General features: G+C 56.0%; 55 protein-coding genes (2 of these 55 cut by a window edge). 24 read left to right on the top strand and 31 right to left on the bottom strand.

The genetic code is table 11. The features are described from left to right. On the top strand, positions 1-522 hold the 3' portion of the coding sequence (locus ELY25_RS00690; RefSeq protein WP_126949386.1) for an amino acid deaminase. It extends 687 nt beyond the left edge of the window; the window shows 522 of its 1,209 coding nt (coding positions 688-1,209); the start codon falls outside the window, past its left edge; the stop codon is at positions 520-522. Here ELY25_RS00690 and kduD read toward each other — a convergent pair. From kduD to ELY25_RS00720, 5 genes are all read right to left on the bottom strand, one after another. Next, positions 519-1,271 carry a 2-dehydro-3-deoxy-D-gluconate 5-dehydrogenase KduD gene (gene kduD, locus ELY25_RS00695; protein WP_126949387.1) on the bottom strand — a complete coding sequence of 251 codons (753 nt, stop codon included), beginning with the start codon at positions 1,269-1,271 and terminating at the stop codon, positions 519-521. The two genes, ELY25_RS00690 and kduD, sit on opposite strands and share 4 nt — an antisense overlap. Before the next feature lie 66 nt (positions 1,272-1,337). Then, positions 1,338-2,027 (bottom strand): HAD family hydrolase, encoded by a 690-nt coding sequence (locus tag ELY25_RS00700; protein ID WP_126949388.1) that lies wholly within the window; start codon positions 2,025-2,027, stop codon positions 1,338-1,340. Then, entirely contained in the window at positions 2,020-2,997 is a 978-nt protein-coding gene (locus ELY25_RS00705; protein ID WP_126949389.1) for a 2-hydroxyacid dehydrogenase, read from the bottom strand. Before ELY25_RS00705 ends, ELY25_RS00700 begins: the two co-directional genes overlap by 8 nt. Positions 2,998-3,047: 50 nt before the next feature. Further along, the gene (locus tag ELY25_RS00710; protein ID WP_126949390.1) at positions 3,048-4,016 is read right to left on the bottom strand and encodes a sugar kinase; all 969 of its coding nucleotides are present in this window, start codon (positions 4,014-4,016) and stop codon (positions 3,048-3,050) included. A 22-nt stretch (positions 4,017-4,038) separates the two neighbouring features. Continuing rightward, entirely contained in the window at positions 4,039-5,061 is a 1,023-nt protein-coding gene (locus ELY25_RS00720; RefSeq protein ID WP_126949391.1) for a LacI family DNA-binding transcriptional regulator, read from the bottom strand. Between the two features lie 182 nt (positions 5,062-5,243). Between ELY25_RS00720 and ELY25_RS00725 the strand changes: the two genes are divergently transcribed. The 6 genes from ELY25_RS00725 (at position 5,244) to ELY25_RS00750 (ending at position 11,299) form a co-directional block, all read left to right on the top strand. Then, positions 5,244-6,761: an amidase gene (locus ELY25_RS00725; protein ID WP_126949392.1), complete on the top strand. Its 1,518-nt coding sequence runs from the start codon at positions 5,244-5,246 to the stop codon at positions 6,759-6,761. Between the two features lie 35 nt (positions 6,762-6,796). After that, complete coding sequence (locus ELY25_RS00730; RefSeq protein WP_126949393.1) at positions 6,797-7,606, top strand: methyltransferase domain-containing protein; 810 nt, start codon at positions 6,797-6,799, stop codon at positions 7,604-7,606. Continuing rightward, complete coding sequence (locus tag ELY25_RS00735) at positions 7,603-8,607, top strand: methyltransferase (protein WP_126949394.1); 1,005 nt, start codon at positions 7,603-7,605, stop codon at positions 8,605-8,607. Before ELY25_RS00730 ends, ELY25_RS00735 begins: the two co-directional genes overlap by 4 nt. Before the next feature lie 171 nt (positions 8,608-8,778). Further along, entirely contained in the window at positions 8,779-9,519 is a 741-nt protein-coding gene (locus tag ELY25_RS00740; protein ID WP_126949395.1) for an SDR family oxidoreductase, read from the top strand. A 22-nt stretch (positions 9,520-9,541) separates the two neighbouring features. Continuing rightward, entirely contained in the window at positions 9,542-10,384 is an 843-nt protein-coding gene (locus tag ELY25_RS00745; RefSeq protein WP_126949396.1) for a fumarylacetoacetate hydrolase family protein, read from the top strand. A 177-nt stretch (positions 10,385-10,561) separates the two neighbouring features. Then, a complete protein-coding gene (locus ELY25_RS00750) occupies positions 10,562-11,299 on the top strand; it encodes an SIMPL domain-containing protein (RefSeq protein WP_126949397.1) in 738 nt (245 codons plus the stop codon). Here the strand turns inward: ELY25_RS00750 and greB are convergent. Continuing rightward, a complete protein-coding gene (gene greB, locus ELY25_RS00755) occupies positions 11,296-11,826 on the bottom strand; it encodes a transcription elongation factor GreB (RefSeq protein ID WP_126949398.1) in 531 nt (176 codons plus the stop codon). The genes ELY25_RS00750 and greB overlap by 4 nt on opposite strands. 203 nt (positions 11,827-12,029) lie before the next feature. On the opposite strand from greB, the gene ELY25_RS00760 reads away from it, so the two are divergent. The 6 genes from ELY25_RS00760 (at position 12,030) to cysN (ending at position 17,164) form a co-directional block, all read left to right on the top strand. Then, positions 12,030-12,674: a TRAP transporter TatT component family protein gene (locus ELY25_RS00760; protein WP_126949399.1), complete on the top strand. Its 645-nt coding sequence runs from the start codon at positions 12,030-12,032 to the stop codon at positions 12,672-12,674. 74 nt (positions 12,675-12,748) lie between these two features. Further along, complete coding sequence (locus tag ELY25_RS00765; RefSeq protein ID WP_126949400.1) at positions 12,749-13,423, top strand: NUDIX domain-containing protein; 675 nt, start codon at positions 12,749-12,751, stop codon at positions 13,421-13,423. Between the two features lie 2 nt (positions 13,424-13,425). Next, complete coding sequence (locus ELY25_RS00770; RefSeq protein WP_126949401.1) at positions 13,426-13,872, top strand: DUF1249 domain-containing protein; 447 nt, start codon at positions 13,426-13,428, stop codon at positions 13,870-13,872. Beyond that, complete coding sequence (locus tag ELY25_RS00775; protein WP_126949402.1) at positions 13,872-14,606, top strand: phosphodiesterase; 735 nt, start codon at positions 13,872-13,874, stop codon at positions 14,604-14,606. The genes ELY25_RS00770 and ELY25_RS00775 overlap by 1 nt, the downstream gene beginning before the upstream one ends. A 174-nt stretch (positions 14,607-14,780) precedes the next feature. Then, on the top strand, positions 14,781-15,743 hold the full coding sequence (cysD, locus tag ELY25_RS00780) for a sulfate adenylyltransferase subunit CysD (RefSeq protein ID WP_126949403.1): 963 nt from the start codon (positions 14,781-14,783) through the stop codon (positions 15,741-15,743). Continuing rightward, on the top strand, positions 15,743-17,164 hold the full coding sequence (cysN, locus tag ELY25_RS00785) for a sulfate adenylyltransferase subunit CysN (protein ID WP_126949404.1): 1,422 nt from the start codon (positions 15,743-15,745) through the stop codon (positions 17,162-17,164). Before cysD ends, cysN begins: the two co-directional genes overlap by 1 nt. Positions 17,165-17,229: 65 nt before the next feature. Here cysN and ELY25_RS00790 read toward each other — a convergent pair whose 3' ends face one another. The 3 genes from ELY25_RS00790 to ELY25_RS00800 are packed head-to-tail and all read right to left on the bottom strand — an operon-like array spanning position 17,230 to position 19,504. Then, positions 17,230-18,039 (bottom strand): ABC transporter substrate-binding protein, encoded by an 810-nt coding sequence (locus ELY25_RS00790; protein WP_126949405.1) that lies wholly within the window; start codon positions 18,037-18,039, stop codon positions 17,230-17,232. Between the two features lie 41 nt (positions 18,040-18,080). Next, positions 18,081-18,803: an ATP-binding cassette domain-containing protein gene (locus ELY25_RS00795; protein WP_126949406.1), complete on the bottom strand. Its 723-nt coding sequence runs from the start codon at positions 18,801-18,803 to the stop codon at positions 18,081-18,083. Next, positions 18,800-19,504 (bottom strand): ABC transporter permease, encoded by a 705-nt coding sequence (locus ELY25_RS00800; protein WP_126949407.1) that lies wholly within the window; start codon positions 19,502-19,504, stop codon positions 18,800-18,802. Before ELY25_RS00800 ends, ELY25_RS00795 begins: the two co-directional genes overlap by 4 nt. 160 nt (positions 19,505-19,664) lie before the next feature. Between ELY25_RS00800 and ELY25_RS00805 the strand changes: the two genes are divergently transcribed. From ELY25_RS00805 to ELY25_RS00820, 4 genes are all read left to right on the top strand, one after another. Further along, positions 19,665-20,546: a helix-turn-helix transcriptional regulator gene (locus ELY25_RS00805; RefSeq protein WP_126949408.1), complete on the top strand. Its 882-nt coding sequence runs from the start codon at positions 19,665-19,667 to the stop codon at positions 20,544-20,546. Positions 20,547-20,654: 108 nt separating this feature from the next. Next, on the top strand, positions 20,655-21,218 hold the full coding sequence (locus ELY25_RS00810; RefSeq protein WP_126949569.1) for a type 1 glutamine amidotransferase domain-containing protein: 564 nt from the start codon (positions 20,655-20,657) through the stop codon (positions 21,216-21,218). Between the two features lie 62 nt (positions 21,219-21,280). Continuing rightward, complete coding sequence (locus ELY25_RS00815) at positions 21,281-22,351, top strand: App1 family protein (RefSeq protein ID WP_236995608.1); 1,071 nt, start codon at positions 21,281-21,283, stop codon at positions 22,349-22,351. A 62-nt stretch (positions 22,352-22,413) separates the two neighbouring features. After that, entirely contained in the window at positions 22,414-23,088 is a 675-nt protein-coding gene (locus ELY25_RS00820) for a zinc metallopeptidase (protein ID WP_126949410.1), read from the top strand. 2 nt (positions 23,089-23,090) lie between these two features. Here the strand turns inward: ELY25_RS00820 and cmoB are convergent, their stop codons facing one another. Next, positions 23,091-24,083 carry a tRNA 5-methoxyuridine(34)/uridine 5-oxyacetic acid(34) synthase CmoB gene (cmoB, locus tag ELY25_RS00825; RefSeq protein ID WP_126949411.1) on the bottom strand — a complete coding sequence of 331 codons (993 nt, stop codon included), beginning with the start codon at positions 24,081-24,083 and terminating at the stop codon, positions 23,091-23,093. Continuing rightward, the gene (gene cmoA / locus ELY25_RS00830; RefSeq protein ID WP_126949412.1) at positions 24,084-24,827 is read right to left on the bottom strand and encodes a carboxy-S-adenosyl-L-methionine synthase CmoA; all 744 of its coding nucleotides are present in this window, start codon (positions 24,825-24,827) and stop codon (positions 24,084-24,086) included. A 100-nt stretch (positions 24,828-24,927) separates the two neighbouring features. Here cmoA and pgi point away from each other — a divergent pair, with 100 nt between their 5' ends. The 4 genes from pgi (at position 24,928) to serB (ending at position 32,190) form a co-directional block, all read left to right on the top strand. After that, positions 24,928-26,625: a glucose-6-phosphate isomerase gene (pgi, locus tag ELY25_RS00835; protein ID WP_126949413.1), complete on the top strand. Its 1,698-nt coding sequence runs from the start codon at positions 24,928-24,930 to the stop codon at positions 26,623-26,625. Positions 26,626-26,826: 201 nt separating this feature from the next. Further along, positions 26,827-28,722, top strand: a complete 1,896-nt coding sequence (parE, locus tag ELY25_RS00840; protein ID WP_126949414.1) for a DNA topoisomerase IV subunit B — start codon at positions 26,827-26,829, stop codon at positions 28,720-28,722. Positions 28,723-28,728: 6 nt separating this feature from the next. Then, complete coding sequence (parC, locus tag ELY25_RS00845) at positions 28,729-30,981, top strand: DNA topoisomerase IV subunit A (protein ID WP_126949415.1); 2,253 nt, start codon at positions 28,729-28,731, stop codon at positions 30,979-30,981. Between the two features lie 3 nt (positions 30,982-30,984). After that, entirely contained in the window at positions 30,985-32,190 is a 1,206-nt protein-coding gene (gene serB / locus ELY25_RS00850) for a phosphoserine phosphatase SerB (RefSeq protein ID WP_126949416.1), read from the top strand. Between the two features lie 44 nt (positions 32,191-32,234). On the opposite strand, the gene ELY25_RS00855 is transcribed toward serB, so the two are convergent. The 7 genes from ELY25_RS00855 to ELY25_RS00885 form a co-directional block, all read right to left on the bottom strand. Next, positions 32,235-33,065, bottom strand: a complete 831-nt coding sequence (locus ELY25_RS00855; protein ID WP_312845175.1) for a DUF6694 family lipoprotein — start codon at positions 33,063-33,065, stop codon at positions 32,235-32,237. A gap of 179 nt (positions 33,066-33,244) precedes the next feature. Then, positions 33,245-33,631, bottom strand: a complete 387-nt coding sequence (locus tag ELY25_RS00860) for a Na+/H+ antiporter subunit G (protein WP_126949417.1) — start codon at positions 33,629-33,631, stop codon at positions 33,245-33,247. 40 nt (positions 33,632-33,671) lie between these two features. Then, positions 33,672-33,941: a K+/H+ antiporter subunit F gene (locus ELY25_RS00865; RefSeq protein WP_126949418.1), complete on the bottom strand. Its 270-nt coding sequence runs from the start codon at positions 33,939-33,941 to the stop codon at positions 33,672-33,674. Next, on the bottom strand, positions 33,935-34,432 hold the full coding sequence (locus ELY25_RS00870; protein WP_126949419.1) for a Na+/H+ antiporter subunit E: 498 nt from the start codon (positions 34,430-34,432) through the stop codon (positions 33,935-33,937). The genes ELY25_RS00865 and ELY25_RS00870 overlap by 7 nt, the downstream gene beginning before the upstream one ends. Further along, on the bottom strand, positions 34,429-35,940 hold the full coding sequence (locus tag ELY25_RS00875) for a monovalent cation/H+ antiporter subunit D (protein ID WP_126949420.1): 1,512 nt from the start codon (positions 35,938-35,940) through the stop codon (positions 34,429-34,431). The genes ELY25_RS00870 and ELY25_RS00875 overlap by 4 nt, the downstream gene beginning before the upstream one ends. Further along, positions 35,937-36,269, bottom strand: a complete 333-nt coding sequence (locus ELY25_RS00880) for a Na+/H+ antiporter subunit C (protein WP_106373208.1) — start codon at positions 36,267-36,269, stop codon at positions 35,937-35,939. The genes ELY25_RS00875 and ELY25_RS00880 overlap by 4 nt, the downstream gene beginning before the upstream one ends. Then, entirely contained in the window at positions 36,269-39,103 is a 2,835-nt protein-coding gene (locus ELY25_RS00885) for a monovalent cation/H+ antiporter subunit A (protein ID WP_126949421.1), read from the bottom strand. Before ELY25_RS00885 ends, ELY25_RS00880 begins: the two co-directional genes overlap by 1 nt. 166 nt (positions 39,104-39,269) lie before the next feature. Here ELY25_RS00885 and ELY25_RS00890 point away from each other — a divergent pair, with 166 nt between their 5' ends. Beyond that, positions 39,270-40,154 carry an ion transporter gene (locus ELY25_RS00890; protein ID WP_126949422.1) on the top strand — a complete coding sequence of 295 codons (885 nt, stop codon included), beginning with the start codon at positions 39,270-39,272 and terminating at the stop codon, positions 40,152-40,154. A gap of 86 nt (positions 40,155-40,240) precedes the next feature. Here the strand turns inward: ELY25_RS00890 and ELY25_RS00895 are convergent, their stop codons facing one another. The 3 genes from ELY25_RS00895 to ELY25_RS00905 form a co-directional block, all read right to left on the bottom strand. Continuing rightward, positions 40,241-41,146, bottom strand: coding sequence for a ParB/Srx family N-terminal domain-containing protein (locus tag ELY25_RS00895; protein WP_126949423.1), 906 nt, complete (start codon positions 41,144-41,146; stop codon positions 40,241-40,243). A 144-nt stretch (positions 41,147-41,290) separates the two neighbouring features. Continuing rightward, positions 41,291-43,318, bottom strand: a complete 2,028-nt coding sequence (locus ELY25_RS00900; protein ID WP_236995609.1) for a pyrroloquinoline quinone-dependent dehydrogenase — start codon at positions 43,316-43,318, stop codon at positions 41,291-41,293. Positions 43,319-43,326: 8 nt separating this feature from the next. Continuing rightward, positions 43,327-43,689, bottom strand: coding sequence for a hypothetical protein (locus tag ELY25_RS00905; protein WP_126949424.1), 363 nt, complete (start codon positions 43,687-43,689; stop codon positions 43,327-43,329). Between the two features lie 259 nt (positions 43,690-43,948). On the opposite strand from ELY25_RS00905, the gene ELY25_RS00910 reads away from it, so the two are divergent. Next, positions 43,949-45,139, top strand: a complete 1,191-nt coding sequence (locus tag ELY25_RS00910) for a hypothetical protein (RefSeq protein ID WP_236995610.1) — start codon at positions 43,949-43,951, stop codon at positions 45,137-45,139. A 32-nt stretch (positions 45,140-45,171) separates the two neighbouring features. Here the strand turns inward: ELY25_RS00910 and ELY25_RS00915 are convergent, their stop codons facing one another. Genes ELY25_RS00915 through ELY25_RS00940 form a run of 6 tightly spaced genes read right to left on the bottom strand, consistent with a single transcriptional unit; the run spans position 45,172 to position 50,954 of the window. Further along, the gene (locus tag ELY25_RS00915) at positions 45,172-46,380 is read right to left on the bottom strand and encodes a four-carbon acid sugar kinase family protein (RefSeq protein ID WP_126949425.1); all 1,209 of its coding nucleotides are present in this window, start codon (positions 46,378-46,380) and stop codon (positions 45,172-45,174) included. A gap of 2 nt (positions 46,381-46,382) precedes the next feature. Next, positions 46,383-47,630, bottom strand: a complete 1,248-nt coding sequence (locus tag ELY25_RS00920; protein WP_126949426.1) for a RuBisCO large subunit C-terminal-like domain-containing protein — start codon at positions 47,628-47,630, stop codon at positions 46,383-46,385. Then, on the bottom strand, positions 47,627-48,172 hold the full coding sequence (locus ELY25_RS00925; RefSeq protein WP_126949427.1) for a VOC family protein: 546 nt from the start codon (positions 48,170-48,172) through the stop codon (positions 47,627-47,629). Before ELY25_RS00925 ends, ELY25_RS00920 begins: the two co-directional genes overlap by 4 nt. A gap of 8 nt (positions 48,173-48,180) precedes the next feature. Next, on the bottom strand, positions 48,181-49,455 hold the full coding sequence (locus ELY25_RS00930) for a TRAP transporter large permease (protein WP_126949428.1): 1,275 nt from the start codon (positions 49,453-49,455) through the stop codon (positions 48,181-48,183). Then, complete coding sequence (locus ELY25_RS00935; protein WP_126949429.1) at positions 49,446-49,946, bottom strand: TRAP transporter small permease; 501 nt, start codon at positions 49,944-49,946, stop codon at positions 49,446-49,448. The genes ELY25_RS00930 and ELY25_RS00935 overlap by 10 nt, the downstream gene beginning before the upstream one ends. A 3-nt stretch (positions 49,947-49,949) precedes the next feature. After that, positions 49,950-50,954: a TRAP transporter substrate-binding protein gene (locus ELY25_RS00940; protein WP_126949430.1), complete on the bottom strand. Its 1,005-nt coding sequence runs from the start codon at positions 50,952-50,954 to the stop codon at positions 49,950-49,952. 111 nt (positions 50,955-51,065) lie between these two features. Between ELY25_RS00940 and ELY25_RS00945 the strand changes: the two genes are divergently transcribed. Continuing rightward, positions 51,066-52,097: a LacI family DNA-binding transcriptional regulator gene (locus ELY25_RS00945; RefSeq protein WP_126949431.1), complete on the top strand. Its 1,032-nt coding sequence runs from the start codon at positions 51,066-51,068 to the stop codon at positions 52,095-52,097. A gap of 140 nt (positions 52,098-52,237) precedes the next feature. On the opposite strand, the gene ELY25_RS00950 is transcribed toward ELY25_RS00945, so the two are convergent. The 4 genes from ELY25_RS00950 to ELY25_RS00965 all read right to left on the bottom strand — a co-directional run. Beyond that, positions 52,238-53,410: a sialidase family protein gene (locus ELY25_RS00950; protein WP_126949432.1), complete on the bottom strand. Its 1,173-nt coding sequence runs from the start codon at positions 53,408-53,410 to the stop codon at positions 52,238-52,240. A 20-nt stretch (positions 53,411-53,430) separates the two neighbouring features. Next, entirely contained in the window at positions 53,431-54,936 is a 1,506-nt protein-coding gene (locus ELY25_RS00955; protein WP_126949433.1) for a tripartite tricarboxylate transporter permease, read from the bottom strand. 10 nt (positions 54,937-54,946) lie between these two features. Continuing rightward, complete coding sequence (locus ELY25_RS00960) at positions 54,947-56,218, bottom strand: tripartite tricarboxylate transporter TctB family protein (RefSeq protein WP_126949434.1); 1,272 nt, start codon at positions 56,216-56,218, stop codon at positions 54,947-54,949. 71 nt (positions 56,219-56,289) lie between these two features. Then, positions 56,290-56,548, bottom strand: the 3' portion of a protein-coding gene (locus ELY25_RS00965; protein ID WP_126949435.1) for a Bug family tripartite tricarboxylate transporter substrate binding protein. 683 nt of this gene lie beyond the right edge of the window; 259 of the gene's 942 nt are visible here — the last part of the coding sequence; its start codon lies beyond the right edge, outside the window — the gene reads right to left on this strand; its stop codon occupies positions 56,290-56,292.

A 56,548-nucleotide genomic window follows, 5' to 3' on the forward strand; every position in this document is an offset into this window, starting at 1 on the left:
TCGGGTTCTGCCTGGTATGACTTGATTGCAGAAGCCTTTGAGGGAGCGCCGCTTCAAGGTCGGTTTACAGCCGTATTACGCCCAGGGTGTTACGTAGTTCACGACCATGGACTGTATCGTGATGCGCAATCCGCCGTGCTTGCCCGTCGGCCTGATTTACCGGACGGGCTTGAGCCTGCTCTGGAAGTTTTTGCACAGGTACAGTCGCTCCCCGAGCCTGGGCTTGCCATCATTGCGTTAGGCAAGCGCGATATTGGCCATGATCAGTTACCTATTGCCTTGCGTCGTTACAGGGAAACCGGTACCCCTGAACAGCTGTTGTCGGTGGATGGTTGGGAAGTGACGAAAATTATGGATCAGCACACTTTCGTGCGACTTCCTAAAGAAGCTCTGGATGTAGAAGTTGGTGATATTGTTGCGTTTGGTGCCTCTCACCCCTGTTTAACGTTCGATAAATGGCGCCAACTACTGTTAGTCGATAATGACTTAAACGTTAAAGAGCACTTGGCTACCTACTTTTAGCGTGCAAGCCAACCGCCATCCACCGCTAGTGTGTGGCCATGAACGTAGCGGGCTGCGTCAGAGCACAAAAAGATGACTGCGCCCGCCAAGTCGTCAGGCGTTCCCCAGCGGCCAGCCGGAATACGGCCGAGTATTTCGTCATGGCGTTGGGGGTCGTCGCGCAGCGCTTGGGTGTTATCGGTTGCCATGTATCCAGGGGCGATCGCATTCACGTTGATATTGTGGGCGGCCCACTCGTTGGCCAGCAGGCGAGTGAGGCCTAGAAGCCCGCTTTTGCTAGCGGTGTAGGAGGGGACGCGAATGCCGCCTTGGAATGAGAGTAGTGAGGCGATATTGACAATTTTGCCGGGTACCTTGCGCTCAATAAGATGCTTGGCGACGTGTTGAGCCAGGAAGAACGTGGCCTTTAAGTTAACGTCCAGCACCGAGTCCCAGTCTTCTTCAGAAAACTCAATGGCCGGTGCCCGGCGGATAATGCCAGCATTGTTGATCAGGATATCCAGCTTGCCCGCTTGTGTGATGGCCTGGCTTACGATCTCGCTTGGCGCGTGATGGCCAAGCTCCGCCTCAACCGCGTAAAAGCGCTGTCCCAAGGCTTCGACCTGATGTTGCGTGTCATCGGCAGGGCGGCGGCTAACGCCGACAATGTCAGCACCTGCTTGGGCTAGGGCCAGGGCAATACCTTGCCCTAATCCTTTATTGCAGCCGGTTACCATGGCGACTTGACCGTGCAGCGAAAATAGTTTCATCGTGTCACTCCCTTCAACTGCTATGCATATCAACAAGGTGGTTGTATCAGCGCCTTACGTGTTGTGCTAACTAGTGGTTTTTATATCAAGGCGGGCAATCACGTCAGGTAGCTCATGAGCATGCTGTATACCAATCGCGCCTTCGGGTGTGGTTTCCTCTTTGGGGAAGTGGTTGATATGGATAACATGCATGCCCGCCGCCAAGCCTGCTTCTACGCCCACCGCCGCATCGTCGATCACGATACATTGCTCGGGGGCATAGCCCATTGCCGAGGCTGCCTGAAGATAGAGCGCGGGGTCGGGTTTCCATACATTCAGCGTGTAAGCGCTAAAGATTTGTTCTCCAAAGTGCGGCGTTAGGCGCGTGCTTTCCAGCGCGCAGCGAATCTTGCGCTCTGGCCCGTTGGATACCACCGCCTTGGGGTAGGCACTTAAGGCTGCCAGTGCCTCAGGGATACCCGCTATCGGCTCAAGCTCAGCGCGCATGCGCGTCTCCATACGGGCGCGCATTTGGGCTTCCAACGTCGGAAATTGATCTTCTACCAATACGCCAAAACGCTCTTCAAGCATTTGGACGATGGTGTAAAAGCGAATACCGCGGAATTCTTCCATATATTGCCGGGCTGAAAACGGCAAACCGAACTCAGGCAGGACTTCCCCAAGCACCTCGGCGAGTAGAATTTCGCTGTCAACGAGCGTGCCATCGCAATCAAACAGCAGGCAAAGCGGTGCAGGTGCCGCGAGCGGATTATTCATTAAGCACCGTTTCGTTAACGACGTTGATCGGACGCTCACCCTGGAGCGCTAAACGAATATTATCCACGGCGCGTTGGGCCATTGCCTGGCGGGTTTCATGGGTGGCCGAGGCAATATGCGGTAACGCGACCACGTTATGCATATGGGGAAGCGGTGATGAGGCGGGAAGAGGTTCCTGCTCGAATACGTCAAGGCCAGCCGCTCGAATTGTGTCGTTTTCCAAGGCTTCGATCAGGGCTGCCTCATCAACCACTTTGCCACGCGCAATATTGACGAAAACCGCTGAGGGCTTCATCAACGAGAATTCATGCTTGCCAATCAGCTTTTCCGTCTCTTGGGTGAGGGGGACGGTAATACACACATAATCGGATTCTGCCAAGAGCGTTTCTAGTTCGCAGCGCTTTGCGCCCAGCTCTTTTTCAAGCTCCGGCTTCGGTGAAGCGTTGGAGTAGAGAATCGGCATGCCAAAGCCCAGCGCGCCGCGTCGGGCAATCGCCGCACCGATACGGCCAAATCCGACCATGCCGAGCGTTTTGCCGTGTACATCGTTGGCGAATAAATCAGGACCGATACTGGACGTCCATTTGCCTTGTTTGACCACTTCCGCAAGCTCGATCATGCGTCGGCCAGCCGCCATGATCAGCGCAAAGCCAATGTCAGCCGTTGTTTCGGTGAGCACATCTGGGGTGTTGCACAGCATGATGCCGCGCTTGGTCAGCTCATCCACGGGGATGCTATCGTAACCCACAGAAACGGTCGAAATAACTTCAAGCGCGGGCGCTGCGTCCAGCAACTCGGGGGTGACAGGCAGCCCGGAGCCGATAATGCCATGCGCTTTGGAAAGTACCTCAGCCACACCCGGCTGGGTCAGATCCAGTGAGCCTGAATGCTCAAGTAACGTAAAGTATTGTGCTAACTCTTCCTGCTGAGAGGCGCTGAGTCGACCCATTACCATAATATTCTTTTTCATTTTGTCTCCTGTTGTGTTGATATTTTTATTAAATGAAACATTAACTGATTCTACTGTTCAATCTGTTGAAGCTTATCCCGTGTTGGCAAACCTTCCATATCGCCAACGACCTGAATGGCCTGAGCGCCTACCAGATTACCGCGATTAAGGGCTTGTAGCGGCGTACGGCCATCCAGTAAAGCGCTGATTACACCGACCGCAAAGCCATCCCCCGCGCCGACCGTATCAACGACTTCAGCGACCGGCTGGCCGGGAGCCAGAAAGCTTTCCAGCGTGCCGCCAAGGGTGCCGCGGTAATAGCTTCCTTCTGGCCCCAGCTTGATGATAACTGCCTTGGCGCCCCGAGCGAGGTAAAAATCGGCAATCGCTTCGGGTGTATCGCAGCCGGTCAAAAGCCGTCCTTCAGAAAGTCCCGGCAGTACCCAGTCAGCAAGACTTGCCAACTTATTTAAGGTATCACGCATGACAGCTTCGCTGGGCCAAAGTGAAGGGCGCAAGTTGGGGTCGAAGGAAATGCTGGCGCCGCTTTCGCGTGCCTGCTGCATCAAGTGGCGGGTTAATTCCAGGGCGCTTTCAGAAAGCGCGGGGGTAATGCCGGTAGCATGCAGATGAGTGAGCGATTGAAAGTCGATGGAAGCGGCGTCTTCAACGCTTAAGTGGCTGGCGGCACTGCCGCGTCTGAAGTACTCAACCCGAGGGTCGGCACCGCCTTCGGCACGCTCCTTGAACATCAGCCCAGTGGGGTGGTGCGCATCAAGGTGAATATACCGATCATCGACACCTTCGGCTTTTAAGGCCTGTTGAATAAAGCGGCCCTGGCTGTCGGTACCGACCCGACTCAACCAGCCAACGTGAAAACCCAAGCGCGAAAGACCAATGGCAACATTATTGTCAGCGCCTGCCAAGCGGCGATGAAAGCGGTCTACGTCAGCCAAGTCGCCCGGTAAATCGGCCACCATCATAGCCATGGCTTCGCCAAAGGTGAGTATCCGGGGGGAGGAGGATGTTGCATTTGCCATCGGGCTATTCTCTTTTTAAGTGTTAAAAGTTGGGCACAAGCGTTGTACTACCGCGGATCTGTAAACGCGGCGCATGGCGGTAGCGCACGGGCGATGCCTGCGCTGAGCCGTTAAGCTGGTTGAGCAGGCAACTGACTGCAGCATGGCCGATATCATCGGTAGGCTGGGCGAGGGTGGTGATGCCCGGCGTTATCAGCTCACACCAATCAAGCTCGTCAATTCCCATTAAACCTGTTTGACCCAAGGTGATATCCAGCTGTTGAAAACTGCGTGTCATAGCGAGCGTGACGTTACCGTTAGCGCATAAAACAGCACCTGGAGATGATCCAGGGTGCTCGACAAAGGCGGTTAACGTTTCAAAGTCAGGCGCTGAACTGCTCAATATCAGCGTCTGACTTTTGATCCCTAAACGTTCTGCTTGCTGGTTAAAGCGCTGTAGACGTTCCTGGCGGGTACTGGCATAAGCAGGTGGCTCACTGGCATAGAGAATGGAGCGATATCCCTGTCGCACTAAATGATCCAATGCCATATCAATGGCCAATGCGTTATCGAGCCCAATCACATCAACGTCAAGTTGGCGAACCTCGCGGTCAAGCAGCACCAGGGGGACGCCGCTATGCTTTAGCGCCTGCAGCTGCGCTTCAGGCTGCCCGGCAGCATTAATAATCAGGCCCTCTATCTGATAAGACTTCAGTAGACGCAAGTGCTGCTGTTCTTGTTCAGGGTCGTTATCGGTATTGCAGACGATTAATGAATAACCGTGGGTCCGAGCCGCTTGCTCTATGCCATGAACAACAGCGACTGAGAACGGATTGCGGATATCGGCCACCAGTACTCCCAGCAGTCGCGAGCCACCCCCTTTGAGGCCGCGAGCCATCAAATTGGGCTGGTAGCCCAGAGCAGTGGCGGCGTTGGCAATGCGCGTTTGAAGGCTGGGGGTTAGCCGTTCGCGCTCCGGGCCAAAAAAGCGCGATACGCTGGTTTTAGAAGTACCTGCCAGTTTAGCGACTTCAATAAGTGTGGCGCGCGAAGAGGCAGCGGACATGGTGACTATCCATTAAATAATAAAATGGGAACGTTCCCAATCGGTTTTCAACATAGTAAGTTTTAGGCGTAAAGGCAATACGCCTTAAGGCTCAGGAAAGGGGAAGCAAAAACACAGAATTAAGGAAAGTTAAGTAAGCGCCATCTGCTAGGCTAGGGGGAAAAGCATAATAGGCGAGTGCAATGCAGCTACATGAGTATCAGCAGTACGACGCTACCGGCTTGGCAACACTGATCCGCCGCCGTGAGGTGGGCCGCGCGGACGTTTTGGAAGCCGCCTTCAATGCCATTGAAACGCTGAACCCTGTCCTGCATGCAGTCGTCAGAACGCGTTTTGAGAAAGCCCGGCAAGAGAGCAGGGGTGTCGCCGATGACGCGCTCTTTGGTGGGGTGCCTACCTTGAGTAAAGACCTGCTGATGGGCCTGGCCGGTGAGCCATTGGCTTTCGGGTGTGCCGCGTTATCCCAGTGGTGCCCGAAAGAGGATGCCTTGCTTATCCAGCGCTCAAGAGCCGCTGGCCTGGTAATTGTTGGGCAGACAGCGACGCCGGAGCTGGGGTTAATGGGAATAACCGAGCCTAAAGCCTTTCCGCACCCGGTTAACCCCTGGCAGGCAGGGTATTCACCCGGCGGTTCAAGCGGCGGTGCGGTAGTTGCCGTGGCCAGCGGTATGGTGCCTTTAGCGCTAGCGGGGGATGGTGGAGGCTCGATCCGTATCCCTGCCAGCTATTGCGGACTATTTGGGTTTAAGCCCACCCGTGGCCGGGTGCCGCTCGCGCCTGACCATAGTGAAGTATGGCAGGGCGCGGTTATTGAGCATGCAGTGACCCGCAGCGTACGCGATAGTGCGGCGCTATTGGAGCAGGTGAACGGCATGGCGCTTTCTGGTCCTTACCCGGTGCCCCGTGAAACGGGTTACGTGGCGGCACTGGCATCCCCGCCTAAGCGGCTACGTATTGCCGTATCGCTGGGTGATCCCTTGAGCCATAACCTGGGTACGCGGTTAAACCCCGAGGTCAAAGCAGCAGTTGATAAAGCGGCCGCCGCGCTAACGGAAATGGGCCATGAGGTGGAGTGGTGCGATCCTCCAGTGGATGGTGAAGCCCTGGCAGATAGCTACCTGACGCTTTACCTTGGTCATTTGGCGGCAGATCTTCGCTGGATTAGCCAGCAAACCGGGGTGCCGGTTCGACGCTTGGCGATCGAGCCCTCTACACGTGCCATCGGCCGGTTGGGAAGCAAGCTATTGGCACAGGATTACGAGTTAGCCAAACGCTATTGGCACGTGGCGGCTGAACAGATGAGTCGTTTTCATCAACGCTTTGACGCGCTGGTGATGCCGGTAACCGCAGATACCGCCCCTAAAATTGGTGAGCTCTACCCGTCAGCGGCGCGTGAACGGTTAATGTCTGTTCTGGCGATTCCGGGGGTATCATCGCTGGCGCTAAAGGTAGGCTTATTAAAGCGCCTGGCGGTGGATGCTCTTAGCCGCACACCGTTTACGCAATTGGCCAACCTGACGGGCCAGCCCGCCATGTCAGTACCTTTGCATGTGGCCGCCAACGGGCTGCCGGTGGGCGTGCAAGTAGTGGGGCGGTTTGGTGAGGATAAACAGCTCTTACAGTTGGCCGCTGCCTTAGAGCAGCAAGATGTCTGGCAGCATCAATTACCGCTGCAAGCGTTCCGTCCTCAGGCAGGGTAAACTACGCGGCTTTGATACGCCGCCTGGCCTTATGCATGCATCCAACCTATGAATTAACCGACGCTGGAGACCGCTACTTCGACGGTCTGGTCGACAAGTTTTCGCGCTCGCTTTACCAAGCGCCCCGCGGCGAGCTGCGCTTGGCGATGCTGGATTATCTGTTGCCGCAAATGCTGCAGCTGGACCAGCAACCCGTGCTGGATGTCGGCGGCGGATTAGGCCAGCAGGCTGCCTGGTTTGCCGAACGCCAGCATCCGGTCACCATGACCGAGCCCTCCCTGGATATGCTTACGTATGCCAGGCACTGGCACCGTGAAGCGAAGGCGCTGCCTTGCGAGGCGATGGCCTACGTGCATGCTCCGCTCCAAGATTTACGCCAGCAAGCGCCTGGCCCTTGGCCTTTGATTACCTGCCACGCGGTGCTTGAATGGTTGGGTGACCCGCGTTCAGCGATTGCCCATCTAACCAGTCTGCTCGCGCCCGGTGGCCAATTAAGCCTGATGGTATTCAACCGCGATGCGCTGCGCTTTTCCAATGCGGTGAAAGGCAATCTGGAAAAAGCGTTAAGTGATCGCCTGGAAGGCAAGGGCAAGCGGCAGCGCTTAACACCGATTTCGCCGGTAACTCATGCTGAAGTTGTTGAGTGGGGGGCGGAAAATAACCTTGAAGTGGCAAGCGTTGCGGGTATCCGCGTGTTTCAGGACTACCTACGCCAGCCACCCACCAGCGATAAAGAGCGTGAAACGCTACTGGCGCTTGAAAAAAAGTACTGCCAACAAGACCCGCACTGGCGGCTGGGTCGTTATTTGCTTTATACGTTGATCAAATCGGAGACTTCCCAATGAGTGCCCAAACACCTGCCTGCCAACTGCTGGAACGCCAACAGGATGACTACACGGCACTTATGGTCGTAGCACCACCGGTTGACGCTTGGTTAATCGCGCAATCCACGGGCGTTATCAGCGGTGATCTTAGCGTACTAAACGAGTGGCAAGCCGCCGGCAAGACAGCTTGTAGCCCCTTCATGCTGCTCGAAAACGCCGTTACCCACGGCGAGATAGTGCTGTTCTGGCCTAAAGCGCACCAGCTAGGCATTTGGTGGCTTGAGTGGCTATGCAGCGTTTTACCGGTGGGTACGGCCATTGAGATTGTAGGCGAGCACAATGGCGGCGTGAAACGGGTGCCAAAAGTACTCGCAGAGCGGGGAATGATTTGCGACAAGCGCGATAACGCGCGGCGCTGTTCACTGTTTGCCTCACGCACCATCGCTTTTGAGAACACCCTGCAAGATGCTTGGCAGCGCTTTGAGGCATTGGGTTTAACGCTTGTCAGCCACCCCGGCGTCTTTGGTCATGGCAAGGTGGATGAAGGTACATTGCTACTATTGGAAAGCCTGGAAAAAGAACTGCCCAAAACGCCTCAGCGTATTCTCGATATGGGCTGTGGCGATGGCATTATCAGCGCCTGGCTTGCCAAGCGGGGCCATACGGTCACCGCCGTGGATGTCAGCGCTTTTGCCGTTGAGGCGACGCGCCGCACGCTGGAGGCCAATAACGTCGATGGGCACGTTTTGCAAAGCGATGTGTATAGCGCCCTGGAAAGCCAAGCCTATGATTTTATTATCAGCAATCCGCCGTTTCACCAGGAGCGAGATGTTAGCTACGGGCCCAGCCAACGCTTGATTCGCCAGGCACCAGAACGTCTTGCTAACCGTGGGCGGTTAATCATCGTGGCGAATGCGTTCTTGCCCTATCCAGACCTTTTGACCGGCACCTTTGGAAGCTTCGAGACACTTGCCGATAACCGGCGTTTTCGGGTTTATGGGGCGAGTCAATCAGGCCGCTAAAGGCTTGTATGATCGCCATGGCGCATTGGCCTTTTTGAGGATTGCCAGTATCAAAGTTTCATGCCCATACTCGATGCGTTGGTCAGGCCACTAATAGCTGGGTGCCCTGACCTCAAGTAGGTTCACACTGTTTCTAGGTGCATGCCAACGCGATCAGGGAAGTGAAACCGCATGAGACTCAAAAATAAAACGGCATTAATTACCGCCGCCGCGAACGGCATTGGGCGTGCAAGCGTCGAGCGATTCGTTGCCGAAGGCGCCAGGGTATTCGCCACCGATATTGATATTTCCTCGTTAGAAGATATGCCGGGTGTTGAAGCCTATCGCCTGGATGTGACGGATAGCCAGGCCATCAATGAGCTGGCCGCTTCGTTGCCGGCTTTGGACATACTGTTCAACTGTGCGGGTATGGTGCCGGGGGGTACGGTCCTTGAGTGCGACGAAGCCACCTGGCAGCGGTCGATGGATCTGAATGTCACCTCGATGTTTTATACCCTGCAGGCTTTCCTGCCCGGCATGTTGTCAAAAGGCGGGGGCAGCATCATCAATATGGCGTCTTTGGCCTCAAGCGTTAAAGGCGTTGCCAACCGCTGTGCTTACGGCGCCTCCAAGGCAGCGGTCATCGGCCTTACCAAGTCGGTAGCTGCAGACTTTATGACGCAAGGCGTGCGCTGCAATGCGATTTGTCCGGGTACCGTTGAGTCTCCTTCACTGAAACAGCGCATTGCCGAGCAGGCCCGTAAAGAAGGGCGCAGCGAGGATGAGGTGCTGGCGTCTTTTATTGCGCGTCAACCGATGGGCAGGCTAGGTCGGGTAGAGGAAGTGGCGGCATTGGCCGCTTTTTTGGCCAGCGATGAGTCGCAGTTCATTACGGGTACCGCACAATTAATTGATGGCGGTTGGGCTAACTGATTACTTCAGGAGGAATAACAATATGAAACTATTACGCTTTGGACAGCCGGGCCAGGAAAAGCCAGGCATTCTGGATAACCAGGGAAAGGTACGCGATCTTTCCTCGGTTGTTGATGATATCGCGGGCGATGTATTAAGCGATAGTAAGTTGCAGCAACTACGCGATATGGATTTAACGACGTTGCCGGAAGTAGCTGATGATGTTCGCTTGGGCCCCTGTGTAGCTCGCGTAGGCAAGTTTATTTGCATCGGTCTCAACTATTCTGATCACGCGGCGGAAACCGGTTCTGAAGTGCCGCCCGAGCCAGTCATTTTCAACAAATGGACCAGTGCTATCTGCGGCCCTAACGATGATGTGGAAATTCCCCGCGGCTCCGAAAAGACCGACTGGGAAGTGGAGCTTGGCGTCATCATCGGCAAGGGCGGCCGCTACATCGACGAAGCCGACGCCATGTCTCATGTGGCGGGATACTGTGTCGTGAATGATGTCTCTGAGCGCGCGTTCCAGCTTGAGCGCAGCGGTACCTGGGATAAAGGCAAAGGCTGCGATACGTTTGGCCCGTTAGGTCCTTGGCTGGTAACCCGTGATGAAGTGGCGGACCCACACCAATTGGGCATGTGGCTCGAAGTGGATGGCAAGCGTTATCAGGATGGCAGCACCCAGACCATGGTGTATCAGGTACCTTTCCTCATCAGTTATCTAAGCCGTTTTATGAGCCTGCAGCCGGGCGACGTTATTTCAACCGGTACGCCTCCGGGTGTCGGCATGGGCCAGCAGCCCCAAGTGTATCTGCGGGATGGCCAGAGCATGCGTTTAGGCATTGATGGCCTGGGCGAGCAGAGTCAGCGCGTAGTACAGGCATAGAAAACATACGTGCTAGAAAACACAGGTGATAGAAAAAATAGGTATTGGCGGCTTTGTTAGTCGCTAATACCTAACTCAATATTTTCCCAAACTTGCCACATTCGGCTACCGACGTGCCACCGTTTCACCGCTATGATGCTGTTAAGTATTAGGGCAGTTTAATGGAAGCTGTGTGGGGTGGCGATAATGATTAGAAACAGCAGAAATGCCGTGGTATTGGCTAGCGCTATTGTATTAGGTGGCCTGCTGGCGGTAGGGCTGGTCGGGGGCGGGAGCTACATCAAGCAGGCGGCCGAGGTATGGCAGCAGTCTTCGCGTAATGTCACGGTTCGTGGGTTGGCTGAGCGTGAGGTGGCGGCAGATCTGGTGCTGTGGCCGTTTAATTATAGCGTTAGCGCCAATAGTTTAAGCGACTTGGAAGAGCAGCTTTCCAATAACGATCAGGCGATCCGCCGCTTCCTAGAAGCCCAGGGTTTTGCGTCTGAGCATATCACCACCACGCCACCCCGGATAACCGATCAGTTCAGTAACCTGTATGGCGGGCAGCGCCCTGATGAGCGTTACCGCGCAGAGGCCACGCTACTGCTGCGTTCGCCAGATGTGGAAGGTGTCATGCAGGCAATCCCCAGTACTACGTCGTTGGTGCGCCAAGGCGTTTTACTCTCACCAAGTTATGAGTACCAAACCGAGTTTCTGTTTACCGGGCTAGATGCAATCAAACCCGAAATGATTGCCGAGGCGACCGCTGATGCGCGTAATGCCGCTCAGCAGTTTGCCGAAGACTCCGGGAGCCAGGTGGGCCAGATACACCAGGCGACGCAGGGCTATTTCTCTATTGAGGATCTAGACAGCTATACACCGAATATTAAGCGCGTCCGGGTGGTGACCACTATTGATTATGCATTAAAGGATTAACCGGTATAACGAATGTTGGTCACGGTGTAGAGCACTTCTCCATTCGGGGTAAGCACCGTTACATCGTCATCGACCTGTTTGCCGAGAAGCGCTTTGGCCATGGGCGCGTCGATACTGATCCAGCGCTTTTGGGTATCGATTTCGTCGTGACCCACAATGCGTAGTTGAAGTGCTTCTCCTTCTTCATCTTCCAGATCGATAAAGGCGCCGAAGAAGATTTTATCGAGATTCGCCGGGAGCCGGTCGATTACCTGGAGTTCATCCAGGCGTATGGTCAGGTAGCGAATCCGGGCGATGACGCGGTTCAGCTCTTTCTTGTTATAAGTGTAATCTGCGTTTTCGCTACGATCGCCCAGTGCGGCCGCTTCGCCTACCTTGGCGGAAAGCGCAGGACGTTTTACGCGCGATAAGTGATCCAGAATGCCGCGCAGACGGGCGGCGCCTTCGGCGGTAATCAGGTTACTCTTGGGTGCTTGGCGTGGGTCTTTAGCCGGGTCACGCCAGCGGGTCATATTACGGCCTTTCATTCGCGTGCTCTCATGTCGGTAAGGGCGGCACTTTAAAGAAGCTTACTCTACGTGAAAAAAAGCATCTTAGGTAAAAGCATGTTGAATTACCGGGGTCACTAGCGAATCATTCAAACGTTCGTTACATTGTCGAAGTGGGCTTTATAAATATATAAACACCATGTCTATAAAATAGGTTGATAAAAATAATCCAGGAGATTGTTATGCACGTATACCCCCTCCCTCGGTTACTAGTGGCTGCTGCACTTGGCAGCACGCTGGCGCTGCTACCTTTAACGGCTATCGCTTATGAAAGTGAGCTTTTCTCGCTGAAAAATCGCTGGGAGCATACGGTAAGCGATCTGCCGGCTAACCAGCGGGAGAGCACTTTAAAGACGTTGGCGAGTGAAGCCACTGCTTTGGCACAAGAGAACGCAGATCAGGCCGACGTGCTGGCTTGGCAGGGAATTATCCTGGCCTCTTATGCACGTGAGCGCGGCGGGTTTGGGGCGTTGAGTGTGGCCGGCGATGCCCGTGATGTTTTGGAGCGCGCTATTGCGCTGGATCCTCAAGGCGCAAACGGCTCAGCCTATGTCACCTTGGGTGCACTATACGACAACGTGCCGGGGCGCCCGATCAGTTTTGGAAGCAGTGAAAAAGCTGGCCAGATGTTTCAACGCGCCGTTGAGGTTCGTCCTGATGGTATCGACGTCAACTATTACTACGCAGCATTCCTGCTCGATGAAGGTAATACCGAGGCGGCTCGTGAACATGCAGAGCGTGCCGTGAACGGCATCCCTCGCGAGCAGCGCGAACTTTCCGACGAGGCGCTACGCCGGGAAGCTCAAGCCATGCTGAGCCGCCTATAACCCCGCCCTAGCCAGATTGGCATTCCCAGTAGCAAGCATTGATAATAGAGGATTGTGACTACTGGGAGTGCCGCATGGCATTCAATGCTGAAACCTCATCGCTAGGTACGCCGCTATATGGCCGCGACGATATTGAACTGATCGAGCGTAAAACGCTCTATCAGGGGTTTTTCCGTCTCGAAGCCCTGGAGCTTCGCCACCGGCTGTTTGAAGGTGGATGGAGCAAGCCCATGCGTCGCGAAGTGCATCATCGCTTTGATGCCGTTGGCGTCTTGTTGTATGACCCGGCAAGAGATGCGCTGGTGCTGGTCGAACAATTTCGAGCAGGTGCGATTGATGACCCCGTATCACCTTGGAAGCTTGAACTGGTGGCGGGCCTTGTCGATAAAGATGAATCACTTGAAGACGTTGCCCGACGTGAGTCCCTGGAAGAGGCGGGTTGCGAAGTAGGCTCTCTGACGCTGATACATACGTATTATCCTAGCCCGGGCGCCTGCAATGAGCGTGTAACGCTTTTTTGCGGGCTGGTGAATACTCAGGGGTTAGGCGGTATTCATGGCCTGGATGAAGAGCATGAAGATATCCGCGTACACGTTGTGGCTTTTCCTACCGTTTGGGAACTCCTGGGCCAAGGAAGACTCGACAACGCCATGTGTTTAATTGGGTTGCACTGGCTGGCAGGGCAGCGCGCCTCACTGCGTGCGGCTTCCCAGCGAGCGCTCATGCATAGCGAAACCGACGAGGAGTGAGCATGGCGAGAACAGCTTATGTCACCGATTTGAAATCACTCCAAGGGGAGTGCAGCGCCAACTACCTGCGCCTTTCACGCCTGGTGGGGGATATGGAGAGCGGCCAGCGTCGTGAAATTGCACTAAGCAGTAACGATCGCCATTTTGGCGACCTGCAGCTGACCATCGTAGAGCAGGCGCCTTATACCACCATGGTGGATGTTACCCAAAGTGGCCCTCTGGATGCGATCATGGATGGCCCGCGCATGCGCGTGCACCTTTATCACGATGTGCGCATGGCTGAAGTGACCGATTTTCAACGCGAGCGCCACTTTAGTGGACGTTATCGCTATCCGAATGCGCGCATGCACCAGCCCGATGAAAAACTTCAGCTCAACCGCTTTTTGGGCGAGTGGCTGGCGCATGGGTTAGCCCATGGGCATGCGTATGATCTGCCGGAGATGCGTTAATGCGCCTGGTGCAGATTACCGATTCTCACCTACATGCAGATATCAGCGCGCGCTCCCGGGCGGGCGTACCCTGGGAGCATTTTCAGCGTGTACTGGCTGCCGCTGTTGCCGAGCGTCCGGATATCATCGTGTTTACCGGCGATATCAGCCAGGATGAAACCCCTGCTTCCTATGCGCTTGTCAAAAAGGCGATGGCTTCGCTGCCATGCCCTTGGTTCTGGTTGCCGGGCAATCACGATCAAGTAGAGCTGATGCGTGCCGAGCATCCGCTGTTGGAAGAAGTTGATATGCAGCAGTGGCGTATGCTGTTGCTGAATACTCAGGTGGCTGGCCAGCCTTACGGTGAGCTGGGTGGTGAGCAGCTTCTGAAGTTAACTGCGCAGTTGGAAGAGGATGATCGGCCTACGCTTATCGCCATGCATCACCCACCTGTCGATGTGGGGGCTGACTGGATGGACGCCATAGGCCTTCAGGACCGTGAAGCCTTCTGGCAAGTACTGAGTGCCTATCCTCAAGTTAAAATCGTGCTTTTCGGCCATGCCCATCAAGCTCATGCCCAGCACGTTGCGTTCGCGGAAAACCGTATCGGGGTATACGGCTGTCCGGCAATGTCAGACCAGTTTATGCCTGGCGCTGAATCTTTTGCCATCGATGAAGCCTCGCGGCCCGGCTATCGAGTAGTGGATTTGCATGGTGAGCAATGGGAAACCTGGATTGAGCGTGTTGATGTTTAGCGTTATCGCCCGTTCTATGGCTGTTAGTTTATAAAAGAATAAAAAGATAGTTATTAATTCTTTTGGGTTATTATCGACTCGGCGTTACTCTATCCGCAATCGAACGTATAACGTTTTAATTCAGCGTGTACTGCAAGCTTATAAACATCGGCTTGTTTTGTGAGGTAGCAGACCATGACTCAGTTCTCCACTCTCTCTTCGACGCCGCGGCGCGAGGCGCCCGGCGCGCTCAGCGCCGCGCGTCAAACCCATTTGAAACAGCTTGAAGCCGAGTCCATTCACATCATTCGTGAAGTGGCGGCTGAGTTCAGTAACCCGGTCATGATGTACTCGATCGGCAAGGACTCTTCGGTGATGCTGCATCTGGCGCGTAAGGCGTTTTACCCCGGTACGCCGCCATTCCCGCTGATGCACGTGGATACCACCTGGAAGTTTCGCGAAATGATCGAGTTTCGTAATCGTATGGCATCTGAGGCGGGTATGGAGCTGATCGTGCACACCAATGAAGAGGGGCGGGCGGCCAATATCAACCCGTTCGACCATGGCAGCGCGAAATATACCGATATCATGAAAACCCAGGCGCTTAAGCAGGCGCTGGACAAGTACGGGTTTGATGCCGCCTTTGGCGGTGCTCGGCGCGATGAGGAAGCATCTCGGGCCAAGGAGCGCGTCTACTCCTTCCGTGATAAATACCACCGCTGGGACCCCAAGAATCAGCGCCCCGAACTATGGAACGTGTACAACGCCAAGATCAACAAAGGCGAGTCGATTCGCGTGTTCCCGCTTTCCAACTGGACGGAGCTGGATATCTGGCAGTACATCTACCTGGAATCGATTCCGATTGTACCGCTTTATTACTCCGCCAAGCGCCCGGTGGTCGAGCGCGACGGCATGCAGGTCATGGTCGATGACGATCGCCTGCCGCTGGCGCCGGGTGAGGTGCCTGAAGAGAAGTCGGTGCGCTTTAGAACGCTGGGCTGCTACCCGCTGACCGGCGCGGTCGAGTCTGAAGCCGCGACGCTTCCGGAAATCATTCAGGAAATGCTCTTGACCCGTACCAGCGAGCGCAGCGGCCGGGCCATTGATCGCGACCAGGTAGGTTCCATGGAGAAGAAAAAGCGCGAGGGGTACTTCTAATGTCTCATCAGTCCAATTTGATCGCCGACAATATCGAGCAGTACCTGCACGAGCACGAGAACAAAGACCTTTTACGGTTCATTACCTGCGGCAGCGTGGACGACGGCAAATCGACGCTGATCGGCCGCTTGTTGCACGACTCCAAGATGATCTTCGAAGATCAACTCGCTGCGATTACCCAGGCTTCCAAGACGAGCGGTACCACCGGCGATACGGTGGACCTGGCGCTTTTGGTCGATGGCCTGCAGTCCGAGCGTGAGCAGGGCATTACCATTGATGTAGCCTACCGGTTCTTCTCCACTGATAAGCGCAAGTTCATCATTGCCGATACCCCGGGGCACGAGCAGTACACGCGCAACATGGCCACAGGCGCCTCGACCGCGAGCCTGGCCATTATCCTGATCGATGCGCGCTATGGCGTACAGACCCAGACGCGCCGCCACAGCTTTATCGCCGACCTGCTGGGCATTCAGCACCTGGTGATCGCGGTCAACAAGATGGACTTGATGGGCTTTTCCGAGCAGCGTTTCAACGAAATCGTAGAAGAGTATCGCACCTTTGCCACCAACCTTCAGGCAAGCGATATCCGGTTTGTGCCGATGTCGGCGCTCAATGGCGACAACGTCGTCAACCGCAGCGAGCAGACACCCTGGTACAGCGGCGAAACGCTGATCGAGCTACTGGAAAATACCGAGATCAGCCGCGACCAGAACCTGAGCGACCTGCGCCTGCCGGTGCAGTATGTGAACCGGCCGAACCTGGATTTTCGCGGCTACTGCGGCACCCTGGCCGCAGGCGTTCTACGCCCGGGGCAAGCGGTGAAAGCGCTGCCTTCCGGCAAGATATCCAAAGTGGCGCGCGTGGTTACCTACGATGGTGATTTGAGCGAGGCCTACCCAGGCCAGGCAATCACTGTCACGCTTGAAGATGAGATCGATATTTCCCGCGGCGACTGGTTGGTAAGCGCTGAGGCGGATGTGCCGCTCTCCAACGCCTTCACGGCGGATATCGTGTGGATGCATGAAACGCCGCTGACGCCCGGCAAGCTTTACGATTTCAAGCTCGCCACCCGCGATCTTTCCGGTCAGGTACGCGGTATCGAGTATCAGATCGACGTCAATACGTTGGAAAAGCACACAACGGATGCGCTGGAGCTGAACGCCATCGCCCGCTGCGAGGTGGAGCTGACGGCAGCTATTCCGGTGGATGATTACCGCACCAGCCCAGGCACCGGCAGCTTTATCATTATCGACCGGTTGACCAACGTGACGGTCGGTGCGGGGATGATTCGTGCGGTTGCCTCACGCGAGGCTAGTGCTACACCCACTACCGACTGGGCGGCCTTTGAGCATGATCTCAATGCGTTGGTAAGAAAGCATTTCCCGCATTGGGAAGCCAAGGATATCCGCGAACTGTTCTAAACAGTACGCTGTTAGCCAAAAGCCGCTGCTATCTAATAGCGGCGGCTTTTTCATGGCAAAAGCGGTTATTCAGCGTTAGGGAAAAACAGCTGTTGGCCGTTGACTTCGAAATCGGCAATGGCTTGCTGACCTTCGCTGGAAAGCAGCCATTCGTGCCACTGAGTGGCCAGGTCGTGTTTCAAGTGTGGGTTGTTCTCAGTGGATAGCAGCAGACTGCCATACTGGTTGAACAGCGCTTCGTCGCCTTCAAACAAAATTGTCAGATCTTGCGGGTTCTCAAATGCGACCCAGGTGGCGCGGTCGGTAAAGGTGTAGGCGTTCATACCTGCGGCGGTATTGAGGGTTTGCCCCATGCCGCTGCCCAGCTCGCGATACCACTCGCCCTGGGGAGTCACGCCCGCATCTTCCCAAAGCCTTAGCTCGGCGCGGTTGGTGCCGCTGTCATCGCCGCGTGAGGCAAAGGGCGACTCGCTTTCGGCAATCAGAGCGAAAGCTTCTGCGGCACTTTCACTATCGCTAATGCCGGCTGGGTCGTCGCTGGGACCTACCAGCACGAAATCGTTGTACATCACGTTCTGGCGTTCAGTGGCGTAGCCGTTGGCCACAAACTGCTCTTCTCCCGCCGTATCGTGAACCAGCAGGCTGTCAGCATCCCCACGGCGGGCAATCTCGAATGCTTGGCCGGTGCCCACTGCGACAACATGCACCTCGATGCCGGTGGTATCGGTGAACGCAGGAATAATCGCGCCAAACAGGCCGGAGCTCTCGGTTGAGGTGGTGGACGCCAGCGTAATAAAGTCATCCTCGGCGAGCAGTGAGGCGCTCCAAGAAAGACCGACCAACCCGGCTGCTACCAGGGCTGTCGTTTTCTGCATACGTTTACTCCTTTTTGATAGTTAGGGGGCGCTTAAGTTTGTTACCACACGAGTTCGCCCCGAATAAATGCGCTTGCCTGAGGCGATCCGGGAGCTTCAAAAAAGTGTTCAGTAGGCGACTGTTCAAGCACCTGACCGCCGTGCATAAACAGCACCTCATCGGCGAGACGACGCGCCTGATGAAGGTCATGGGTGGTCATGATGATGCGGGTACCCTGCTGATGAAAGGCATTGACTGCGTCCTCTACCGCCTTGATGGCGGCAGGGTCGAGGGCCGAGGTGGGCTCGTCCAGGAATAGCACCGACGGATTAAGCAACCAGGCACGTGCTAGCGCCAGACGCTGCTGCTCGCCGCCAGAAAGTACGCGTGCCGGGCGCTTCGCCAGTGCGGCAAGTCCAAACCTCTCCAGCGCGTTCAGTGCCTGGGCTTTACGCTGGGCGCGTGGCACTCGCTGAACCGCCAGAACGTATGTCAGGTTATCCAGCGCCGAGCGGCGCAGCAGTACCGGGCGCTGAAACACCATGGCTTGTACGGGGGGGGCGCCTTCCCAGCGGATATGCCCGCCGCTGGGGCGCAGTAAGCCGTGGGCCAAGCGCATCAGCAAGCTTTTACCCGCGCCATTAGGGCCCATGATCAGGGTTCGGCGACAACCTGAAAACGATACGTTGGTGGGTAGCAGCAAATGGTGGCCGCGATGTTCAAAACGCACTTGGTGTAGATGCTGCCTGGCAATGTCAGCGGGCATGATAGTTTCGATCTTCATCCCAGTCGCCTCTTGGCTGTTTCACTCACCACGTGGGCCAGGGCGTTGATCAACGTTACCAAACTCAGCAAGACAATGCCCAGGCCAAGCGCGAGCGGCAGGTTGCCCTTGCTGGTTTCAAGCACAATGCTGGTGGTCATCACCCGCGTGACGCCATCAATATTGCCTCCCACGATCATCACGGCACCCACCTCGGCGCTGGCACGGCCAAAACCTGCCAATATGACAGTTAAAAGCCCAAAACGAGCGTCCCAGAGCAGGGTAGGTATCATGCGCAGTGGGCTTAAGCCCAGGGAGCGTAATTGCTCGTCATACTCATTGTGCAGCGACTCGACCTGTTGGCGCGTAAGGGCAGCAATAATCGGCAGTACCAGAATGACTTGGGCAATCACCATGGCCGAGGGCGAGAACAGCAACCCCCACTGACCCAGCGGCCCGGCGCGAGAAAGCAGTAGATAGACACACAACCCGGCAACGACCGGTGGAAGTCCCATCAATGCATTTAGCATGACAATGACGATGTTTCGGCCAGGAAAGCGCCACAAGGCGAGTGCGGCACCTAAAGGCAGGGCCAGTAGGCAGGCAACCAGCACCGCTATCAGGGATATCTGAAGTGACAGGGTGACGATATCAAAAAGCCTCTGATCCATTCCCAGAATCAGAGCAAGCGCAGTGTAAAAAGGGTTATCACTTACTGGCATGACGTCCGCATCATTTTTTAAGAACGTGTTTATAAAAACCTGTTTATAAAACGTATTTATAAGGCGTGTTTGTAAAGCGGCATTATTGTACGTTATGTTGCCTGATTGCACTGACAGCTGAAATATATGCAGCTATATGCAGTAAATTGAGGGCGAGACTATGTTTAGGGAGTACCTTACCACCAGCGAAGTGGCTGATTATCTGCGCCTGAAAGAGCGCAAGGTGTACGATTTGGTGCGCCAGGGGCAAATCCCCTGCAGCCGGGCTGCGGGTAAGCTGCTTTTTCCTCGCCAGCGTGTTGATATGTGGCTGCTCAATCATCTAGAGGGGGACCAGGCCCAGCGACTGCCACTGCCAATGGTGCTAGCCGGTAGCCAGGACCCGCTTCTTGAGTGGGCGTTGCGTGAAAGCGGCAGTGAAGTAGCTTTATTGTGCCACGGCAGTTGGGATGGTGTTCGTCGTCTGGTGGGCGGAAAGGCACTGCTGGCCGGCGTGCATCTGCTGCACCCTGAGACGAGAAGCTACAACGACCCTGCCATGCTCGGCCTGGGGGGCATGCGTGATCTTGTCATCATCCACTGGGCAAAGCGGCGCCAGGGGCTGCTGGTAGCATCGAATAACCCTCTAGGAATCCAAACGCTTAAGGATATTGCTCGGCCGGGGCTTACGATTGCTCATCGCCAGCCCGATGCTGGCGCAGCGCAGTTGCTTAAATGCCTGTTGGAGGAAGCCGCTATTGATGCTCGCCAGATCGGATGGGCCGCGCACGCTTCTCAGAGTGAAGATGATCTGGCCCTAAGCATTCGCCAGGGCGACGCGGATGCAGGGCTTGGAGTCGAGGCCGCCGCCCGTCGTCAGCAGCTCTCGTTTATTCCCCTGCGCGATGAGTCGTTTGATCTTGTCATGCCGCGCCGAAGCTACTTCGAACCGGCCATTCAAACGTTGATGAGCTTTACCCGCCAGATGCGTTTCCGGCAGCAGGCCGACAGTCTAGGAGGCTATGATATTAGCCAGTTAGGCTGCGTGCTGTACAACGCTTAAGTACGCCGTTACTAGGCTGCTTCACCTTCTTCGCTTGACGATTGTACAAGATGCGCCAAACTGTTAAGGCGTTGTTAACGCAAAAATCATCACGAAATGGAGAGCATGATGAATCAAGCACTGAATGGTAAACGTGTAGCAATTGTTGCGGCCGATGGCTTTGAAGAATCTGAATTAAGCTCGCCACGCGATGCACTGAAAAACGCGGGTGTTGAAGTTGATATTGTGACACCCGACGGTAAGGGTATCCGCGCTTGGGCTGAAACCGACTGGGGTGATACTTACCAGGCCGATAAATCACTTTCTGATGTGAGCGAGTCTGACTACCACGCGCTGGTGCTGCCGGGTGGGCTGTTCAACCCCGATGAGCTGCGCATGAACGAAGACGCTTTGAGCTTCGTGAAAGCTTTCTTCCAGGCGGGCAAGCCGGTTGCCGCTATCTGCCACGCGCCCTGGATTCTTATTAACGCAGGCGTCGTAGACGGTCGCAAGATGACCTCTGTACCGAGCGTTGCCCAGGATTTACGTAACGCCGGTGCTAACTGGGTGGACGAAGCCGTGGTGTGTGATAACGCCTTGGTGACCAGCCGTACCCCAAAAGACCTGGACGCGTTCAATGCTAAGCTCCTAGAAGAGCTTCAAGAAGGTCGTCATTCAGGCCAGCACGCCTAATGTCATGGTTTAGCCCGTGGACAAGCTTTGTTAAAAGGCTTGTCCATGTTATCGCAAAACCCATGAAGCGTGACCGTGGTCACGGGGGAATGATGGTTCATCCCTACCGTGGCTACGGTTCGTCAGAAGAAGTATTTGTCATGGGGCGGGTGTTTCGTCAGGCCGCTCTTGGCCGTGCTATCCCCAGGCGCGGCATGCTGCGTGATACTGCCGATGTGACCCGGCGCATTTTTCGCCGTGGCCTAGCCGATGCCCATGTGAATATCCGTATCGGCGAGAACGAACTAATCCTTAAAACGGATCGTGACGGTTATTTCGATGCCCACCTGCCCATTACGCAATCACTACCCATCGACGTTTCCTGGCACCGGGCCGATATACATGTGCATGCCGAGGGCCAGTCGCCCGTACGCACCAGCGTTGAAGTGTATATTCCCCCGCCTGAAACGGATCTGTTGGTGATCAGTGATATTGATGACACCGTCATGTTTACGGGCGTGGCCGAAAAGTTGAAAATGTTGTATCGCCTGTTCGTCCGCAAGCCGCATCGGCGTACGGCATTTCCTGGCGTGGCTTCGCTTTATCAAGCTTTGCACCGTGGAGAAACTGAAAAGGCCGAGCGGCCTATTCTGTACGTATCTCGCGGGCCATGGGCCATTTACGAAATGCTGGAGGCGTTTTTTCAGCTAAACCGTATACCCGTTGGGCCTATCCTGTTTCTGCGTGAGTGGGGGATCTCGTTACGTCACCCTTGGCCGCGCCGTGCTGAAGAGCACAAACGCCTGCTGATTGACCGGATGCTGACGCTGTTTGATGAACTGCCGTGCATCTTGATTGGCGACAGCGGTCAGCACGATCCGGAAGTCTACACTGAAATCGTCAAGGCTTATCCGGGGCGAATCAAGGCGATTTATATCCGCCGAGTCGATAAGGATCCCAAGCGGGAGCAGGCTATTCAACGCCTTCACGATGAGCTTGCCGATACACAGTGTGATCTGGTGCTCGCGCCTGATAGCGTCCTGATTGCCGAGCATGCACATGCCAATGGGGATATTTCAGCCCGCGGTCTGCAAGCGGTTATTCGGGATGTTAAAGAACACCGCGAGGAAGAGCGCCAAGAAGCCCAAATGTAAGGTATCGTTGATGATCTGTCCGTGGTAAAACGAAGCCTTAAAACATTGGGTAGTCAATCGCCATGGTCGTTCTACTTATCCTCTTTGCGCTGGCAATCTTCGTATTGCCTAATCTATGGGCCAAATGGGTACTTAACCGCCATAGGCGAGGCCGTGATGACTACCCTGGCAGTGGCGCAGAGCTTGCCGAACACCTGTTGCGCCGCCTGAGCGTAGAGGACGTCAAGGTTGAGCGTACCGAGTTTGGTGATCATTACGATCCTGAGACGCGCTGCGTTCGACTTTCAGCCGAGCATTATGATGGACGCTCGCTTACGGCTGTCACGGTAGCCGCTCACGAAGTAGGCCATGCCATCCAGCATCATCAAGGCTACGCACCGCTACTGGCGCGTAGCCGTATGATAGGTGTGGTGCAAAAGGCTGAAAAACTGGGGGCAATCCTTATGATGGCCGCGCCTTTTCTGTTTCTGTTGACGCGCTTGCCGGGCGGGCTGGCTCTGGTAATCGCAATTGCGGTGATCAGCTTTGGAACGGCGGCGCTGGTGCACTTGATCACCTTGCCCGTCGAATTTGATGCAAGCTTCAACCGTGCGCTGCCGCTTTTGAAAGAGTACGTGCCGCCCTACGATATGCCAGGTGCTCGGCACGTACTTACCGCCTGCGCTTTTACCTATGTAGCCGCTTCACTTGCCAGCGTCATGAACCTCGGCCGTTGGTTGGTGATTTTGCGAAGGTAAAGCTAGCCTGGCTTGTTGGCAATGATCACCGCGCGACGTGGCGCTGGATAGCCTTCAATAGTGCGCGTGCTGTCATTGGGATCCAGAAAATCGACCAGTGACTGATAGGTCATCCACTCAGTCGAGCGCTGCTCGTCAAGCGTCGTTACCGCCTCATCCACTACGCGGATATTGGTGAAGCCGCAGCGGCTAAGCCAATGACAGAGCGCTTTTGAGGAGGGCAGGAAGTAAACATTAGGCATCGCGGCGTAACGCTCGCCCGGTACAAACACCGTTTGCTCATCACCCTCCACCACTAGGGTTTCCAGCACCAGCTCGCCACCCGGTGATAGTGCGGCTTTCAGCTGCTGCAGATGCTCAAGGGGTGAAGGGCGGTGATAGAGTACGCCCATGGAGAACACCGTATCGAAAAAGCCGAGGCTTTCCGGTACATCCTCGATTCCGACCGGTAGAAATTGCGTGCGCCCGCCGTCGGCGTCGCCCACAAAGTGGCGCACTGCCTGGAACTGCCAGTAGAAACGGGGCGATGGGTCAATCACCAGCACGAACGCAGCTCCAGCGCCGGTCATGCGCCAGGCGTGATAGCCGCTGCCTCCGCCCACATCCAGCACCTTGCGGTACTTGAGGGGCGCAAGGTGAGGCGCTACGCGCTGCCATTTCCAGTCAGAGCGCCATTCGGTGTCGATATGAATGCCGCCTAGCGAATAGGGCCCCTTGCGCCATGGGGCAAGCTTTTTAAGCAGGTTGAAACACTGGCGCTGCTGGCTTTCGCTGAGGTCGAGCTCTACCGTCAGCGTATCGCTGTCCAGTTGAACGTGGCGCTTGGCCGGTAGGGCGGGCAGTTTGGCCACGGCCTTTTCCCAGGCAGGCAAGTCGCCATGACGCTGGCGGTTAAGTCCCTCTGCCAATTGTTCGGGCAGCTTGGCAAGCCAGGTGGTCAACCCCTGGTCCAGAAACGCCTGATAAAGAGCGCGGTGATCCTCGGGCAGCTCCACTTAAGCCTCCTTGAACGCAATAACAGAGGCAAAGTTCAGGTACTGAAACCAGGTAACCGAGCGCGGGAAACCGGCTTGTTGGAGGCGCTCGTGCAGCGCGTCCAGCGTATCGGGAACCAGTACATTCTCGAGTGCGGTGCGCTTCTGGCTGATTTCCAGGTCGCTGTAGCCGTTGGCGCGCTTGAAGTCGTGATAGCGCTCGACCCGCCAGGCGTTATCCTGCTCGTCGGCGTCGATGGTCTTTTCAGAAAGAATCAGCACGCCGCCGGGTTCCAGCGCTTCATAAAGGCGTTTCAACAGCGCATCGCGGTCGGCCGGGGGCAGAAACTGCAGGGTGAAGTTGAGAATGATCATGCCCGATGGCGCATAGTCTAGCGTGCGGATATCGGCCTCTTCCACGCTCATGGCGTAGTCCGGGCACTCATCAAGAAAGGTTTGCCGGGCGCGCTCGACCATGGCAGGGGAAAGATCTACCCCCGTGTAGCGAAACGCGTCGGGCTTCAGCGCACCTGCCAGGGCCAGACCCGAGGCGCCAAGCGAGCAGCCAAGGTCATACACATGGGCGCTGTGGCGCAGGTGGCGCTGGGCAATCAGGCTCAGCATGCCCAGGATCTGGCCGTAGCCCGGCACCGAGCGGCGGATCATGTCAGGGAAGCAGGCAACGACCTGCTCGTCGAAGGAGAAGCGCGCTACTCGATCAAGGGGTGTCGAAAAGATAGCGTCACGGTAAGATGCATTACTCATTGGCAAGCCGGGAGTCATCAAAAAGGGTAGATAGTTTACGCGCCCTGATTTGACCAGAACAGACCCGAGCTGCATGGTTTGACGCCACAGGAGACGGCAAATGGCCCCAGCATCACGCGCTACCCCCGATAAACTGCCCGCTTGGCAGACACTAAAACAGCATGCCGAGGAACTCAAAAACGTTCATTTAAAAACGTTGTTTGGCTCGGATCGCAGCCGCTGGTCGCACTTTACCCGTCATGTGGCAGGCCTGACGTTGGACCTTTCCAAGCAGCGCTGGGATGACGATACCCTGGAGCATCTGCTGGCATTGGCTCACGATGCTGGCGTGCCGGGGGCCATTGATGCTCTGCTCAGCGGCAAACGGGTGAACACCAGCGAGAACCGCCCGGCGCTACATACGGCGCTGCGCCTGCCCGCAGACGCGACTCTTGATGTGGAGGGTGAAGATGTCGTAGCTGGCGTACATGAAAGCCTTGCGCAGATGGAACGTCTGGTGTGCCGCCTGCATGCAGGCCAGTGGCGTGGGGCTACCGGCAAGCCGATTCGTCACGTAGTGAATCTAGGTGTGGGTGGCTCGGATCTGGGGCCGCTCATGGTGACGCATGCGCTTGCCGACTGCCGGCCTCGCGACATTCACCCGATTGAAGTGCACTTTGCTTCAACCATGGATGGCTCGCAACTGGCTGACTACCTAAGCCGTTTTAACCCTGAAACCACCATTTTTGTACTGTCTTCCAAATCGTTTACCACCATCGATACGCTTTCAAACGCCAATACGGCGCGCGACTGGCTGCTGGGGCGCTTAACCCATCATGGTGACTTTGCAAGCACGTCAGACGTAAGTGCTGAGTTGATTGTGCGTCAGCACTTTATCGGCGTGTCGGCCAGCCCCGAAAAAATGAGCGAGTGGGGAATCGCGGCGGATCATCAGCTTAAGTTCTGGGAGTGGGTGGGCGGGCGTTACTCGCTGTGGGGCACGATCGGCCTGCCGATTGCACTGGTGATTGGCATGGCGAACTTCCGCGAGCTATTGGCCGGTGCGCATGCCATGGACAGCCACTTTCGTGAAGCGCCCCTGGACGACAACCTCCCCGTACTGCTGGCGCTTGCCGGCATCTGGAACGTTAACTTCCTGGATATCCGTGCTCATTCAATCCTGCCTTATGATGGCCGCCTGGAATATTTTGCAGCCTATCTTGAGCAGCTTGAAATGGAATCCAACGGCAAGTCGGTCACCCGTCAGGGGCAGGCCGTCAACTATTCCACCTGCCCGGTGCTTTGGGGGCAGCTAGGTCCCAACGCTCAGCATGCGTTCTATCAGCTCTTGCATCAGGGGACCCAGCCGGTGGTCTGCGACTTTATCGCGCCGTTAAAGCGCTACGATGAAGTGGAAGATCCCGATACCCGCCGTCACCTGAAAGCCCAGCACCGCTTGGCGCTGGCCAACTGCTTTGCCCAGTCGCGCGTGCTGATGCTGGGCGACGACGCCCTTGAGGATGACGGCCCGCGCCCGGAGCACAAACGCTATCGCGGCAATCAGCCCTCGACCACGGTACTGCTGGATAAGCTGACCCCCCACAGCCTGGGCGCCCTGATCGCGCTTTATGAACACAAGGTATTTGTGCAGGCAGTTATCTGGGATATCAATCCGTTTGACCAGTGGGGCGTGGAGCTTGGCAAGCAGATTGCGACCGACACCCAAGCGATTATCGAAGGCGAGGGCGATATTGACCGGATGGATGCCTCCAGTCGTGGATTGATTGAGGCATTCTGGGCCGCCGAAAAGGATGAGTAATCATCACAGGCGGCGATAGGTAATAGGGTGAAAAGAGCACGCCGCGATGCAAACCTGAGTAGGGCGGCTCTTTTCTCCTGCAAGTAATAGATATGGCTGGATATACAGCTTTTTGCTTTTCCGCTATTCTAGTTCTCTTTTTCGGCCGCCGGTACACGTCTTTGGTGGCCGCACGCTTTATCCTTCAGGAACCGACGTTACATGACCCAGTTTGATGCCTCTCAGTACGGCGCGAGTTCTATCGAGGTCCTGTCCGGGCTCGAGCCGGTACGTAAGCGTCCCGGTATGTACACCGATACCTCACGGCCCAACCACCTTGCTCAAGAAGTGATTGATAACAGCGTTGACGAAGCGCTGGCCGGCCATGCCTCCGCCATTCGTGTCGTGCTGCACAGCGATGGAGCCATCGAGGTGCAGGATAACGGCCGAGGCATGCCGATTGACCTTCACCCCGAGCACGGTGTCTCCGGGGTGGAGTTGATTCTGACCAAGCTGCATGCAGGCGGCAAGTTCTCCTCGTCAAGCTATCGATTCTCCGGCGGCCTTCATGGCGTTGGTGTCTCGGTGGTTAACGCGCTTTCACGACGCCTGGAAGTAGAAGTTACCCGTGATGGCGCGCGTCATGCCATTGCGTTTGAGCACGGGGACAAAGTCGAAGATCTGCATGAAATAGGCAAGGCCGCTAAACGCGCCACCGGAACCCTGGTTCGGTTCTGGCCCGATGAAAGCTACTTCGATAGCCCTAAGCTTGCGCTTTCAAAACTTAAACACCTGCTACGTGCCAAAGCGGTACTTTGCCCGGGGCTTGCGGTTACGCTGATCGAGCCGGACGGCACTACCACCGAGTGGGCCTATGCCGACGGCCTGCGTGATTATCTGGCCGAAGCCACCGACGGCTATGAGGTGCTACCCAGCTCGCCATTTGTGGGTCACTTCAACGATGATGAACATGGCGTGGATTGGGCCATTCAATGGCTACCGGAAGGCGGTGAATCGCTGCTGGAAAGCTACGTCAACCTGATCCCCACGCCGCAAGGGGGGACTCACGTTAACGGTTTCCGCTCTGGACTTCTGGATGCGCTGCGCGAGTTTTGTGAATACCGCAGCCTGCTGCCGCGCGGTATCAAGCTCACCGCCGACGATCTCTGGGAGCGCGCCTCTTTCGTGCTCTCGGTGAAAATGCTCGACCCCCAGTTTGCCGGGCAGACCAAAGAGCGCCTCTCTTCACGCACCATCGCAGGTTTTGTATCGGGTGTGGTGAAAGATGCGTTTTCGCTGTGGCTGAATCATCATATCGACCAGGCTGAGCAACTGGCCGAACTGGTCATCAGTGCTGCCCAGCATCGCCAGAAAAAGGCCAAGAAAGTAGCCCGTAAAAAGGTCACTTCAGGCCCGGCACTGCCGGGTAAGCTGGCGGATTGTTCAGGTCAGGACCCTTCACTCAGCGAACTGTTCCTGGTGGAAGGGGACTCGGCCGGTGGCAGCGCCAAGCAGGCGCGTAACCGTGAAACCCAGGCAATCTTGCCCCTGCGTGGCAAGATCCTGAACACCTGGGAGGTTGAGACCCACGATATTTATGGCTCTCAGGAAGTTCATGATATTGCGGTCGCGATTGGCGCGGATCCCAGTAGCGCCAATCTTGAAAAGCTGCGCTACCACAAGATTTGTATTCTTGCAGATGCGGACTCCGACGGACTGCACATTGCCACGTTGCTGTGCGCGCTGTTTGTACGTCATTTTCCTGCGCTAGTGGATGCAGGCCACGTATTTGTCGCCATGCCACCCCTTTACCGCATCGATTTGGGCAAAGAGGTCCACTACGCACTCGATGAGAGCGAAAAAAATGCTGTTCTCAAGCAGCTGGCAAAAAAACGCGGCACCCCGAACGTACAGCGTTTTAAGGGCCTGGGTGAAATGAACCCGCTACAGCTGCGAGAAACCACCATGGCGGTCGAAACCCGCCGCCTGGTACAGCTCACGCTGGAAGAGGGCGACGGCACCATGGAAATGATGGATATGCTGCTCGCTAAGAAGCGCGCCAGTGACCGCAAGAAGTGGCTGGAAGATTACGGCAACCTCGCAGATATTGAGGTATAACCCCCGATGACCATGGATATTCAGGTAGCGGAAGGCGACGTCGAACGTCTGTCATTGCGCGACTATACCGAGAAAGCGTACCTCGACTATTCGATGTACGTCATTTTAGACCGTGCCTTGCCCAATATTGGCGACGGCATGAAGCCCGTACAGCGGCGGATTATTTACGCCATGCGTGAGTTGGCGCTACACGCCAATGCCAAGTACAAAAAGTCAGCGCGTACCGTGGGCGACGTACTAGGTAAGTTTCACCCTCATGGTGACAGCGCCTGTTACGAAGCTATGGTGCTGATGGCGCAGTCGTTTAGTTACCGCTACCCGCTGGTGGATGGCCAGGGTAACTGGGGAAGCCCGGACGATCCTAAGTCGTTCGCGGCCATGCGCTACACCGAAGCCAAGCTCTCCAAGTTTTCCGAAGTGCTGTTGGGCGAATTGGGCCAGGGTACCGTCGATTGGGTACCCAACTTTGACGGCACCATGCAGGAGCCCCTCGTGCTGCCCGCCAAGCTACCCCATGTATTACTCAATGGTGGTACCGGGATTGCCGTGGGGATGGCCACTGATATTCCGCCGCATAACGTTGGTGAAGTGGTCGAAGCCACTTGCCATCTGCTGCGCAATCCTCAGGCGACCACGACCGACTTGATGGCGTTTGTGCCGGCACCGGATTTCCCCACTGATGCAGAAATCATCACTCCCCCAGCTGACTTGCGTAAGCTTTATGAGTCAGGCCGCGGCTCGGTAAAACTGCGCGCCCGCTATGTCCGCGAAGATGCCAACATTGTGATCACCGCGGTGCCCTATCAGGTCAGCGGTGCCAAAGTGCTTGAACAGATCGCCGCGCAGATGCAGGCCAAGAAGCTGCCCATGGTCGCGGATCTTCGCGACGAGTCGACGCATGAAGAGCCCACGCGTCTGGTGATTGAGCCGCGCTCTAGCCGTGTGGACGTTGAGTCGCTCATGGCCCACCTGTTTGCCACCACGGATCTGGAAAAGAACGTGCGGGTGAACATGAACGTGATCGGCCTGGACGGCCGCCCACGGGTCATGTCCTTGCCGGATATGCTGGGTGAGTGGTTACGCTTTCGTCGGACCACGGTGCGTCGCCGGTTGGAGCACCGCTTAGGCAAGGTCGAAGATCGTCTGCATATTTTGGAAGGCTTGTTGACAGCCTATCTCAACCTTGACGAAGTGATACGGATTATTCGTGAGGAAGATGACCCCAAAGCCTCGCTGATCGCCACCTTTAGTCTCTCAGAGCGCCAGGCAGAAGCGATTCTCGAACTGCGCCTGCGCCATCTTGCCAAGCTCGAAGAGATGAAGATTCGCGGCGAGCAGGCTGAGCTGGAAAAAGAGCGCAAACAGCTTCAGGGGTTGCTGGGAAGCGAAGCAAAATTAACTACGCTGATTGAAAAAGAGATTCGCGCGGCGGGTAAGGAACACGGCGATGAGCGCCGCTCACCGCTGGTTGAACGCAGTGAGGCCAAGGCGCTTTCGGAAGTCGAACTGCTGGGCGCCGACCCGATTACCGTCGTGCTCTCCGAAAAAGGCTGGGTACGTGCTGCCAAGGGCCACGATATTGACCCGGAAGGGCTCTCCTATAAAGCCGGGGACAGCTTTCACCTGGCGGCGCGGGGTAAAACCAACCAGCCGCTTGTGTTACTCGACGATACGGGGCGGGCTTATACGATAGCCGCCCACAACCTGCCCAGCGCGCGTGGCCAGGGTGAACCCGTTACCGGGCGGGCGAATGTCTCCGCGGGAGCCCAGATGGCGGGGCTCATGCTCGCTCCGCCTGACCGACGTTTTATATTGGCAAGCGACGGCGGCTACGGATTCATGGCGCGACTTGATGCGCTGACCGGTAAAAACAAGGCGGGCAAGGCAGTGCTCAGCGTACCCAAAGGGTGCAGCGTGATGGCCCCCATCGAAATACCTGACGGCGAAGAGCTGTGGGTGGCCTCGGTTTCCAATGAGGGGCGTTTGCTAGTGTTCCCGCTAGATCAACTGCCTGAAATGACCAAGGGAAAAGGCAATAAGATGCTGGATATTCCCGGGGCCCGGGCTGCTCAGCGGGAGGAATTCGTGCGAGATATCGCCGTACTTACCTCGACCGATGTACTGGTCATTCATGCGGGTAAACGCAAACTCACGCTAAAAGCCGATGATGTAGCGTATTATCGCGGCGAAAGGGGGCGCCGGGGCAGTAAGCTGCCGCGCGGTTTCCAAAAAGTGGACCGGTTAGAGGCAGGGGAGTAATACATGGCGAAGCGTTGTTTGATTCGGGCGACGGGCGTGGCCCGCCCTGGCCAGCTAGAAGAGCTGGGCAAGGCACTTGCTAGCACGGGCGCCCAGCTTTTGGATATCAACCAAAGCGTGACGTTTGGCATGCTTTCTCTGGAAGCCTTGGTAGGGCTTGATCATGATAACGCCTTGGAGGCAACGCTGAGTGAGGCAGGCGATGCGCTAGGGCTTGATGTACAGGCGATTACCGTTAATGCAGAGGATTATCAGCGCTGGAGTAGCGCTGATGCCCAGCCCCGGCTGATCTTGACGCTGTTGGCGCCTCGCTTGCCAGCAGGGATTCTGGCAGAGGTAGGCAGCTTGACGTCAGAGTTTGGCCTGAACATCGAGTTGATTCATCGGCTTTCCGGGCGTGAATCCCTGGATGGCCAAGCCCCACGGGGCGGTGCCTGCGTTGAATGCTGGCTACGCGGAGACGAGGCGGACATTGAAGCGCTGCGTGAAAAGGCGCTAGCCCTAGGCGCTGAGCAGGGCGTGGATATTGCCATTCAGGAAGATTCGATCTGGCGTCGTCATCGCCGCCTAGTGTGCTTCGACATGGATTCCACGCTGATCAAAACCGAAGTGATTGATGAGCTGGCAAGGCGCCATGGTGTGGGTGATGAAGTGGCTGAGGTGACCGAGCGTGCCATGCGTGGCGAGCTGGATTTCCAGGAGAGCTTTCGCGAGCGCATGAGCAAGCTGAAAGGCCTAGATGAATCAGTGTTGATCAAGATTGCCGAAGAGCTACCTTTGATGGACGGCGTTGAACGCTTAATGGCTAATTTAAAGCGTTTTGGTTACCGCACCGTGATTCTGTCCGGCGGCTTTACCTACTTTGCCCGCCATTTACAGGAGAAGCTTGGCTTTGATGAAATTCATGCCAATGAGCTGGTGATTGAAAATGGCAAGGTGACCGGTGAAGTGCGCGAGCCCATTGTGGATGCAGAGCGCAAAGCCGAGCTCTTGGAGCAGATTGCCCGGCGTGAAGGCTTTACCCTTGAGCAGACCATTGCGGTAGGTGATGGCGCCAACGATCTCAAGATGCTGGCCAAGGCAGGGCTGGGCATTGCTTTTCGCGCTAAGCCGCTGGTTCGCGCTCAGGCGCGTCAGGCCATTTCCACGCTGGGTATTGATGCCGTGCTTTATTTGATCGGCTATCGGCAAACCGACCTGGTCGACTAAACCATTCGCTAACACTTCAGGCGGTACCTGGATACCGCCTGAATTTAAGACCCGTTGAGAGCAATCCCTTGATACACCTGATGGAGATGTTCAAGCTTTGCGATTTCGCTCTCGGTCAGCGCTGGCGAATCCCAGAGCGGATTGCCTTCGGCATCCTTAAGGCCTTCAAGGGTCACTGTAAACGTAGCCTCGCTGGGTATCTGAGTATTTCCCCACGGGCCAAAGCGGTTGGGCGCTAAGCTCCATGCTGCTGTTTCACCGGGCTCCAATCCACCCGAGACCACGTAGTAGAAAGTGTCATTGACCCAGGGGGTGGAGCGACCCTTGCTAGTGACCATTCCCTTCAGCAGTACCTGTGATACTGCCTCACCCGTACCGTTGGTAACTTCAAGGTCAATGACCGGTTCAGGCGAGCCATAGGGACTTTGACTCATGTAGTAGCGGGCGTTATCGATGCTAAAACGGGCCAGATGTGCCTTGTCTTCATCGGCCCGAGCCTGTTTTTCAGTCAGACGGGTCAACGTACGCATGGCTTGTTCTCGTTCGCGGGCGCGCCTTTGTCGCAGCAACTCATCGGCACGCTGAATGACCTGGTCACCGGTCAATCCATGCATGAGGACGTTGGCCGCCTCGGCAATTTCGGCGCCATTCATGCGTTGAGGGTTTAATAGCGCCATGCTGCTCAACGAGGGCATCGCCAGAATGGCGAGCGCCTTGTCAAACTCATCGCGCTTGTAAACCGGCAGGGCTTCGCGCACATTCTCGATAGAGACAACCGCCGCTGGCATTGAACTGGTATCTATTTTGGGGTCTGAGCAACCGGCTACTGCCAATAAAGACAGCGTAATAGCCGATAGCCTTAGGAGGCTCCACATACATTCACCTCAGGACATTAAAAACGCAGGGGAGCTTACCCCAAAGCGATAGCAACCACTACCATCTCTGCGAATTGTTAAAACAGTTATCTGATGGTTAAAAAAGCGCCGGTGATTAAACCAGCGCTTTTTTACTTTATGGGGCTTTAAGCTTTACCGGGCTACGGCGTGGCTATCGGCTAGCCGTGTCCTCGATCAGGGTGAAGCACCGGCTTATCGCCTACCTCTTCATCGCGAAGTTCAAGGGGCTTGCCCTCGGTTGTATCGGTGTGGGGTAGCTGCATATGCAGGCCGGTCTTGGCCAACAGGTGAGCGCTAACGGGGGCGGTGATAAACAGAAATAGCGTGATCAGCATTTCCTGAATATCCGGTTTTCCCTGAATACTCCAAAAATACATCATGGAGGCAATCAGCATGCAGCCGATACCCAACGTCGTCGCCTTGGTTGGCCCGTGTAAACGCATATAGAAATCACGTAAGTGGGCCATGCCCAGCGAACCGATAAATACAAATACGCCGCCTGCAATCAGCAGCACAGAGATAATGGCTTCTATCACTATCTGCATCTTCATACCTCCTTGTGGCGGGCAGTCATTATGGATGGGTTCATTCGATAATATCCCCACGCAAAATGTATTTGCACACGGCCACGGTGCTGATAAAACCAAGCATCGCAATCAGCAGCGCCGATTCAAAGTAGGTTTTACTGTTAAGCCAAAGTCCCAAGAGCACAATAAGCGCAATGGAATTGACGTACATGGTATCCATGGCGAGTACCCGGTCAGGCATGGAAGGACCGATGACCAAGCGGTAAAGGTTCATCAATAACGCCATTACCACCAGCGCCAGGGTGATATACAAAGCAACGCTTAACATTCGTAAATCTCCTTGAGCGGGCGCTCGTAACGCTCCCGGATCTGCTCTATCAGCGCTTCTTCATCGTCTACATTCAGCGCGTGAATCAGCAGTGATTTTCCATCCATGCGAAGGTTGGCCGATACCGTGCCGGGGGTCAGGCTGATGGTGCTTGCCAGCAAGGTAATGGTGAACCGCTCTTCCAGTATCAAAGGGTACTCAATGAAATGCGGTTTAAGCGTGCGCCAGGGGTTGGAAATCAGGTAAGCCACTTCAAAATTGGCGGTCACGATATCGCCCAGTACACGCAGCCCGTAACGAAGAAGCTTGAAGGGCTTTTTGATGCTCGGCCGAGCATCCCAGAAGCGGTAGGTTAGCAGTGGAATGACAATGGCTAGCGTACCACCGAGCACGAACTGGCCGAAGGCATAGCTACGCACGAGTAACAGCCACACGATCAGCAGCAGTATCGATAAAACCGGTGTGGGTAGCCAAGAACGCGGCGTAATCATAAAGCCTCCTCAGCATCAGGCAGTAGCGTATCAATCAAACGTTGCGGATTAGTCAACTGTTCGGCAGTCGCCTGGGTGTAAGCACTGATAGGGCCGGCCAGGGCGACTAGAAGCGGGGCGGTACTCAGTAGCCAGATAACCCCCAGCCACTGGCGACGCGGTAACACGCTACCGCTCAAGCTACCACGGTGGCTTCTCCAGAACATGGTCGAGCCTGCCCGGGAAAGGGCAATCAGCGAAGCCAGGCTTGCCAGCAGCAGAAGCGGCCATAGCCACAGGCGCTGGGTGCCTTCAGCGGCATTGAGCACTAGCGCTTTACCTATTGCCCCTGAAAGTGGCGGCATGCCAATTACGGCGATGGAACCAATGAAAAACAGCAGTGCCAGCCCGCCACCTTGCACCATGGGGCGTCCTTTGACGATCCGGGTACCCGCCTTGCCACGCTGCTGACCGATCATGTCGGCAAGCAGGAAAAGCCCGCCGGTGATCAGCGTGGTATGTATCAGGTAATAGAGCAGCGCCGAAATGGCCTCGGGCGTGCGGATGCCCACCCCGGCAAGCAGGGTGCCCACTGAAATCAGCACCAGGTAAGCGACCAGCAGGCGTAAATCGCGCGCGGCGATAACGCCGATGCCAGCGACGGCCAGTGTGACAAGCGCCAGCCACCAGACCCAGGGCTGCTCAAGAGCCGAAAGCGCGCCAGCACTGTCGCTGAACAACAGGGTATAGACGCGCAGAATGGCGTAGATGCCCACCTTGGTCATGATCGCAAACAGTGCCGCCACTGGTGCGGGGGCGGCAGCGTAGGCCCGCGGCAGCCAGAAGTAGAGCGGCATAATGGCCGCTTTCAAGCCAAATACCACCAGTAGCATCAGCGCACCGGCAGTTACCAGGCCCTGGCGTTCGGCAGGCAGGGTAGCCAGTCTCTGTGCCATGTCGGCCATGTTCAGTGTGCCGGTCGCCCCGTAAAGGATGCCCACGGCAATCAGGAACAAAGAGGAGCCCGCCAGGTTCAGCACCACGTAGTGAACGCTTGCCTGAATGCGCGCCTTGCCGCCCCCGTGAAGCAGCAGGGCGTAGGAGGCTAGCAGCAGCACTTCGAAAAACACGAACAGGTTGAACAAATCGCCAGTCAGGAAGGCGCCGTTGATACCCAGCAACTGCCATTGAAACAGGCCGTGAAAGTTACTGCCTTTTTCATCATCCCCTGCACAAGCATATACCACCGCACCGACGGCCAGTAGTGCGGTTACCAGCAGCATCAGGGCCGAAAGCCGGTCGAGCACCAGCACGATACCAAAGGGCGGCTGCCAGTCGCCGAGGGCGTAGTAGACAATCTCGCCCTGGGTGGCCACGTTGACCAGACCGATGGCCACCGCCAGGGTGAGCGCTGTGGCAATGATACTGACCGTGCGCTTGTAGCGAATCAGTCCCTGGCGCTGATAAAGCAGCAGGATGCCGGCTACCAGCGGCACAATGACGGGTAAAACAATCAGATGTTGCATCATTCACGGTCTTCCTTTTTGCCGTCTACGTGGTCGTTACCCGCTTCGCTGCGGGCACGCATGGCAAGAATTACCACGAACGCGGTCATGGCGAAGCCGATGACGATAGCCGTGAGAACCAGCGCCTGGGGCAGTGGGTCTGCGTAGTTTCCATCCCCATGCACAATAGTGGCGCCATCAGTGGTCAGGCCACCCATGGAGAACAGAAACAGGTTCACCGCGTAAGAGGTAAGCGTTAGCCCAACTACCACCGGGAACGTGCGTCCCCGGAGGGTTAAATAAAGGCCACACGCGGTTAATACGCCGGTGGTAATCGCGTAAAGGGTTTCCATTAGCTAGGCTCCTTGGCGGGTACTTGAGCGGCGGGAGTCTCCGGCTCTTTAGGGTCGGTGACCGGGCGGTGTGCTGTGGTGACCTTGCCCAGGTTGGCAAGAATCATCAGCGTGGCGCCTACCACGGCCAGGTAAACCCCAAGGTCAAATAGCAGGGCGGTTGCCAGTTCAAACTTGCCGACCAGCGGCAGGCTGAAATAGCTAAATGCCGAGGTCAGGAAAGGATAGCCAAATAGCCAACTGCCAAGCCCGGTCAGCGTGGCGATCGCCACACCCACGATGGCCACCGGCTGGAAGGGGAAGTCCAGACGGGCCTGGGCCCACTCCACGCCGCGCGCCATGTAGAGAAGAATCAGCGCTACCGCGGTAATCAGGCCGGCAATAAAACCACCGCCTGGTTGGTTGTGTCCGCGCAGGAAGATAAACGCGGAGACGAGCAGTGCCAGCGGCAGTAGCGTCATTGAAATCGAGGTCAGAATGGCCGGGTAGCGGTCGGGGGACCAGACGCGGCCTTCACCATCGCTATGCGGCATGAACAGGCGCAGGCGATTCAAGAGCTTGAAGATTGCCAGACCTGCCAGCGCCAGGACGGTAATTTCGCCTAGGGTATCGAAGCCCCGGAAATCGACCAGGATAACGTTCACCACGTTATGCCCGCCGCCGCCGGGCACGCTGTTGGCCATGAAGAAGTTGGAAATCGACAGCGTTTCGCGAGTCATGACCGCATAGTTAAGGCTTGCCACGACTAAGCCTAGGGAACCTGCCAGCAGCATGTCGCGCACGTTGCGTAGCGGGCTGGATTCACGCGGCGTTCTCTGGGGCAGGAAAAACAGCGCCAGCATCAGCAGGATCATGGTGACCACCTCAACGGAAAGCTGAGTGAGGGCCAAATCCGGGGCTGAGAAGCGCGCAAAGGTAAGCGCGACAAACAGCCCGACAATCGACAGCATCAGAAGCGAAATCAGACGGTAGCGGTGGGTGGCTGCCGTGGCGATACCGCCAAAAATCAGCATGCCGGCGCCAAACACGAGGATGCCGTCCGTCGGCTGATTGCTTTTGCTACCCGTCAGGATATCTATCTGTACAACGCCCAGTACGCCCATGCATAAAGCGGACAGCAGCAGCCAACCCATGAACCGCTGCAGAGAATTGCCGTCCAGGGCGGCGATGGCCTGCTCCGCGCGGTAGCTCAGGGTAATCATGAAGCGTTCGAATACCCGGCGTGCATCTACGCTTGCAAACGGCTGCAGGAAGCGGCGCAGGTCGGCGTGTCGCCAGTACATGAAGATACCCACCAAAAAGGCGATGAGGCTCATTATCAGGGGCAGGTTAACGCCGTGCCAGATGGCCAGATGGAAATCCAGCGGCTCGCCCAGTACGGCCTGAGTAGCCAGGCCCAAGAGGTTAGTGGCAAAGAACGCCGGGAAGAGGCCGACCACTACACAGAGCACGACCAGTATTTCCACGGGCAGGCGCATCAGGTGGGGTGGCTCATGAGGCGTTTTAGGTGATGCCTCCTTGGCCGGTTTGTAGAAAACTGCGTGCACCAGGCGAACCGAGTAGGCCACTGAAAGAATGCCACCCACTGCTGCAAGCGCCGGAATAAGCCAGCTAAGCCCGCCGAGAACCGGCGTCGCCAGGGTTTCGGTAAAGAACATTTCTTTGGAAAGAAAGCCGTTGAACAGCGGAACGCCCGCCATCGCCGCCGCCGCCAGGGTAGATAGCAGCGCAGTCACCGGCATGGTCTTGCGCAAACCGCCCAGCAGTTTCAGTTCCCGCGTGCCGGTCTCATGATCAATGATGCCGGCGCTCATGAACAGCGCCGCCTTGAAGGTGGCGTGGTTAACGATATGAAACAGCGCGGCGAGCACGGCCATGGGGCTGCCAATGCCCAGCAGCACGGTGATCAGGCCCAAGTGACTAATGGTGGAAAACGCCAGAATCGCCTTTAGGTCAGTCTTGAACAGCGCAAACCAGGCGCCGTAAAGTAGCGTAACGGAACCCACCAGCGGCACTACAACGCTCCACAACTCGCTGTCCGCAATGGCTGGGTGCAGGCGGGCCATCAGGAATATGCCAGCTTTCACCATGGTGGCCGAGTGCAGGTAGGCCGATACCGGGGTTGGCGCCGCCATGGCATGGGGAAGCCAGAAGTGGAACGGGAACTGGGCGGATTTGGTAAACGCGCCCAACAACACAAGCGCCAGCATGATGGGGTAGCGGCCGTCGGCAACAATGCGCTCGCCGCTTGCCAGCACGTCATCCATTCGGTAGCTGCCGGCCATATCGCCTAACAATAACAGGCCCGCCAGAAGCGCAAGCCCGCCGGCGCCAGTAATGGTCAACGCCATCCGGGCGCCCTTACGTGCATCACCGCGATACGACCAAAAGCCAATCAGCAAAAATGATGAAAGGCTGGTAAGTTCCCAGAACAGCCAAAGCAGTATCAGGTTGTCGGACATTGAAATGCCGACCATCGATGCCATGAAGAGAATCAGAAAGGCATAAAAACGCCCGTAGGGCTCATCCTTAGCAAGGTAGAAATGGGCATACAGCAGAATCAGCAAGCCGATTCCCAAAATTAACAGATTGAACAGTAACGAGAGCCCATCCAGGCGAAAAGCCAGCTCAAGCCCCAGTTCAGGCAGCCACGTAATGCTTACGCGTAACGCTTCACCAGCCAGCAGAGCAGGCAGTTGCATTAGCGTAAGCAGTAGGGCAATCGCCGGCACTAAGCCCGTTGCGAGTGAGCACATTGTGCGACCGCGTTGGGCAGTGAGTGCCGGCACCAGTACACCCAATAAGGGCAGTAAGGCTATCCACAGCAGTGTCATGGGATCCATCCAGCGCAATTAAAATCTAAAAAATGCCACCAAGCCGCCCGAGGGCGTACCGGTAGCGCAGGATACGTTAAGTGAAACAAGAGGATATCACTTGTATGGTGGTGATGTGATTTTAGTATAAAGTGGCTGTGTAAACCGTTTAGAGACTCCTTGTTCCATGAGTGAACCCTTCAATACCTGGCAAAACCGCTTCGAGAATCTGCGTAGTAACAAGATTTTCGAAGGCATTGTCATTTCCATTATCGTGCTTTCCGCCCTGGTGATTGGCGCGAAAACCTATGAAGAAACAACGCGAATAGAGCAGTGGTTGCTCTACCTGGATATTGCGGTAACCATCTTCTTTCTGATTGAGATTTTGATCAGAATGGCCGCCGAACGCAACTTGATCAGCTTTTTCAAGAAAGGCTGGAACGTCTTCGATTTTCTAATCGTCACCGCCAGTCTGATCCCCATGGATGATTCAGAGATGGTGCTGCTGGCACGGCTATTAAGGATTTTCCGGGTGCTACGCCTGGTATCCATGATTCCTGAGCTGCAAATGCTGCTGGGAGCACTGTTGAAGTCCATTCCTCGGATGGGATATGTCGTCCTGCTGATGTTTATCATCTTTTATATCTATGCCGCGATTGGAAGTTTCCTCTTTCATAACGTCGACGAAGGGCTGTGGGGCAACATTGCCCTGGCCATGCTAACGCTCTTCCAGGTAGCCACTTTTGAAAGCTGGGCAACCGCCGTGCTGTATCCCACCATGGAGGTTTATCCCTACGCTTGGATCTATTTTCTTACCTTCATTTTTTTAAATGCCTTCATCTTTTTGAACATGATGATTGGTATCGTGCTGGACGTCATGCAAAAAGAGAGCGCTCAAATGGCGCTGGATAACGGCGAAGGCGAAGAGGCCGAGCTACAGGCACTGCGCAACGACGTTCGCGGGCTGAAAGCCCAGCTTGACCGCATGGAGTCAGCGCTAGACCAGCGTGGTTCATCTTCAACTGAGCAGAGTGCAGTGAACTCATCAGATGCCCAGCACAACGCGCGTTAACTGCGCTACCAACACCGGCTACCCCGTTAGGAAAAGGGTAGCCGGTTGAAATTACTGCTGGTTGAAAGTATTGCTCAGGGAGGGTACTACTTCTCGACTGAAAAAGCGTAGGTCAATTTGCCGCGCTCTGAGAGCAGCTTTTCAAGTTCCTGGTCATTAAAGGCCGGCAGCTGGCCCATTTCCTGGGCGGTCAGGGAACCCGTTGCTGTATCCGCAATTACGGTGTCGGCGGGCACTTCGACCATCAACGTCGCGGCTTGGGTAACGGCCTCGGTGTAACCCTCTAACGTGGTCAGGTCCAGCGCTTCAAGCGGCAATTGGCCCGCAAGCCACTGGCCCCAGTAAAACTCCAGAAACGGCGGTGGGGTATCAGGTTTTTCGTACCCGACGCCACGGGTAAAGTAGACCAGCGAGCGGTAGGCATCATCAGCCTGGGCATCTCGCCCTAGCCGTTCAGGCAAGTCTTCAGGTGTTATTGGGCCGCTAGGTGCATCAAGCCAAACCAGGCGCTCATCCTGCATGGCTGCCCAGAAGCTCTCCATGTTCGGCAGGTCGCTAAAGTCATGGGTAATCAGCACGGGGACACTCAGTTCAGGGCCTTCAAGAGCCAGATAGTTGCTGAACGTGTGGTGGCCATCGGTAATATACACACCGCTATCGGGGGCAATTACCGCGGTTTTCATATCTTCCGGGTGCGAACCAAGGTCATCGGTACACGTAAAGCTATCGGTATCCTTGAGCGATGAAGCGTCATCAAATTGGTCGATGCCACCCTGGCCGCCGGTTTCGCAAAATTCGTCAAAAAACTTCTTGCGATCCACTGCAAAGCGGCCCTGCTTGTAGTCCATCTGCCGATAACCCAGTGCTGGTTGCGTCGGGTGCAGCTCGCCTACGGCAACGTGGCGGATATCCAGTGGGTCATGCTCAGCGGAAGCCATGGCCAGGCCAGGCGCAATCGTAAGAAGCGCCAGCAGCGTCAACGGGTGTTTCATGCATCTCTCCGGAAAATTATCGTCGTTGGTAACCGGAGTGCGAGTCTACGCACTTAAGATGACATTGCGTTGACGCGAGGGGGCTTCAGGCGCAAAAAGAGGGCGGCCATGAACGCCGCCCTGTTAGCTTTGTAGGTTGAGGGACTATTCGGGCAGTGCGTAGACCACAACCTGATCTCCCACGTGATCTTTCAAAATGGTGTTGCCGCCGGCCACGAATGCGACGTACTGGCGGCCCTGGTACTCATACACCGACGGGTTGGAGACTACCGGCGCCTGGGCCTGGTCCTTCCAAAGCTGTTCGCCGGTTTCCAGAGAGTAAGCGCGCACCTTGGCATCCATCGAGGCGCCAATAAAGATCAAGCCGCCGGCGGTTACCGCCGGGCCGCCAATGGTGGGTGAGCCCCAGCTTTCCGGCATGAAGAAGCCGAACTGCTGCGAAGCACCCACTGGGCGACGCCACTTGACGTCTCCTGTGGTCATGTCGAGCGCCACCAGCTCGCCGAAAGGCGGCTCCCAGCAGGGCATGCCCAACCAGTTGAGCGCCACTTCCAGACGCATGCCGTAGGGCGCGCCTTCCTGGGGCGAATAACCGCTTTCATAGCCCGAACCGGTATCGTACTCTTCAAAATCTTCACGATTGAAGAGCTTGATGTACTGCACGATATGCGAAGTGTTCACGACCGCCGTCTGGCTGACCGGATCAAACGCCACGCCGCCCCACTGAACGCCCCCGGCGCTATCCGGGTAGGCGAGCGTACCCTCTCCCTGCGTGGTGGGAGGGGTGTACATGCCCTTGTACCATAAATCGTCCCAAAGCGCGGAACACTGGCCGAAGCTTGCCATGTCTGCCAGCTTCCATATCTTGGGCTTCTCTGATTGATCAAGAAGCGGGGCGGGCACGGTGGGGAAAGGCTGGGTAGGCGAGTAGACCTCGCCTTCAACATTGCCGTCGCCACCGGGCACTTCGCGCTCCTCGATCGGCCATACGTCTTCACCGGTTTCGCGGTTCACAACGAACAGAAAACCCATCTTGGTGGCCTGCATCAGTGCGGGGATCTCCTCACCATCCACGGTGATGTCCATGAGGGTCGGGGCGGCGTTGATGTCGTAATCCCAGATATCGTGATGCACCCACTGGCGCGACCAGACGACCTCGCCGGTGTCGATATCCAGCGCTGTGGTGGAGGTAGCCAGCGGAACCTCTTCGGTGCGGTTGCCGCCCCAGAAGTTGGGCGAGGGCGAGGCGACGGGCAGATAAACGAGCCCCAGCTCCTCGTCGGCAGCCATGTGAGTCCATACGTTGGCGGTACCGCTTCGCTCGCGCATCTCTTGCGTGAGCGCCTCAAAGGTCCACTCCAGCTCGCCGGTGCGCGCGTTGATGGAGAACACCGTACCCGCCGGGGCTATGCTCTCTTCCCAATCCTTGCCCGCCCAGCCCAGAATCAGACGGTCGCCCACCACGGTAGGTGGCTGGAGAAGCGACAGCGGCCAGTTTTCAGGCATGTTGTTCCATTCGTTGACGTTCAGCACGCCGCCATCGGCGAAGCCTTCGCATAGCTCGCCGCTATCGGCATCCAGCGCAAAGAGCTGGGCGTCCATGGTGCCAAAATAGATGATCTTCTCGCAGACGCTACCATCCACTGGGTCATCCGCCTCCCAGTAAGCCACCCCACGGCTTTTCAGCGCCGGTTGAGTCAGCGTCTCCTGGCTGGAATTCGTATCGAAACGCCAGCGCTCCTCACCGGTGGCCGGGTCCAGCGCGAACACCCGATACATGGGCGTGCCGATATAGACCGTGTCGTTGGCGAACACCGGGGTGGCCGACCAGACCGTGGGAGCGGTGTCGCCGGAGCCATCCGACACATCGCCGGTATGAAACTCCCAGGCTTTTACTAGTTCGCCGACGTTATCGACGTTGATTTGATCCAGAGGGCTGTATTTCTGTGCGTTAAGCTGGCCGTGAAAGCTATCCCAGACAGCGCCTTCGGGTACAAGCGGAATGGGGGCGGCACTCATTGCAGAGCTGTCTTCGGTATCCGGTTCAGTGTCCGGTGTTTCTTGCCCCAGCAGCGGCAGTGGTGCGAGTAGCAGCGTTGAAAGCGTGAAGGGCACCAAGTGCAGTGAGCGACGCTTGCTTTGGCGCGGGTAAAAAGCATGATGGTTTGACATGGTACGCCTCAAATACGATTTGGAGAGTTGGAAGAGGGGCGTGCGACGTCGATGACAAGACCCACAAGGCCGATCACCAGCACCGCGGCTAATAGCCACTGGTGAAGCAAAATAGCAGCGAAAAACGTACCTGCCAGACCCAGCAGAATAAGTACGCGAAGAATGATAAGTCCGGCGCCACGCTGAAGTTTGAAAAGTGCCAGTGCTGCTCCTGCCAATATTGCGCAGCCTAGAATGGCCGCCAGCGCCCCGAGCGTGCCGGTGACGCCGGTTAACGGAGTCAGGTAGGCGTACAAAGAAATAGCGACGCCTGCAAGCGCCGCTAGAAACAGTATCCACCCACCCAGTCGGTGTCTTTGCAACGTTGACATTACGATTATCGCTCCCTTAATCGGATGTTTTAATTCAAGGTTTGGTCAATTATCTGTCCGATTTTTAAGTCTAGCAGACGTTATATGAGCGCGCGGTAAAGTGGCGCAGCGCGTTTTCCCTAATGTGGCGCCTCAAAGTGCTGCTGTTGGAACAAGTGTGCGGATAACATGTTAGGTAGCCTGTTACCCAAGAAGCGCTGGCGTTTCTTGGGCAGTCAACGTTTTAATAGCGCTTATCGGGTTCAAAGGAGAAAGCGTCATGCGTACGGGATTGATGCTGTTGGTCGCCGCCATGGTGATGGCCGGTACGCTTTCAGTACTTGCCTCCAACGAGGCGTTCGAGCCGCGACTGGTGCGCCTGGAAACCGCGCGGGCGCTGCCCTCCATCGAGGCCTCACTTGCCCAAGAACCTGCCGACATCAATGCGCTGTTTCTGCACTACGCCGACGAGGAAGCGCTGTGGATGAACGCCCATTTGGCGATTCTTCGCTACGGTGACAGCGCCCGAGGGGCGCTTACACACTACGGGCACCTGCCCGAGTTTCAGCAGGTACTAAGGGATTTCGGCGCCGATACGGTATTGCCGATCAGCTATTTTCGCGATCATGATGTGACCACACTTCGCGCCCAGCACTGGTTGGGCGAGCGCTATCAGCAGCTGAGCCAGTGGTGGAACGACGAAGATCAAGAGAAGGAGAACGTCACGCATCCTGCGTCCATCGATGAGTGGGGACCCTACCGGCGTGGGCAAATGGGCATTGCCTTACTGGATGCTGAAGGCCATGGCTTGCTCAACCAGTTTGTCGTTGATAGCGAGGGCGATGTACATTGGCTCCAAAGTGAGCGTGTCGTAGCAGGCCTCAGCGATTTCTTTACCAGCGGTATTCGGAACCTGGAAAACCAATGGCGCCGCGATGAGGCGATTGGTGCTGCGGACGTGGGTTGGGCTGGTGTAGATCTGCTACTGATGGCCAGTACGGTCAAGGTGCTGCGGGCAGGGCGTGTCGCACGAGGCGCACGGGTAGGCAGTATTGAGGCCCAGGGAGCACGCACTGGATTACGTTCGGGCATCGTGGCAGGCGGCGGGCGTTTTGCCAGCCTATCGCGTATGGCTAAAGTGGCGGCGGTTGCCACTACTGCTTATGTGGTGGTTCGCCACCCTTCATTGGTCAGTGCGTTAGGCGCCAATGTAGCGAAATGGCTTGGCTTGCCAGTGTGGCTGGGGCAATTCGTTATCTGGCTGTTAGTGTTGCTGCCGGTACTGATGGTTGTGCGTTTTGTTTGGCGCTGGGTTCTAGTGCCTGTTTTATGGCTACTGATACCGCTTTTGCGGTTCTGCTTTTCAAGGTTAGTGGCAACGAGCAATGGCAATGAGCGAAAACGTCAAGAGATCATCACGCCAGAGAGTGGCCTCCAGCGTGGTGAGTCGGGTAACGTGACTGGTTTTTAATGCCTCTTGGCGTCTTAAGCAAAGGGCGCTTATTAATCGTTTCGGCAGGTTAGCACGCAGACCTTATCAAAGAGCGTAACTGAGCCCATTTGACCACCTTTCATAATCACCGGTAGCTGATAGCCATTGGCAAAGTTCGCCGCACAAACCGGCACGCCTGCCTCGAGCGGGCCGATATAGTCAATGCTTTGGGGCTGTAAGTGGTGGATGGCTAGGCTTGAGGTGTCGCCCCCAGCAATAAGCAGCGTGCCGATACTATTGGAACGAATGAGTGAGGCGATCAGCTTCGCGGAATGCTGGGCGATTTCCAATGCCGTAAGGCCATGTGTTGTATCTTCATCTAACACGGCAAGGGTTGCCTTTCCTTCACGCAGGTGGCGCAAAATCTGCTCATACTCTGCGTGTGATTGGTTTGCCAACTGGCGGGTTGAAATCGTCACTTTGACCATGCTGCTAGTGGCTGCCACCTGAGCGGCCGTGACAGAAGAGCGACTGCCCGCAAAGACGAGAAGCGGGCCGGGTAGGCTGCTGGGCGGCTCTATAGCCTGAGGGGTTGGATAAAGCGCTTCTACCACGCTGCTGGCGCCAACCCAGAGCTGTGGCTTCAAAGCATGGCGAAAGCGTTCGCCGATACGTTTTAGATCGTGGTTATCAAGCGCATCACATAGCACTGGGGTGCTGGGGGTGGCGTCGTCATTATGCAGTGTGATCCTATCCAGAAGATTAATGTTGGTAAGGCCCATAGCGCTAAAGTGTTGGCGCAAGTCAGCCTCCTGCATGGGGGTAACCGGGTGCTGCTGCATCACTGGATGACGATCGATGCGGTATATCTGCTCATCAGCGCTTTTAGCAAACAGATTGCCAAACACGCAGTAACGCCCAAGGCTGGGCTGGCCGCCCACAATTAATGTGGTGGCCGGTTTGAGCTGTGTAGAAAGCGCGGTAATAGAGGTTGCGATATTGCCAGTGCCTAGACTGCTATCAAAAGTGGAGCATACCTTTAGGTGCAGAATATCAGGCTGATGTGGCAATAACTGATGGCCGATACACTGCATTTCTGTGGCTAATGTCTGTTGATCCATACTGCGCGCAGCCGTTGCGATACCAAAAGCATCAAGGTCGGCCACTTCTTCGCAGGAGGGAGCCGCCAGGTAGAGCCGCGCCTTTAATCCGGCGCGCCGCAGCGTCGCCAAGGTGTCGGATGCGCCGGTAAAGTCATCCGCAACGAATATATAGCGCATCTCTAGCGCTCACCGAAGAAGTCGAGCGCCCTGGCAAGCGCTGGGCGGTTGGCGCCCTCTAACGGCGTGCCTGCTTCAATGCTTTGCCAGGCCTCCTGAAGGCTTGCCACGCCGGCAGCCACACCATCAGGATGCGCCAGGATGCCGCCTCCGGCTAAAAACATAAAGTCAGAACTTTGGGTTTTATTGCAGGTAAGCGGTAGGGTGCCTGCCCACTGGCCGGAGGAAAATACCGGCATCACTCGGTCATCTGTACCGCCTAGTGCTGTGAGTGAAAGCTTGGCGGCGTGGGCCACTTCGTCCGTTTGGTCGGCAAATTTTCCACCCATGCCATGGACATGCATGTGGTCAATCCCCGCCAGGCGGTACAGCGTTTGATAGGCGGAAAAATCGATGCCTAAAGCAGGGTGGCGTGCGAAGGCGCCAAAGCCGTTACGGTGGCCGTGAATGGCGAGCGGGGTCGAGGCGCGCAGGCTTTGCAGCGCAGAAAGCCCACACCAGTTGAGGCTCGCCATCACGCAGCTGCCGCCTTCGGCCTGAACATGGTCGGCGTGACGGCACATGGCATCTAATTCGTCGGTAATATTGAACGCGACCATGACGTTGCGGCCGGTACGCTCTCTAAATTGCCTGACACGCTGCATCACCGCGCTGACGCGTTCTTCTACCGGCGCATAGGGGTGATTGCCTGCGATCTCGTCATCTTTGATGAAGTCGACGCCTGCCTCGCAAAGCTGCTCGACAAGGTCGGCGGTTTCAGTGGGGCTCATACCGATATTAGGCTTTAAAATAGTCCCAAACAGGGGGCGATTTGCCACGCCTGTTGCACTGCGCGTACCGGCAATGCCGTGAGTCGGCAGCGAGTAGCGGTCGCGATATTCCGGGCGCAGCTGCAGTGCCATCAAACGTAAGCCGGTAAGCTCGCCTAAATCGAAAAGATTGCCAGCAACGGTCGCGGCAAGATTCGGTAGATTAATCCCCACGTTGTCTTCGGGATATTCAATCTCCACCGCCACCTTTTTCCAGGGGCCTTTAACACCCTTGCGCTCAAGGTAGGCGCTATGGAGGCTTGGCGAATCCAGCTCTTCGAGCACCTCCAGATGAGTGACTCTGGCACCAAAGCGCTCCCTGATGGCTTCGGTCTCGCCCTTTACTTTGACGAAGGTACCTGAGCTTTGCTCGCCGGCCATCATCTCTGCCACGAGCGATGGATCAAGCGGCGTCTCGACCTGATAGGCAGCGCGAATCATGCTTCTACCTCTTTCAGGTTCGGGAAGGGACGTACGGGATCTTTACCGTCCCAGTTTTTGGACGCTTCGCGGATCATGCGGAACATTTTGCCTTTGGGACCCAGTACCTCGGAGAGCTCAATAACAGTACCGGGGTGGTACTCTCGATCGAAATACGCAAAACGCCCATTGGTGCCCACTTCACCGCTCATTTTGACGTGATAGCCGCGGGCCTGCATGGCGGCAAGGTCGGTGTCATAGTCTTCCGTCCAAAAGGCGACATGCTGTAACCCTGTATTGCCCGCTTGTAGAAAATCACGGTACATGGAGGGGGCATCGTTGCGCGTTTGGATCAGCTCAACCTGAATGAAGCCCGAGTTAGCCAGGGCCACCGAGTTATGCACGTCATAGTGCTTGCCGTCATACGTATAGTTCTCGATAGGTACGCGCGGGTTGTAGAAAAAAGGCCCCACGCCCATCACTTTGTTCCAGTACTCCATGGCCGCTTCGATATCGTTGACCACATAACCTAACTGACGAATAGCTCCAAGATATTGGCTCATGACACTTCCTACATAACAAGGTTAGGCAACCAGGTGGACAAAGAGGGCACCAAAGTGACCAACGCCAAGGCTGCAAAAAGGGAAAGATAGAAGGGGGCCACACCGCGAATAATCGAGGAAAGCGGCATCTTGGTAATGATCGATACCATGTAAAGACTCATGCCCACCGGCGGGGTCAGCAGCCCAAGCATGAGGTTGAGTACGAACACCACGCCTAGCTGTTCTGGGGGAACGCCTGCTTGTAGTAAGGCGGGTGTCACAATCGGGGCGATGATAAGGATCGCGACGATAGCTTCCAGGAACATGCCCACAACTAGTAAGAGCAGATTCAGTAGAAGCAGAAGAACGAGCGGATTATCCGACACGCTCAGTAACCACTCGCCTGCATGGGCTGGAACACGATCCATCGTGAGTACCCAGGCAAACAAGGCCGCGGAGGCGACAACAAAAAGCACGTTGGCGGTCGATAACACGGTTTCCCGGGTGCAGGTCAGAAAAGAACGAACGGTTAAAGTGCGGTAAATAACCACGCCAATAAGAATGGCATAGGCAGTAGTCATGCCCGCCGCTTCCGTTGGCCCGAAGTAACCGCTGATCATGCCGCCGACTAACAGCACCGGGGCGAGTAAGGCAGGCAGCGAAATCAGCGTTTTTCTACGAAAGGCGGCAAAGCTTGGCTGTACATCATCACGCGGCAGTTGAGAGCGTCTTGCCATGACCGCAACTTGTATCATTAACGCCGCTGCCACTACGAGCGCGGGAACGACGCCTGCCAGCAGCGCACGAATGGTGGAAACTTCAGCCGCCGTGGCAAAGATGATAAGAGGAATCGATGGAGGAAAGATCGGCCCAATCGTTGCCGCGGCAATCGTAAGACCGGCGGCAAAGCGCTTGGTGTAGCCCTGTTGCTCCATCTGACGAATTTGAATGCCGCCCAATGCCCCAATATCGGCTAATGCCGCGCCGGACATGCCGGAAAAGATCAAGCTGGTGAGCACATTAACGTGTGCTATACCGCCGCGAATGCGCCCAACCACCATACGCATCAGTTCAAACAGATGCGTGGTGACACCGGTGGCCCCCAGTAATGACGCTGCGAGTATGAAAAGCGGCACCGCCAACAGTGGAGTACTGTCCAGCGTATTAATGGCGCGCTGCGCCATGACCGTGAATGGCAGATCGTAGAGAAAAATCACTAGCCCTGCGGATAAACCCAAACTAACCGCAACCGGCGCACCAATCAGTAAGCTTCCCGCAAAGATGAGCAGTAGCGTTAAGGACATACTAAAGCCCTCCGCTGCATCATCCGCCCCAGGCGATAGAGTGAGATCACCGCCAGCAAGGCGATACTGATCATCGCTGGCATGTATAACCACAGGTTGGGAATACCCATGGCGGGCGAGGAAAAGCGCCCCGCGCGCAATAGAAAGCGATAAAACCCGTAAAGTGTCAGGGCGCAAAAGCCTAATGTTGCCAGTTCTGCTATCGCTAAACAAAGGGCGCGTTTAACGCCTGATAGCGCATCTGCCAGCATGGTTACTGCTACATGCTGGCCGTGGAACAGCAGGTAAGGGGTCGCCAGGTACACCATGGAAATACCCGCAAACCGTGAGGCTTCATCCGCCCATGGCAGCCCAGTGCTAAAGAGATTTCTGGCGAGTACCTGAGCGACAACCAGTACGGTGATGATCACCAGCAATAGCATCGCAATACCCACACAAATCTCGGACAGCCGGCTAAGACTTCGCCCTAATAGAGGTTCTTGACCGTTCATGGCTTAACGCGTTTCGCTGATGAGTTGATAGAGATCACCGTATTGGCTATCGAACTCTTCGGTAATTCGCGCTTGAACACGGGTACGGAAGGCATCTACATCCAGACCTTCTTCCGGGCCAATAATCTGCATACCAGCCTCGGCAAGTTGCGCAAGGTCACTGGCTTCTGCTTCCTGCATGGCGGTGGTAGCACGTTCGCGTACTTCCAGAGCCGCTTCAGCAATAGCCGCTTGATTCTCGGGTGACAAGGACTGCCAAGTATCATCGTTAATGACGATGACCTGTGCGGCACTGATGTGCCCCGTCAGCATCATGTGGCTTTGTACTTCATTGAGTTTTGCGCTGACCACGACATTGACCGGGTTTTCCTGGCCTTCAACTACACCGGTTGCAAGTGCCGTGGGTACTTCTGACCAATCCACCGGCACTGGAATAGCGCCCATTCCTTCAACGGTTGCCATATAGATGGGGAAGGGAATCGAGCGAATCTTGACACCGGCTAAGTCGTCGGGCGTATGGATCTCCTGGTTGGCCGTAAGATGCCGGGTGCCAAAGTAGAAGGCATACAGCAAGCGTACGCCTGAGGCGGCAGCTAGTTCTTCGTTCAGCGTGCTCATAACCGAAGAGTCGACATCCATCACCTTCATAAGATGATCAACATCGCGATAAAGGTAGGGCGTATCAAAGGCGGCGAAAGGAGCGTAGAGGGAGCCAATAGCGCCCGCGGTATTGTGAGAAAGCGCAATGGAGCCTGTGGAAACCGCTTCGGCGAGTTCCTGCAGGCGACCTAGCTGGGAGTTGGGGTAGATCTCAACGGCCACATCGCCGTTTGTTTTCTCCTCAATGGCTTCTGCCAGCCATTCGGCCTGCATACCCGCAATAGAGTTGGGCGTATGCATATGTCCGTAGCGAAGAGTGACTTCCTGCGCGGTCACGCTTGTTGCACTTAGCGCGAAGACGCCTCCTATTAAAGCGAGATGGCTATTGCGAACTAGTTTAACTAGCATTGTTATTCTCCAGGCGATGATTGTTTTTTATTGTTTTGTAGCCAAGTGTTTTCCACCTGCTACTAACCAATAGGCTAGGGCAGGGCTGCTCTCTTAAGCAATGAGGAATTCATGATGGTTTTTGATGTAAAGCGTCCCTTGATACCTGACATTGCCATGGCCGCAGGTGTCTCAACGGCAACCGTGGATCGCGTTCTGAACAGACGGCCCGGCGTGCGCAAAGTTACGCTTCATCGCGTGCTGGAAGCGGCAGTTAAGGTGGGCTATTTAGGCGAAGAGGAGGTTAAAGTCCGCCTTGGACCCGCCTTTTCCAAGGTCGTGTTTTTATTGCCGCAGGGTACCAATCCCTATCTCACAGGCCTAAATACCTATGTAAGAGCCTTGGCCGAACAGTCGGTGGAGCCTCTTAAGGTGCGCAGCCACTTTATCGAAAGCTTCAACCCAGAGGCGTTGGTTCAGGCCTTACGGCGCTATGGCAAAACCTCCGATGTGGTGATTTTCATGGCCATCGAACATCCCAAGGTGCGCCAGGTAATCGATGAGCTGGTGAATGCCGGAAAACGCGTCGTTACCATCATTTCTGACCTGCCCACTTCGAACCGGCATGCCTATATTGGGATTGATAACTTTGCTGCAGGGCGTACCGCAGCCAAAGTAATGGGACGCTTTTGCCGTGCACCTCAAGGTAAGCTGGCGCTTGTGGCGGCGAGCCGCGCTTATCGCGCCCATATGGAAAGGGAAATGGGATTTTTGGCGCTGATTGAGGAGAGCTTTCCTCATTTAACGGTGATTGGGCCACACGAGGGTCATGATAACCGGGATGAAAACTACAATAATACGCGCCAATTACTGGATCAGCATTCTGATCTTGTCGGCATTTATAATGTTGGTGGCTCTTCTGATGGCATTGGGAGGGCGCTGCGAGAATCCGGTCGGGCCGATAATATCTGCTTCATAGGTCATGGTTTGACGCCAGATACACGCAAGATGCTCATTGAAGGAAACATGGATATGGTTATCACCCAGAACCCCACTGCCATCTATACCCGGGCAATAGAAGTGGCAAGTGGTGAAAAAATCGATAGCGGCGCTGTCTCGATGGAGATCTATTTTTCTGAAAATCTGCCTATCGTAAGCCCTTAGCAGCCGCTGTAGAAGGTTTTGATAAAGCCTCACCAAACCAGTGAAAATGCCTTTATCTTGCAGATCGTGGCGTCTTGCATGCCTCACCCGATATCTAACGTAGCAGGTGAGGCTCTCAAATGCGTTGGATGAAAGTCTTATTACTTACTTACCCACGCCTCATTAACCCGAACGTACTTGATTCGCTGGCGAAAGTACGTGAAAGCGATATGCAGGTCGCCTTCCTTGCCCTGAATAATCGTGGGGTAGGAGTACTCACGGTTTTTCTTTTCGGTCGAGTTATTGGTCATACAGTAACCGTCGCCGATTTCCAAGTCGCGGCGAATAGGCCAGCTTTTCCCGCCATCGGTCGAGATGGCAAGCGTCATGGGCGCCCGCGGTGCACCCCAGAAGGCGGCCTTGCCAGCTTTGCTGGCTTGATCCACTAGCTCACCGTGATCTTCTGAGTCTTCAATATCGTCATAAAGCGAGATGCGCCGCTCGGCGTTCGGGTCGGCTCGGCGATGGTTATACACCAGTGCCAGGTGACCATTGTCCAAGCAGGTGAACTGGATGGACGAGTTGTTGTTGGGCAGTTCGGTTGCCTCCGGGGCGCTCCAGGTCACGGCATCTTTTGAACGGCTCAGGTAGATGCAATCCGCCCAGCGGCTGCGATAAAGCGCGATGAACGAGCCCTCCTTGAGCGGCTGAATATTCATATGTACATAGCCAACACTTTCGGGAACGTCGTGCTGTTGCCAAGTGTTGCCAGCATCCTTGGAGACCATGACGGCGCTGATGTCGTCGTTTCCGGTCCAGCGTTCGCCTTCGGTGACACGGCACAGGAATACCGGAAGCACCCAGCTCCCATCCTGGGTGAACACCGGAGGCTGGCGGATAAATATGCCTGGCGTTTTAAATAAATCTTCTGTCTTGCTCCATGTATTGCCACCGTCGTTAGAGACACGTCGGCGTACAAGGGCGGTGTTCTGATGCCCGGATAGCTGAGCGGTGTAAATTAGCCACAGGGCGCCGTCGGGCGCGGTGAAAAGTACGGGATTCTGCTCGGAACGGGTCGCATCATTAGAGAGTTTGACAGGCTCGGACCACTGCGTTTCACCCTTGGCAAGTCTTGCCACAAAGATGGAAATGTCTGGCACCCCCTCCTGGGTGCCGCCAAACCAGGCACAGAGTAGGTCCCCGTTAGGCAGCTCGTGGAGAAATGAGGCATGGTTTTGCAGGCAGGGGGTGGGCAGGTAGGCTTCAAGGCGGCCACCGTCGATGGCGGCGGTATGTAGGCTACCCGTGGAAGTGTCTTGTGTTAGCGCGCTCATGCGTCATCCTTTTTACGGTATCAGGTGTGCTTGTTTTGATAGGTCGGGCGAGCTTTGATGCGGCGAAATGCAAGGCGCAGCAGAGGCCAGTAAAGAGGCAGTAGTGCAATCGCCCAGATCACGGCACTGATCGGCGTAATGAAATCCAGGTAGTTGCCACGGGTGATCAAAAGCCCGCGCGCAATCTCGCTTTCGATGATCGGACCCAGCGTCATACCTATGACGATGGGGGCGCGCGGAATACCGGCTTTAGCCATGTAGTAACCAAAGACGCCGACGCCCAGCATGACCAGAATATCCCATGGATTATTGCGCAACGCGTAAGCGCCGATGATGCATATCAGCAAAATGATCGGTAAAAGAATGCTCTCTTTCACCTGAAGCGCCCGAGAGAAAAGCTTGGCGCCTGGAAGGCCGATTAGCAGCACTATGAAATTGACGATGACAGTGGTGGCAAAAAACTGATAAACCAGTGGCGCATGGTCTCGCATTAATAGCGGGCCCGGTTGCAGGCCGTGAATCATGAAGCTGCCGATGATCACTGCGGTGACGGCACCTCCGGGCAAACCAAGGGTCAGCAAGGGAATCAAAGCGCCCACGCCCGAGGCGCTGTTGGCGGTTTCTGAACAGGCAATGCCTTCGGGCTCGCCCGAGCCGAAACGCTCACGGTATTTGGAAAGGTTGCGCCCCTGGCTATAGGAGATGAGCGAGGCCACATCGGCGCCAGCGCCGGGAATCGCTCCTACGATGGTGCCGATGCCGGTCGAGCGAAGCTGGGCGGGTATCAGCCGTCTCAGCAGCGGCCAAGAGGGCAAGACTTTGGAGACCTGCACAATAGGCTGAGTGCGATGAGAAATACGCTCGAAGCGCTGCATGATTTCTGGGATCGCGAACAAACCGATAATAACCGCAATGAAGGGGATGCCACCCATCAGGTAAGGCAAGCCCATCGTAAAGCGGGGCTGTCCATTGATTTCATCAAGCCCGACAGTGGCTAGAAAAAGCCCGAGCAGACAGGCAATAGCTCCCTTCAGGAACGACCCGCCAGAGAGTGAGGCGACGGCCATCAATGCCAGCACGGCAATGGCGCAATACTCGCGCGGGCCCAGCGAAAGTGCGAACTGCGAGATCGGATAGGCGAGGACGATCAGTATCAGCGAAGCAAGCACGCCGCCGATGAATGATGATATCGTACTGAGTCCCAGCGCGAGCCCCGCTTGCCCCTTACGTCCCATCGGGTAGCCGTCAAATACTGTGGTGACTGCCATCGCTGAACCGGGGATACCGATCACCGTGGCAGGAATCGAGCCACCAAAAACGGCGCCGATATAGATACCTAACAGGCAACTGATACCGGTGAAAGGGTCGAATACGAACGTTAATGGGCTTGCAATCGCCACTCCAAGCGAGGGAGATATCCCCGGCATGGCACCTACCACAATACCAATGGCGACCGCCCCGACCAGCAGCAGCAGAAGGATGGGATCCAGAAGGGATGCAAACCCTTGTATCAATAGCTCAAACATGCCGGGCTCCTTACCAGATCGATCCTAAGGGGAGGGGGATACTGAAGACGTGATAGAAAACCATGTAAGTGCTTACCGCGATCACCACATTGATGATTCCGATCTTGATCAGTCCAGTCACGCTCAACTCGGCGCGCAGCAACGCCATAATCAGCGAGGTGACCAGAATGGAGGTGAGAATAAAGCCTACGATATTCATCAGAAAGGGAAAGAGCGCAATGGCCAGCAGCGTAATGGGAATGGCATAGGCGCGACCGCGGGCCTGCTGGGCCTTGACGGCGATACCTCGAGTACCCTGATCGGCCAACGCGCCCAGAAGCGTCTTTGCGTCCTCTGAGCTACTGGAGTGCCAGGGCACCTGAACGTGCTGAAGCTGAGCGGTAAAGGCTGGCGCATTAAATGCGTCTTCAAGGCGCTTGGAGTTTTGCTGGCGAGTCACGCTTGCTTGGCCATTCGGTACGAAAAGTGCTGCCCATTCGCCGTAGATTAGCCCGCTGTTACCGGGTGTATTGCCGTCGAACGCTTCTAGCACCGTGAGCTCATTGGCCTGTAAGGACTCTTCCAGTTCGGAGCGAGCGGCGAGAACGGCGTCTATCTTACCCTCGGCTAGCGCTCCGCGTAGCGCCTCAAGCTCCATTGGCCGCCACTGCTTTTCAAAAGGCCCCGAAAGTTCTGGATGCTGTCGCAGCGTCTCCAGAAAGACGGTGTCATCAAGCAGGCTGTCGTAACCTATCTTAAGTTGTCCAGGCGTCTTGTTGGCGGTAGTAGTGCCAGCGCTTACCGCCAGAACGAAGGCATCGAAGTAGAGCAGGGTCAGTGGCGTAAAACCCCTCAAGTGCTCTTGTGCAGCCAGTTCTGAATTGACCTGGGTTGCCCGTGAAGAGGCGGCGAGAACTGAAGTATCGGGGTGACTTCGCTTGATAACACTCAGCGCTGAAAAACTACCCAGCCCCGCATGGCTCGAAAGGGCAAAACGGTGGCCATCTTGCGTGTTGAGCGACTCTGTCAGCGTCTTGAAGGTAGTGTCGTCTTCAGAGCCTTCGGGAAAATTAATAAAGATCTTATGGTGCGGATTGGTCAGGAATCGCACGAGTGCTACGAGCGTACAGCTGAGAAGGCCAACCAGCACGATGGTGGGAATAAAACCGGGACCGATAGTGCGGCGCATTTCAAACGGCATGCCCAGGGCTTGGGCAAGAAAATAACTTCCCGCTAATAACAGCAGAAGTAGTGTCCAAAACTCTATGGTTTTCACCCGGTATTTAAGGATCTGATAGTTCATCTAAGCGCTATCCCTACGAAGTGCAGGAGCATTCAGGCCGGGCCTGAATGCTCCTGCTTATGGGTCGTGGTTTACTGCTCCAACAGGCCAGCGGCGGTGGCAAACGCTTCGTTTTGGCGTGTGAGCCACGCCTTGAAGTCATCACCGGTGCGTAGCTGAACGTTAAAGCCGATACGGTTCATCCGTTCAACGAATGCTTCATCCTGAGCGATCTGCGTGCAGGCATCGATCAAATAGCTCTCAACGTCTTCAGGCAGGCCGGCCGGTGCGCCGATGGCACGGAAAAGGCCGATGTCCAGTGGGTAACCCTCTTCGGCAGAGGTGGGAACA

The sequence above is a fragment of the Vreelandella populi genome (genome assembly GCF_003989825.1).
Classification (GTDB): domain Bacteria; phylum Pseudomonadota; class Gammaproteobacteria; order Pseudomonadales; family Halomonadaceae; genus Vreelandella; species Vreelandella populi.

Bases quoted from the DNA above. Each gene is read 5' to 3' on its own strand.
- ELY25_RS00935 (WP_126949429.1), bottom strand. From the start codon at position 49,946: ATGAACGGTCAAGAACCTCTATTAGGGCGAAGTCTTAGCCGGCTGTCC.
- ELY25_RS00855 (WP_312845175.1), bottom strand. From the start codon at position 33,065: ATGTGGAGCCTCCTAAGGCTATCGGCTATTACGCTGTCTTTATTGGCA.
- cysN (WP_126949404.1), top strand. From the start codon at position 15,743: ATGTCTCATCAGTCCAATTTGATCGCCGACAATATCGAGCAGTACCTG.
- ELY25_RS00865 (WP_126949418.1), bottom strand. From the start codon at position 33,941: ATGTTAAGCGTTGCTTTGTATATCACCCTGGCGCTGGTGGTAATGGCG.
- ELY25_RS00960 (WP_126949434.1), bottom strand. From the start codon at position 56,218: ATGAACTATCAGATCCTTAAATACCGGGTGAAAACCATAGAGTTTTGG.
- ELY25_RS00765 (WP_126949400.1), top strand. From the start codon at position 12,749: ATGGCATTCAATGCTGAAACCTCATCGCTAGGTACGCCGCTATATGGC.
- ELY25_RS00820 (WP_126949410.1), top strand. From the start codon at position 22,414: ATGGTCGTTCTACTTATCCTCTTTGCGCTGGCAATCTTCGTATTGCCT.
- ELY25_RS00735 (WP_126949394.1), top strand. From the start codon at position 7,603: ATGAGTGCCCAAACACCTGCCTGCCAACTGCTGGAACGCCAACAGGAT.
- pgi (WP_126949413.1), top strand. From the start codon at position 24,928: ATGGCCCCAGCATCACGCGCTACCCCCGATAAACTGCCCGCTTGGCAG.
- ELY25_RS00775 (WP_126949402.1), top strand. From the start codon at position 13,872: ATGCGCCTGGTGCAGATTACCGATTCTCACCTACATGCAGATATCAGC.
- ELY25_RS00800 (WP_126949407.1), bottom strand. From the start codon at position 19,504: ATGCCAGTAAGTGATAACCCTTTTTACACTGCGCTTGCTCTGATTCTG.
- ELY25_RS00940 (WP_126949430.1), bottom strand. From the start codon at position 50,954: ATGCTAGTTAAACTAGTTCGCAATAGCCATCTCGCTTTAATAGGAGGC.
- ELY25_RS00890 (WP_126949422.1), top strand. From the start codon at position 39,270: ATGAGTGAACCCTTCAATACCTGGCAAAACCGCTTCGAGAATCTGCGT.
- ELY25_RS00790 (WP_126949405.1), bottom strand. From the start codon at position 18,039: ATGCAGAAAACGACAGCCCTGGTAGCAGCCGGGTTGGTCGGTCTTTCT.
- ELY25_RS00795 (WP_126949406.1), bottom strand. From the start codon at position 18,803: ATGAAGATCGAAACTATCATGCCCGCTGACATTGCCAGGCAGCATCTA.
- parE (WP_126949414.1), top strand. From the start codon at position 26,827: ATGACCCAGTTTGATGCCTCTCAGTACGGCGCGAGTTCTATCGAGGTC.
- cmoA (WP_126949412.1), bottom strand. From the start codon at position 24,827: ATGAGTAATGCATCTTACCGTGACGCTATCTTTTCGACACCCCTTGAT.
- serB (WP_126949416.1), top strand. From the start codon at position 30,985: ATGGCGAAGCGTTGTTTGATTCGGGCGACGGGCGTGGCCCGCCCTGGC.
- ELY25_RS00730 (WP_126949393.1), top strand. From the start codon at position 6,797: ATGCATCCAACCTATGAATTAACCGACGCTGGAGACCGCTACTTCGAC.
- ELY25_RS00925 (WP_126949427.1), bottom strand. From the start codon at position 48,172: ATGAGCCAATATCTTGGAGCTATTCGTCAGTTAGGTTATGTGGTCAAC.
- ELY25_RS00945 (WP_126949431.1), top strand. From the start codon at position 51,066: ATGATGGTTTTTGATGTAAAGCGTCCCTTGATACCTGACATTGCCATG.
- ELY25_RS00950 (WP_126949432.1), bottom strand. From the start codon at position 53,410: ATGAGCGCGCTAACACAAGACACTTCCACGGGTAGCCTACATACCGCC.
- ELY25_RS00815 (WP_236995608.1), top strand. From the start codon at position 21,281: ATGAAGCGTGACCGTGGTCACGGGGGAATGATGGTTCATCCCTACCGT.
- ELY25_RS00745 (WP_126949396.1), top strand. From the start codon at position 9,542: ATGAAACTATTACGCTTTGGACAGCCGGGCCAGGAAAAGCCAGGCATT.
- ELY25_RS00870 (WP_126949419.1), bottom strand. From the start codon at position 34,432: ATGATTACGCCGCGTTCTTGGCTACCCACACCGGTTTTATCGATACTG.
- ELY25_RS00900 (WP_236995609.1), bottom strand. From the start codon at position 43,318: ATGTCAAACCATCATGCTTTTTACCCGCGCCAAAGCAAGCGTCGCTCA.
- ELY25_RS00910 (WP_236995610.1), top strand. From the start codon at position 43,949: ATGCGTACGGGATTGATGCTGTTGGTCGCCGCCATGGTGATGGCCGGT.
- ELY25_RS00805 (WP_126949408.1), top strand. From the start codon at position 19,665: ATGTTTAGGGAGTACCTTACCACCAGCGAAGTGGCTGATTATCTGCGC.
- ELY25_RS00810 (WP_126949569.1), top strand. From the start codon at position 20,655: ATGAATCAAGCACTGAATGGTAAACGTGTAGCAATTGTTGCGGCCGAT.
- ELY25_RS00880 (WP_106373208.1), bottom strand. From the start codon at position 36,269: ATGGAAACCCTTTACGCGATTACCACCGGCGTATTAACCGCGTGTGGC.
- ELY25_RS00760 (WP_126949399.1), top strand. From the start codon at position 12,030: ATGCACGTATACCCCCTCCCTCGGTTACTAGTGGCTGCTGCACTTGGC.
- ELY25_RS00770 (WP_126949401.1), top strand. From the start codon at position 13,426: ATGGCGAGAACAGCTTATGTCACCGATTTGAAATCACTCCAAGGGGAG.
- ELY25_RS00705 (WP_126949389.1), bottom strand. From the start codon at position 2,997: ATGAAAAAGAATATTATGGTAATGGGTCGACTCAGCGCCTCTCAGCAG.
- kduD (WP_126949387.1), bottom strand. From the start codon at position 1,271: ATGAAACTATTTTCGCTGCACGGTCAAGTCGCCATGGTAACCGGCTGC.
- ELY25_RS00920 (WP_126949426.1), bottom strand. From the start codon at position 47,630: ATGATTCGCGCTGCCTATCAGGTCGAGACGCCGCTTGATCCATCGCTC.
- parC (WP_126949415.1), top strand. From the start codon at position 28,729: ATGACCATGGATATTCAGGTAGCGGAAGGCGACGTCGAACGTCTGTCA.
- ELY25_RS00725 (WP_126949392.1), top strand. From the start codon at position 5,244: ATGCAGCTACATGAGTATCAGCAGTACGACGCTACCGGCTTGGCAACA.
- ELY25_RS00885 (WP_126949421.1), bottom strand. From the start codon at position 39,103: ATGACACTGCTGTGGATAGCCTTACTGCCCTTATTGGGTGTACTGGTG.
- ELY25_RS00710 (WP_126949390.1), bottom strand. From the start codon at position 4,016: ATGGCAAATGCAACATCCTCCTCCCCCCGGATACTCACCTTTGGCGAA.
- cysD (WP_126949403.1), top strand. From the start codon at position 14,781: ATGACTCAGTTCTCCACTCTCTCTTCGACGCCGCGGCGCGAGGCGCCC.
- ELY25_RS00700 (WP_126949388.1), bottom strand. From the start codon at position 2,027: ATGAATAATCCGCTCGCGGCACCTGCACCGCTTTGCCTGCTGTTTGAT.
- ELY25_RS00955 (WP_126949433.1), bottom strand. From the start codon at position 54,936: ATGTTTGAGCTATTGATACAAGGGTTTGCATCCCTTCTGGATCCCATC.
- ELY25_RS00905 (WP_126949424.1), bottom strand. From the start codon at position 43,689: ATGTCAACGTTGCAAAGACACCGACTGGGTGGGTGGATACTGTTTCTA.
- ELY25_RS00860 (WP_126949417.1), bottom strand. From the start codon at position 33,631: ATGCAGATAGTGATAGAAGCCATTATCTCTGTGCTGCTGATTGCAGGC.
- ELY25_RS00895 (WP_126949423.1), bottom strand. From the start codon at position 41,146: ATGAAACACCCGTTGACGCTGCTGGCGCTTCTTACGATTGCGCCTGGC.
- ELY25_RS00930 (WP_126949428.1), bottom strand. From the start codon at position 49,455: ATGTCCTTAACGCTACTGCTCATCTTTGCGGGAAGCTTACTGATTGGT.
- ELY25_RS00740 (WP_126949395.1), top strand. From the start codon at position 8,779: ATGAGACTCAAAAATAAAACGGCATTAATTACCGCCGCCGCGAACGGC.
- ELY25_RS00875 (WP_126949420.1), bottom strand. From the start codon at position 35,940: ATGATGCAACATCTGATTGTTTTACCCGTCATTGTGCCGCTGGTAGCC.
- greB (WP_126949398.1), bottom strand. From the start codon at position 11,826: ATGAAAGGCCGTAATATGACCCGCTGGCGTGACCCGGCTAAAGACCCA.
- ELY25_RS00915 (WP_126949425.1), bottom strand. From the start codon at position 46,380: ATGCGCTATATATTCGTTGCGGATGACTTTACCGGCGCATCCGACACC.
- ELY25_RS00720 (WP_126949391.1), bottom strand. From the start codon at position 5,061: ATGTCCGCTGCCTCTTCGCGCGCCACACTTATTGAAGTCGCTAAACTG.